Annotated in this window: 52 protein-coding genes and 4 tRNA genes (2 of these 56 running past the window's edge); 21 read left to right on the top strand and 35 right to left on the bottom strand. The window is 73.1% G+C overall.

Annotated features, from left to right (window positions below):
• From ruvX to J2X49_RS08805, 5 genes are all read right to left on the bottom strand, one after another.
• A protein-coding gene (gene ruvX / locus J2X49_RS08825) for a Holliday junction resolvase RuvX (RefSeq protein WP_310125079.1) crosses the window boundary here: on the bottom strand, positions 1-471 show its 5' portion. It extends 3 nt beyond the left edge of the window; only the first 471 of its 474 coding nucleotides appear in the window; it begins with the start codon at positions 469-471; its stop codon lies beyond the left edge, outside the window.
• Between the two features lie 14 nt (positions 472-485).
• Positions 486-3,143 (bottom strand): alanine--tRNA ligase, encoded by a 2,658-nt coding sequence (alaS, locus tag J2X49_RS08820; protein WP_310125073.1) that lies wholly within the window; start codon positions 3,141-3,143, stop codon positions 486-488.
• A 75-nt stretch (positions 3,144-3,218) separates the two neighbouring features.
• Positions 3,219-3,398 carry a hypothetical protein gene (locus tag J2X49_RS08815; RefSeq protein WP_128189167.1) on the bottom strand — a complete coding sequence of 60 codons (180 nt, stop codon included), beginning with the start codon at positions 3,396-3,398 and terminating at the stop codon, positions 3,219-3,221.
• 113 nt (positions 3,399-3,511) lie between these two features.
• Positions 3,512-4,141, bottom strand: coding sequence for a 30S ribosomal protein S4 (rpsD, locus tag J2X49_RS08810; RefSeq protein ID WP_128189166.1), 630 nt, complete (start codon positions 4,139-4,141; stop codon positions 3,512-3,514).
• A gap of 126 nt (positions 4,142-4,267) precedes the next feature.
• Positions 4,268-5,593, bottom strand: a complete 1,326-nt coding sequence (locus J2X49_RS08805; RefSeq protein ID WP_310125069.1) for a replication-associated recombination protein A — start codon at positions 5,591-5,593, stop codon at positions 4,268-4,270.
• Between the two features lie 85 nt (positions 5,594-5,678).
• On the opposite strand from J2X49_RS08805, the gene J2X49_RS08800 reads away from it, so the two are divergent.
• Positions 5,679-6,437, top strand: coding sequence for a peptidylprolyl isomerase (locus tag J2X49_RS08800; protein WP_310125065.1), 759 nt, complete (start codon positions 5,679-5,681; stop codon positions 6,435-6,437).
• A gap of 48 nt (positions 6,438-6,485) precedes the next feature.
• Complete coding sequence (locus tag J2X49_RS08795; protein WP_310125063.1) at positions 6,486-8,012, top strand: DUF349 domain-containing protein; 1,527 nt, start codon at positions 6,486-6,488, stop codon at positions 8,010-8,012.
• Positions 8,013-8,067: 55 nt separating this feature from the next.
• Here J2X49_RS08795 and J2X49_RS08790 read toward each other — a convergent pair whose 3' ends face one another.
• The 6 genes from J2X49_RS08790 to ruvA form a co-directional block, all read right to left on the bottom strand.
• Positions 8,068-10,296 carry a bifunctional (p)ppGpp synthetase/guanosine-3',5'-bis(diphosphate) 3'-pyrophosphohydrolase gene (locus J2X49_RS08790; protein ID WP_246991154.1) on the bottom strand — a complete coding sequence of 743 codons (2,229 nt, stop codon included), beginning with the start codon at positions 10,294-10,296 and terminating at the stop codon, positions 8,068-8,070.
• Positions 10,297-10,315: 19 nt separating this feature from the next.
• Positions 10,316-11,287 carry a protein translocase subunit SecF gene (gene secF / locus J2X49_RS08785; RefSeq protein WP_246991156.1) on the bottom strand — a complete coding sequence of 324 codons (972 nt, stop codon included), beginning with the start codon at positions 11,285-11,287 and terminating at the stop codon, positions 10,316-10,318.
• On the bottom strand, positions 11,287-12,948 hold the full coding sequence (secD, locus tag J2X49_RS08780) for a protein translocase subunit SecD (protein ID WP_310125061.1): 1,662 nt from the start codon (positions 12,946-12,948) through the stop codon (positions 11,287-11,289). Before secD ends, secF begins: the two co-directional genes overlap by 1 nt.
• Positions 12,949-12,951: 3 nt before the next feature.
• Positions 12,952-13,326, bottom strand: coding sequence for a preprotein translocase subunit YajC (gene yajC, locus J2X49_RS08775; RefSeq protein ID WP_128189160.1), 375 nt, complete (start codon positions 13,324-13,326; stop codon positions 12,952-12,954).
• A 63-nt stretch (positions 13,327-13,389) separates the two neighbouring features.
• Positions 13,390-14,403: a Holliday junction branch migration DNA helicase RuvB gene (gene ruvB / locus J2X49_RS08770; protein WP_310125058.1), complete on the bottom strand. Its 1,014-nt coding sequence runs from the start codon at positions 14,401-14,403 to the stop codon at positions 13,390-13,392.
• On the bottom strand, positions 14,400-14,996 hold the full coding sequence (gene ruvA, locus J2X49_RS08765; RefSeq protein ID WP_246991163.1) for a Holliday junction branch migration protein RuvA: 597 nt from the start codon (positions 14,994-14,996) through the stop codon (positions 14,400-14,402). The genes ruvB and ruvA overlap by 4 nt, the downstream gene beginning before the upstream one ends.
• A 108-nt stretch (positions 14,997-15,104) precedes the next feature.
• On the opposite strand from ruvA, the gene J2X49_RS08760 reads away from it, so the two are divergent.
• Positions 15,105-15,284 (top strand): hypothetical protein, encoded by a 180-nt coding sequence (locus J2X49_RS08760; protein WP_246991166.1) that lies wholly within the window; start codon positions 15,105-15,107, stop codon positions 15,282-15,284.
• Here the strand turns inward: J2X49_RS08760 and ruvC are convergent, their stop codons facing one another.
• The 8 genes from ruvC to thrS form a co-directional block, all read right to left on the bottom strand.
• Positions 15,285-15,842: a crossover junction endodeoxyribonuclease RuvC gene (gene ruvC, locus J2X49_RS08755; protein ID WP_310125054.1), complete on the bottom strand. Its 558-nt coding sequence runs from the start codon at positions 15,840-15,842 to the stop codon at positions 15,285-15,287.
• A 4-nt stretch (positions 15,843-15,846) separates the two neighbouring features.
• On the bottom strand, positions 15,847-16,608 hold the full coding sequence (locus J2X49_RS08750) for a YebC/PmpR family DNA-binding transcriptional regulator (protein ID WP_128189155.1): 762 nt from the start codon (positions 16,606-16,608) through the stop codon (positions 15,847-15,849).
• 50 nt (positions 16,609-16,658) lie between these two features.
• Positions 16,659-17,267, bottom strand: a complete 609-nt coding sequence (locus J2X49_RS08745; protein WP_310125051.1) for a hypothetical protein — start codon at positions 17,265-17,267, stop codon at positions 16,659-16,661.
• A gap of 8 nt (positions 17,268-17,275) precedes the next feature.
• Entirely contained in the window at positions 17,276-18,202 is a 927-nt protein-coding gene (locus tag J2X49_RS08740) for a DMT family transporter (RefSeq protein WP_310125049.1), read from the bottom strand.
• Positions 18,195-18,797, bottom strand: coding sequence for a pyridoxal 5'-phosphate synthase glutaminase subunit PdxT (gene pdxT, locus J2X49_RS08735; protein ID WP_310126009.1), 603 nt, complete (start codon positions 18,795-18,797; stop codon positions 18,195-18,197). The genes J2X49_RS08740 and pdxT overlap by 8 nt, the downstream gene beginning before the upstream one ends.
• Positions 18,791-19,681 carry a pyridoxal 5'-phosphate synthase lyase subunit PdxS gene (gene pdxS / locus J2X49_RS08730; protein WP_225792729.1) on the bottom strand — a complete coding sequence of 297 codons (891 nt, stop codon included), beginning with the start codon at positions 19,679-19,681 and terminating at the stop codon, positions 18,791-18,793. Before pdxS ends, pdxT begins: the two co-directional genes overlap by 7 nt.
• A 39-nt stretch (positions 19,682-19,720) precedes the next feature.
• Entirely contained in the window at positions 19,721-20,239 is a 519-nt protein-coding gene (locus tag J2X49_RS08725) for an HIT domain-containing protein (RefSeq protein ID WP_146356467.1), read from the bottom strand.
• A 134-nt stretch (positions 20,240-20,373) separates the two neighbouring features.
• Positions 20,374-22,284, bottom strand: a complete 1,911-nt coding sequence (gene thrS / locus J2X49_RS08720) for a threonine--tRNA ligase (RefSeq protein ID WP_310126007.1) — start codon at positions 22,282-22,284, stop codon at positions 20,374-20,376.
• 107 nt (positions 22,285-22,391) lie between these two features.
• Here thrS and J2X49_RS08715 point away from each other — a divergent pair, with 107 nt between their 5' ends.
• Both J2X49_RS08715 and J2X49_RS08710 read left to right on the top strand, forming a co-directional pair.
• Positions 22,392-22,937 (top strand): hypothetical protein, encoded by a 546-nt coding sequence (locus tag J2X49_RS08715; protein WP_310125047.1) that lies wholly within the window; start codon positions 22,392-22,394, stop codon positions 22,935-22,937.
• Positions 22,934-23,398, top strand: coding sequence for a hypothetical protein (locus J2X49_RS08710; protein ID WP_310125045.1), 465 nt, complete (start codon positions 22,934-22,936; stop codon positions 23,396-23,398). Before J2X49_RS08715 ends, J2X49_RS08710 begins: the two co-directional genes overlap by 4 nt.
• Before the next feature lie 37 nt (positions 23,399-23,435).
• Here J2X49_RS08710 and J2X49_RS08705 read toward each other — a convergent pair.
• From J2X49_RS08705 to J2X49_RS08695, 3 genes are all read right to left on the bottom strand, one after another.
• Positions 23,436-23,510: transfer RNA gene (locus tag J2X49_RS08705), tRNA-Val, on the bottom strand.
• A gap of 14 nt (positions 23,511-23,524) precedes the next feature.
• Positions 23,525-23,595: transfer RNA gene (locus tag J2X49_RS08700), tRNA-Cys, on the bottom strand.
• Between the two features lie 37 nt (positions 23,596-23,632).
• Positions 23,633-23,704: transfer RNA gene (locus J2X49_RS08695), tRNA-Gly, on the bottom strand.
• Between the two features lie 157 nt (positions 23,705-23,861).
• Between J2X49_RS08695 and J2X49_RS08690 the strand changes: the two genes are divergently transcribed.
• Positions 23,862-23,934, top strand: a tRNA-Val gene (locus J2X49_RS08690).
• A 58-nt stretch (positions 23,935-23,992) separates the two neighbouring features.
• Here J2X49_RS08690 and J2X49_RS08685 read toward each other — a convergent pair.
• Complete coding sequence (locus J2X49_RS08685; RefSeq protein WP_310125043.1) at positions 23,993-24,361, bottom strand: four-helix bundle copper-binding protein; 369 nt, start codon at positions 24,359-24,361, stop codon at positions 23,993-23,995.
• Between the two features lie 108 nt (positions 24,362-24,469).
• Between J2X49_RS08685 and J2X49_RS08680 the strand changes: the two genes are divergently transcribed.
• Positions 24,470-25,147 carry an SDR family oxidoreductase gene (locus tag J2X49_RS08680; protein ID WP_310125041.1) on the top strand — a complete coding sequence of 226 codons (678 nt, stop codon included), beginning with the start codon at positions 24,470-24,472 and terminating at the stop codon, positions 25,145-25,147.
• Between the two features lie 57 nt (positions 25,148-25,204).
• On the opposite strand, the gene J2X49_RS08675 is transcribed toward J2X49_RS08680, so the two are convergent.
• Positions 25,205-26,437, bottom strand: a complete 1,233-nt coding sequence (locus J2X49_RS08675; RefSeq protein ID WP_310125039.1) for an ammonium transporter — start codon at positions 26,435-26,437, stop codon at positions 25,205-25,207.
• Between the two features lie 167 nt (positions 26,438-26,604).
• On the opposite strand from J2X49_RS08675, the gene J2X49_RS08670 reads away from it, so the two are divergent.
• Positions 26,605-27,807, top strand: a complete 1,203-nt coding sequence (locus J2X49_RS08670) for a Na+/H+ antiporter NhaA (RefSeq protein WP_310125037.1) — start codon at positions 26,605-26,607, stop codon at positions 27,805-27,807.
• Here J2X49_RS08670 and zapE read toward each other — a convergent pair.
• Positions 27,804-28,805, bottom strand: a complete 1,002-nt coding sequence (gene zapE, locus J2X49_RS08665) for a cell division protein ZapE (RefSeq protein WP_310125034.1) — start codon at positions 28,803-28,805, stop codon at positions 27,804-27,806. The two genes, J2X49_RS08670 and zapE, sit on opposite strands and share 4 nt — an antisense overlap.
• Before the next feature lie 120 nt (positions 28,806-28,925).
• On the opposite strand from zapE, the gene J2X49_RS08660 reads away from it, so the two are divergent.
• Positions 28,926-29,816: a sulfurtransferase gene (locus J2X49_RS08660; protein ID WP_310125031.1), complete on the top strand. Its 891-nt coding sequence runs from the start codon at positions 28,926-28,928 to the stop codon at positions 29,814-29,816.
• Entirely contained in the window at positions 29,813-30,229 is a 417-nt protein-coding gene (locus J2X49_RS08655; RefSeq protein WP_128189145.1) for a SufE family protein, read from the top strand. The genes J2X49_RS08660 and J2X49_RS08655 overlap by 4 nt, the downstream gene beginning before the upstream one ends.
• A 1-nt stretch (position 30,230) precedes the next feature.
• Here J2X49_RS08655 and J2X49_RS08650 read toward each other — a convergent pair whose 3' ends face one another.
• Complete coding sequence (locus J2X49_RS08650; RefSeq protein WP_310125026.1) at positions 30,231-31,406, bottom strand: alpha/beta fold hydrolase; 1,176 nt, start codon at positions 31,404-31,406, stop codon at positions 30,231-30,233.
• 22 nt (positions 31,407-31,428) lie between these two features.
• Here J2X49_RS08650 and J2X49_RS08645 point away from each other — a divergent pair, with 22 nt between their 5' ends.
• The 5 genes from J2X49_RS08645 to J2X49_RS08625 all read left to right on the top strand — a co-directional run bounded on the left by J2X49_RS08645 (position 31,429) and on the right by J2X49_RS08625 (position 38,200).
• Positions 31,429-32,025, top strand: a complete 597-nt coding sequence (locus J2X49_RS08645; protein WP_128189143.1) for a DUF3000 domain-containing protein — start codon at positions 31,429-31,431, stop codon at positions 32,023-32,025.
• Positions 32,018-33,238 (top strand): ribonuclease D, encoded by a 1,221-nt coding sequence (locus J2X49_RS08640; RefSeq protein ID WP_310125022.1) that lies wholly within the window; start codon positions 32,018-32,020, stop codon positions 33,236-33,238. The genes J2X49_RS08645 and J2X49_RS08640 overlap by 8 nt, the downstream gene beginning before the upstream one ends.
• Before the next feature lie 95 nt (positions 33,239-33,333).
• Positions 33,334-34,518 (top strand): thiolase family protein, encoded by a 1,185-nt coding sequence (locus J2X49_RS08635; protein WP_396131274.1) that lies wholly within the window; start codon positions 33,334-33,336, stop codon positions 34,516-34,518.
• The gene (locus J2X49_RS08630) at positions 34,518-36,656 is read left to right on the top strand and encodes a 3-hydroxyacyl-CoA dehydrogenase NAD-binding domain-containing protein (RefSeq protein ID WP_310125021.1); all 2,139 of its coding nucleotides are present in this window, start codon (positions 34,518-34,520) and stop codon (positions 36,654-36,656) included. Before J2X49_RS08635 ends, J2X49_RS08630 begins: the two co-directional genes overlap by 1 nt.
• 41 nt (positions 36,657-36,697) lie before the next feature.
• Complete coding sequence (locus J2X49_RS08625) at positions 36,698-38,200, top strand: methyltransferase (protein WP_310125020.1); 1,503 nt, start codon at positions 36,698-36,700, stop codon at positions 38,198-38,200.
• Here J2X49_RS08625 and J2X49_RS08620 read toward each other — a convergent pair.
• The 7 genes from J2X49_RS08620 to dut form a co-directional block, all read right to left on the bottom strand.
• Entirely contained in the window at positions 38,190-38,987 is a 798-nt protein-coding gene (locus tag J2X49_RS08620; protein ID WP_310125017.1) for an ADP/ATP-dependent (S)-NAD(P)H-hydrate dehydratase, read from the bottom strand. The genes J2X49_RS08625 and J2X49_RS08620 overlap by 11 nt on opposite strands.
• Positions 38,984-39,433 carry a hypothetical protein gene (locus J2X49_RS08615; protein ID WP_310125016.1) on the bottom strand — a complete coding sequence of 150 codons (450 nt, stop codon included), beginning with the start codon at positions 39,431-39,433 and terminating at the stop codon, positions 38,984-38,986. The genes J2X49_RS08620 and J2X49_RS08615 overlap by 4 nt, the downstream gene beginning before the upstream one ends.
• A gap of 65 nt (positions 39,434-39,498) precedes the next feature.
• Complete coding sequence (dxs, locus tag J2X49_RS08610; RefSeq protein ID WP_310125013.1) at positions 39,499-41,469, bottom strand: 1-deoxy-D-xylulose-5-phosphate synthase; 1,971 nt, start codon at positions 41,467-41,469, stop codon at positions 39,499-39,501.
• 85 nt (positions 41,470-41,554) lie between these two features.
• On the bottom strand, positions 41,555-44,395 hold the full coding sequence (locus J2X49_RS08605; protein ID WP_310125011.1) for an aconitate hydratase: 2,841 nt from the start codon (positions 44,393-44,395) through the stop codon (positions 41,555-41,557).
• A 108-nt stretch (positions 44,396-44,503) separates the two neighbouring features.
• Positions 44,504-45,247: a DUF3159 domain-containing protein gene (locus J2X49_RS08600; RefSeq protein ID WP_146356264.1), complete on the bottom strand. Its 744-nt coding sequence runs from the start codon at positions 45,245-45,247 to the stop codon at positions 44,504-44,506.
• Entirely contained in the window at positions 45,247-45,846 is a 600-nt protein-coding gene (locus J2X49_RS08595) for a DUF3710 domain-containing protein (protein ID WP_128190053.1), read from the bottom strand. The genes J2X49_RS08600 and J2X49_RS08595 overlap by 1 nt, the downstream gene beginning before the upstream one ends.
• Complete coding sequence (gene dut / locus J2X49_RS08590) at positions 45,843-46,295, bottom strand: dUTP diphosphatase (RefSeq protein ID WP_310125006.1); 453 nt, start codon at positions 46,293-46,295, stop codon at positions 45,843-45,845. The genes J2X49_RS08595 and dut overlap by 4 nt, the downstream gene beginning before the upstream one ends.
• Before the next feature lie 70 nt (positions 46,296-46,365).
• Here dut and J2X49_RS08585 point away from each other — a divergent pair, with 70 nt between their 5' ends.
• Entirely contained in the window at positions 46,366-46,821 is a 456-nt protein-coding gene (locus J2X49_RS08585) for a DUF3093 domain-containing protein (protein WP_310125004.1), read from the top strand.
• Positions 46,822-46,903: 82 nt separating this feature from the next.
• On the opposite strand, the gene J2X49_RS08580 is transcribed toward J2X49_RS08585, so the two are convergent.
• Positions 46,904-47,188 (bottom strand): DUF4193 domain-containing protein, encoded by a 285-nt coding sequence (locus J2X49_RS08580; RefSeq protein ID WP_128190050.1) that lies wholly within the window; start codon positions 47,186-47,188, stop codon positions 46,904-46,906.
• Positions 47,189-47,409: 221 nt separating this feature from the next.
• Here J2X49_RS08580 and sepH point away from each other — a divergent pair, with 221 nt between their 5' ends.
• From sepH to J2X49_RS08560, 4 genes are all read left to right on the top strand, one after another.
• Complete coding sequence (gene sepH / locus J2X49_RS08575) at positions 47,410-48,633, top strand: septation protein SepH (protein ID WP_164877146.1); 1,224 nt, start codon at positions 47,410-47,412, stop codon at positions 48,631-48,633.
• A gap of 139 nt (positions 48,634-48,772) precedes the next feature.
• Complete coding sequence (locus J2X49_RS08570) at positions 48,773-50,140, top strand: MFS transporter (RefSeq protein WP_310125001.1); 1,368 nt, start codon at positions 48,773-48,775, stop codon at positions 50,138-50,140.
• Between the two features lie 106 nt (positions 50,141-50,246).
• Positions 50,247-51,161, top strand: a complete 915-nt coding sequence (locus J2X49_RS08565) for an NAD(P)-dependent oxidoreductase (RefSeq protein WP_146356275.1) — start codon at positions 50,247-50,249, stop codon at positions 51,159-51,161.
• A complete protein-coding gene (locus J2X49_RS08560; protein ID WP_310124996.1) occupies positions 51,161-52,264 on the top strand; it encodes an alcohol dehydrogenase catalytic domain-containing protein in 1,104 nt (367 codons plus the stop codon). The genes J2X49_RS08565 and J2X49_RS08560 overlap by 1 nt, the downstream gene beginning before the upstream one ends.
• Before the next feature lie 10 nt (positions 52,265-52,274).
• Here J2X49_RS08560 and J2X49_RS08555 read toward each other — a convergent pair whose 3' ends face one another.
• Entirely contained in the window at positions 52,275-53,285 is a 1,011-nt protein-coding gene (locus J2X49_RS08555) for an alkaline phosphatase family protein (RefSeq protein ID WP_310124992.1), read from the bottom strand.
• A 77-nt stretch (positions 53,286-53,362) separates the two neighbouring features.
• Between J2X49_RS08555 and J2X49_RS08550 the strand changes: the two genes are divergently transcribed.
• Positions 53,363-55,777, top strand: partial view of a DNA topoisomerase IV subunit A gene (locus J2X49_RS08550; RefSeq protein ID WP_310124989.1) — the 5' portion only. Its footprint extends 42 nt past the window's final position; the window shows 2,415 of its 2,457 coding nt (coding positions 1-2,415); the start codon lies at positions 53,363-53,365; the stop codon falls past the right edge of the window.

Genomic DNA, 55,777 nt, shown 5'->3' with positions numbered 1-55,777 from the left:
GTCCTCCATGGGGGCGGCTGCGCCGCCGTCGGTGAGCTCCTCGCCGGGCGCACGCCCGGCGGTGCGCTCGCTGTCGAGTGCGTGCTGCAGGATGACCACGGCCGCGGCCTGGTCGATGCTCTGGCGCTGCTGGCGCGACGACCTGCCGGCCGCGCGCATCCCCGCCGAGGCGGTGACGGTCGAGAGCCGCTCGTCCACGAGCCGCACGGGCAGCGAGCGGGCGAGCGCCGCGGCCATGTCGCGCGCGTCCTGGGTGCTCGGGGTGTCGGCGCCGGAGAGCGAGATCGGGAGCCCCACGACCGCCTCGATCGCGCCGAGCTCCTCGGCGATCGCGGCGAGGCGTGCCACGGGGTCGACGTCGGCGCGCTGGATGGTCTCCACCGGCGTCGCGAGCAGCCCGTCGAGGTCGCACCTGGCGACCCCGACCCGGGCCCGGCCCACGTCGACGCCGATCCTGACGCCCCGGCGCATCGCCGTCGCCGCGCTCAGCGGCGGAGCCCCTCGCGCACGGCGGCGATGGCCGCGGGCATCGCGGCCGCGTCCTGCCCGCCGCCCTGCGCCATGTCGGGCTTGCCGCCGCCGCCGCCGCCGAGCGCGCTCGCGGCGGCCTTGGCGAGCGGGCCCGCCACGACGCCCGCGTCGCGCGCGGCCTGGTTGGTGGCGACCACGATCGCCGGGCGGCCGTCGACCGCGCCGCCGATCGCGACGACCGCGGGGTCGGCGCCGAGGCGCTCGCGCACCTGCGCCGCGACCGAGCGGAGGTCGTCGGCGGAGCCGATCCGACCCAGGTCGACCGAGGCGAAGCGCAGCGCGCCGACCGCCTCGGCGGCCTCGGCGATCGGGCCGACGCGGCCGGCCAGCTGCTGCGACTCGAACTCGGCGATGCGCTTCTCGGCCGCCTTGAGCGAGGTCACGAGCTCCTGGATGCGGCCGGGGAGCTGCTCCTTCGGCGTCTTCAGCATGCCGGTGAGCTCGCTCACGAGCGTGCGCTCCGCGACCAGCTGGCGGAACGCATCCGGCCCCACGGCGGCCTCGACGCGCCGGTTGGTCGAGCCGACGCTCGACTCGCTCGTGATCGAGATGAGCCCGATCTGGCTCGACGCGCCCACGTGCGTGCCGCCGCACAGCTCGCGCGACCAGGGGCCGCCGATGTCGACCATGCGCACGGTGTCGCCGTACTTCTCGCCGAACAGCGCCATCGCGCCGAGCGACTTCGCCTCGTCGATCGGCATGACGCGCGTCTCGACCGGCAGGTCGTCGCGGATCGCCGAGTTCGCGATGCCCTCGAGCTCCTGGCGCATGTCGTTCGAGAGGGCGCTCGACCAGGAGAAGTCGAGGCGCATGTAGCCGGCCTTGTTGTACGAGCCCGACTGGGCCGCGTCGGGGCCGAGCAGCTGGCGCAGCGCCGCGTGCACGACGTGCGTCGCGGAGTGCGCCTGGTTGGCCGCGCGCCGGTAGAGCGGGTCGACGGCCGCGTGCGCGAGGTCGCCGACGGCGAGCTCGCCCGAGGTCACCCGCACCGTGTGGCTGATGAGCCCCTGCACCGGGCGCTGCACGTCGAGCACGTCGGCCTCGAAGCCGGAGCCGACGAGCGTGCCCTGGTCGCTGTCCTGGCCGCCCGACTCCGCGTAGAGCGACGTGGCGGTGAGGACGACCTCGACCTCGTCGCCGACGTCCGCGCGCTGCACCTGGGCGCCGTCGGCGATGATGCCGATGACCTCGCCGTCGGCCTGCAGCTCGTCGTAGCCGAGGAAGGCCGTCTCGCCCTTCGCGCGCAGCTCCGAGTAGACCGACAGGTCGGCGAGCTGCCGCCGTCGCGACTTCGCGTCGGCCTTCGCCCGCGTGCGCTGCTCGCTCATGAGCGTCTCGAACGTCGAGCGGTCGACCTCGAGGCCCGCCTCCTCGGCGATCTCCATCGTGAGGTCGATCGGGAAGCCGTACGTGTCGTGCAGCAGGAACGCCGTCTTGCCGGGCACGACGTGGCCGGAGTCGCGGCGCACGTCGGACATCGCGAGGTCGAGCACCGTCGAGCCCGACTCGAGGGTGCGGAGGAACGTCTCCTCCTCGTTCACCGCGAGCCGCGCGATGCGCGGGTAGGCGGCCTCGAGCTCGGGGTAGGCGGTGACCATGGCGCGGTAGCTCGCCTCGAACAGCGCCGGGAACGTCGCCTCGTGCACGCCGAGCAGGCGCATCGAGCGCACCGAGCGGCGCATGAGGCGGCGCAGGATGTAGCCGCGGCCGTCGTTGCCGGGCGTCACCCCGTCGCCCATGAGCATGAGCGACGAGCGCACGTGGTCGGCGACCACGCGCATCCGCACGTCGTCCTCGGTCGCGGCGCCGTAGCGGCGGCCGGAGAGCTCGCCCGCGACGTCGAGCACGGGGCGCACCTGGTCGATCTCGTAGATGTTCTGCACGCCCTGCTTGAGGAACGCGACGCGCTCGAGCCCCATGCCGGTGTCGATGTTCTTGTTCGGCAGCTCGCGCACGATCGTGAAGTCGGTCTTCGAGCGCACGTCGGCGATCTCGTCCTGCATGAAGACGAGGTTCCAGATCTCGACGTACCGGTCGCTGCCGGTCGCGGGCCCGCCGTCGGGGCCGTGCTCGGGGCCGAGGTCGAAGAAGATCTCGGAGTCGGGGCCGGCAGGGCCGGGCTGCCCGGTCATCCAGTAGTTGTCCTCGAGGCCGAGGCGCTGGATGCGCGACGCGTCGACGTCGGTGACCTCGAGCCAGAGGCGCTCGGCCTCGTCGTCGGTCTCGAAGACGGTGACCCAGAGGTCCTTCGGGTCGAAGCCGAACTTGCCGTCGGCCTCGGAGCCGGTGAGCAGCTCCCACGCGTAGGCGATCGCCTCGCGCTTGAAGTAGTCGCCGAACGACCAGTTGCCGGCCATCTGGAAGAAGGTGCCGTGGCGGGGCGTGCGGCCGACCTCCTCGATGTCGAGGGTGCGGATGCACTTCTGCACGTCGGCGACGCGGGGCCAGGGGGCGGGCACCCGGCCGGAGAGGTAGGGGATGAACGGCACCATGCCGGCGATCGTGAACATGATCGCGGGGTCGTCGCTGACGAGCGACGCCGACGGGACGATGGTGTGGTCCTTGGCCTCGAAGTGCTTCAGGAAGCGGCTGTGGATCTCTGCGGTCTGCATGGGGTCAGGTCTTTCCAGCCCCGTAGGGGCCTGACGAGCCCGGGCGCGCGGCGCCCGGGCTCGGATCGGGTGTCGTCACTCGCCTCGCAGCTCGCGGTCGCGTGCCTGGTAGCCGTCCTTGACGGCGTCCGTGAACTCACGGCCGCGCGAGTCGACGTTGTCGAGGAACGCCTTGCCCTTCTCGGTCTCCTCGATGCGGCGGGCGGCGAAGACGCCGATGACGACGCCGACGGCCAGGAACAGGAGCTTCTTCACAGCGGGTCCCCCTCGTGTCTCGCTTCGCCCCGCGCCGGATCGGCGCACGGGCTCGGACAGTCTAACGACGAAGAGGGGCCGCCGGCTGGCGACCCCTCCTCGATGCGCTCGGATCAGCGAGCGGCGTAGTACTCGACGACGAGCTGCACGTCGGCGACGACGGGCACCTCGGCGCGCTTCGGGCGGCGCACGAGGCGGGCCTGGAGGCGGTCGAGCTGCACGTCGAGGTACGGCGGGACGGGCGGGAGCACGCCGGCGTGGCCGCCTGCGGCCGCGACCTGGAAGGGCTCCATGCCCTCGCTGCGCTGGTGCACGTGGATGAGCTGGCCCTCCTTCACGCGGAACGAGGGGCGGTCGACGCGCTGGCCGTCGACCATGATGTGGCGGTGCACGACCATCTGGCGGGCCTGCGACATCGTGCGGGCGAAGCCCGAGCGGAGCACGAGCGCGTCGAGGCGCATCTCGAGCAGCTCGACGAGGTTCTCACCCGTCAGGCCGGACTGGCGGCGGGCCTCGTTGAAGGTGTTGCGCAGCTGCGCCTCGCGGATGCCGTACTGGGCGCGCAGGCGCTGCTTCTCGCGGAGGCGGACGGCGTAGTCGCTGTCGGCCTTGCGCTTGGTGCGGCCGTGCTGGCCGGGGCCGTAGGGGCGCTTCTCGAGGTAGCGCGCCGCCTTCGGCGTGAGGGCGATGCCGAGGGCGCGCGAGAGGCGCGTCTTCGACCGGGTACGGGACTTCGTGGACATGACTTCCTTCGCTGAGTCGCTGCCGCGCGAGCGGCTGTCCCGGCCGAGTGCCGGGACCTAAGGAGGGGTGCGGGTCCTGCGTCGGCAGCCGGGCTGCCAGAGGACCAGCGACCAGGCTACCAGAGGTCAGGCGTCGCCGGAGAGGATGCGGCGGATGCGCTCGAGGCGAGCGGCGACGTCGCGCTCGTAGCCGTGGGCACCGGGCTCGTAGTAGCGGCGCCCGACGAGCGGGTCGGGCAGGTGCTGCTGGGTCGCGACGCCGGCCGGCGCGTCGTGCGCGTAGCGGTAGCCCTTGCCGTGGCCGAGCCGCTTGGCGCCGGGGTAGTGGGCGTCGCGCAGGTGCGTCGGCACGCGGCCGATGTCGCCCGAGCGCACGTCGGCGATGGCGCGGTCGATGCCGAGGTAGGAGCGGTTGGACTTCGGCGCGGTGGCGAGGTAGACGACCGCCTCGGCGAGCGGGATGCGCCCCTCGGGCATGCCGATCATCTGCACCGCCTGCGCGGCCGCGGTCGCCACCACGAGGCCCTGCGGGTCGGCCATCCCGATGTCCTCGGCGGCGAGCACGATGATGCGTCGGGCGATGAAGCGCGGGTCCTCCCCCGCCTCGATCATGCGGGCGAGCCAGTGGAGCGCCGCGTCGGGGTCGGAGCCCCGCACCGACTTGATGAACGCCGAGATGACGTCGTAGTGCTCGTCGCCCTGCCGGTCGTAGCGCAGCAGCGCGCGGTCGACAGCGCTCGCCAGGGCCTCGGCCGTGACGGTCGTCGGCGCATCCGCGTCGGCCTCGCCCGCGGCCTCGAGCGCGTGGGCGCCGGCTGCCTCGAGCGCCGTGAGCGCGCGCCGGGCGTCGCCGGAGGACAGCCGGATGAGCTGCGCGCGGGCCTCGTCGTCGAGCGCGATGCGCCCGTCGAAGCCGCGCGGGTCGGCGATCGCGCGGTCGACGAGCTCGGCGATGTCGTCGTCGCCGAGCGGCTCGAGCGTGAGCAGCAGTGAGCGCGACAGCAGCGGGCTGATGACGCTGAACGACGGGTTCTCGGTCGTCGCGGCGATGAGCGTGACCCAGCCCTGCTCGACGCCCGGCAGCAGCGCGTCCTGCTGCGCCTTGGTGAAGCGGTGGATCTCGTCGAGGAAGAGCACGGTGGAGCGCTGGAAGAGGTCGCGGTCGTTCAGCGCCGCCTCCATCACCTGGCGGACGTCCTTGACGCCGGCCGTGACGGCGCTCAGCTCGACGAAGCGCCGGTCGGCGGAGTGCGCGATCGACTGCGCGAGCGTCGTCTTGCCGGTGCCGGGCGGGCCCCAGAGGATGACGCTCTGCCCGCTCGCGCCCTCGCTCGGCGCCGCGAGCCGGCGCAGCGGCGAGCCGGGGCCGAGCAGGTGGCGCTGGCCGACGACGTCGTCGAGGCTCGTCGGGCGCATGCGCACGGCGAGCGGCGCTGTCGTCCCTCCTGCCATGCCCCCAGCCTAGGCGGCGCCGCCCACACGACCCGGTAGCCTGAACGCCGCACCGAACGGGTGCGCGAGCGGCAGAGGAGAGCCCGTGGTCACGAAGCAGGAGCAGGAGCGGCGCGTCCGCGACTACCGCGCGCGGCAGGCCGTGCACGAGCGCCGGCAGCGCCGGCAGCGCCGCGACTCCCTCATCGGGGCCGCGCTCGCGCTCGTCGTGCTCGCGGGCGGCACCGCGCTCATCGCCACCCGCCCCGCTCCCGCGGACCCGGCCGACACCGCGGCGCCGACGCCCAGCGCGACCGCGCCCGCCGCCGAGTCGACCGTGCCCGACCCCTCGCTCGCCGAGGGCCGCACGTGGACCGGCTCCCTCACCGTGAACGGCGTCGAGCTCGACGTCGAGCTCGACGGCGCCGCGGCCCCCCAGGCCGTCTCCGCCGTGCTCGCCGACACGCAGCGCGACTACTACGACGGCAAGACGTGCCACCGCCTCACGACGAGCGAGGGCTTCTCGGTGCTGCAGTGCGGCTCGGTCGACGGCCAGGGCGGGGGCGACCCGACCTACATGTACGGCCCGGTCGAGAACGCGCCCGCCGACGACCTCTACGTCGAGGGCACCATCGCGATGGCCCGCCAGTCGGGCAACGCCGACTCGAACGGCCACCAGTTCTTCATCGTCTACGGCGACACGAGCATCCCCTCCGACGCCGCCGGCGGCTACAGCGTGATCGGCCGCGTCACGGGCGGCCTCGACGAGCTGCAGGAGGCCGTCATCGCGAAGGGCACGGCGGGCGGCGTGCCCGACGGCGCGCCCGCGGAGCCGGTCACGATCGAGGACTTCGTCCTGCAGTAGCCCGCGCTACGCTCTACCTGCCCGTCCCCTCGTACGAGAGACTCCGTCATGCCCGAGCCCACCCAGCCCATCGACCCCGCCACGTCGGAGCAGCCTGCCGCGCCGCAGGACGCCCCCGAGCAGGAGGCGCCCGCCGAGCAGGTGGAGCAGCCCGCCGAGCCGGAGGCTCCCGCCCAGCCGGAGGCTCCCGCCGTCGAGGAGGAGGCGCCCGTCGAGGAGGAGGCGCCCGAGGAGGCTGCGGCCACCGAGCAGGAGGCGCCTGCCGCCGGGGAGCAGGCTCCCGCTGAGGAGCAGGCTCCCGCCGAGGAGCAGCCTGCCGCCGAGGAGCCGGCCGCGCCCGTCATGGGCGAGCCGGTCATCGAGCGCGAGCTCGGCCGCGTCGACGCCGCAGGCACGGTCGCGGTCAAGGACGGCGACGGATGGCGCGTCGTCGGCCAGTTCCCGGACGTCACCGCCGAGGAGGCGCTCGGCTACTTCGAGCGCAAGTTCGCCGACCTCGAGGGCCAGGTGCGCCTGCTCGAGCAGCGCATCCGCGGCGGCGCGAGCGCCCGCGACGTGGCGAAGGCCGCCTCGCACCTCCACGCGACCGTGCTCGAGGCGCCCGCGGTCGGCGACATCCCGTCGCTGCTCAGCCGCCTCGACGCGCTCCGCGGCGAGCTCGGCGAGCTCGAGGCGAAGCAGCAGGCCGCGAGCAAGGCTGAGGTCGACGAGGCCATCGCCGAGCGCACGCGCGTCGTCGAGGCGATCGAGCAGCTCGCGAGCGGCGACCTCGAGAACGTGCAGTGGAAGCAGACGATGCAGCAGGTCGACGTGCTCTTCGCCGACTGGCAGCGCCTGCAGAAGGACGGCCCGCGGCTGTCGAAGGGCCAGGCCGACGCGCTCTGGAAGCGGTTCCGCGATGCGCGCTCGACCCTCGAGACCGCCCGCCGCCGCTTCTTCGCCGACCTCGACGCATCCCACAAGGACGTCCGCGCGCGCAAGCAGGCGCTCGTCGAGCAGGCCCAGGCGCTCGCGCCGAAGGGTGTCGACGGCATCCCCGCCTACCGCGCGCTGCTCGACCAGTGGAAGGCCGCCGGCCGCGCCGGCCGCAAGATCGACGACGCGCTCTGGGCCCAGTTCAAGGAGGCCGGCGACGTGCTGTTCGCCGCGAAGGCCGAGCAGGCCGCGGTCGACAACGAGGAGTACGCCGAGAACCTGGCCGCCAAGCGCGCGCTGCTCGAGGAGGCGACGCCGATCCTCGAGATCACCGATCGCGCCAAGGCGCGCGAGGCGCTGCTCGGCGTGCAGCGCCGCTGGGACGAGATCGGCCGCGTGCCCCGCGAGGCGCTGCGCGAGGTCGAGGACCGCATGCGCAAGATCGAGACGCACGTGCGCGAGCTCGACGAGCAGCACTGGAAGGCGTCGAACCCCGAGCGCAAGGCGCGCTCCGAGGGTCTCGCCGGCCAGCTCGAGGAGGCCATCGAGAAGCTCGAGGCCGAGATCGCGGACACGACGGATGCGCGCCGCAAGGCAGAGCTCGAGGCCGAGCTGCGGACGAAGCGCTCGTGGCTCGAGGTCGTCGCAGCCGCAGGCTGACGCAGCAGGGCGAGCAGGGGGCCGGCGCCGATGGCGCCGGCCCCCTCGTCGTCCGTCAGCCCGTCGTGATGCGGTAGACGTCGTAGACGCCGTCGATGCGGCGCACCGCGTTCAGCACGTGGTCGAGGTGCGTCACGTCGCCCATCTCGAACGCGAAGCGGCTGATCGCGAGCCGGTCGGTGCCGGTGTGCACGCTCGCCGAGAGGATGTTGACGTGGTGCTCGGTCAGCACGCGGGTGATGTCGCTCAGCAGCCCCGAGCGGTCGAGCGCCTCGACCTGGATGTTCACGAGGAACAGCCCCTTCGACGTCGCCGCCCACTCGACCTCGATCATGCGCTCGGGCTCGGCGAGCAGGCCCTGCACGTTCGGGCAGCTGCGCTGGTGCACGCTCACGCCCTGGCCGCGCGTGACGAAGCCGACGATCTCGTCGCCCGGCACGGGCGTGCAGCACTTCGACAGCTTCACGAGGATGTCGTCGGCGCCCCGCACGAGCACGCCGGAGGCGCTCGACGCGGGCCTCGGCGCCTTGCTCGGGAGGACCGTCACGTGCGCGTCGTCGTCCGCGGCCTCGTCGACGCGGATCGCCGACACGACCTTCTCGAGCACCGACTGCGTCGAGACGTGCCCCTCGCCCACGGCGGCGTACAGGGCGGTCACGTCGTCGTACTTCAGCTGCGCCGCCACCTGCGCGAACGCATCCCGGCCCATGAGCTTCTGCAGCGGCAGGTCGTGGCGGCGCATCGCCTTCGCGATCGCCTCCTTGCCGACCTCGACCGCCTCGTCGCGGCGCTCGCGCTGGAACCACTGGCGGATCTTGCTGCGCGCGCGGGGCGACGTGACGAAGCCCTGCCAGTCCTGGCTCGGCCCCGCATCCGGGTTCTTCGACGTGAGCACCTCGACGATGTCGCCGGTCGCGAGCTTCGTGTCGAGCGGCACGAGGCGGCCGTTGACCTTCGCGCCCATGGTGCGGTGGCCGACCTCGGTGTGCACCGCGTAGGCGAAGTCGACGGGGGTCGCGCCGGCGGGCAGGCCGATCACCTTGCCCTTCGGCGTGAAGACGTAGAGCTCCTTCGCGCCGATCTCGAACCGCAGGGAGTCGAGGAACTCGCCGGGGTCGGTGGTCTCCTCCTGCCAGTCGTTGATGTGCGCGAGCCACGCCATGTCGGTCGACGACATCGCGCCGCCGCCCTGCTTGTACTTCCAGTGCGCCGCGACGCCGTACTCGGCGCGGCGGTGCATCTCCTCGGTGCGGATCTGGATCTCGACGTGGTGGCCGCGCGGGCCGATGACGGTCGTGTGCAGCGACTGGTAGAGGTTGAACTTCGGCGTCGCGATGTAGTCCTTGAGGCGGCCCGGCATCGGCTGCCAGCGCGCGTGGATCGCGCCGAGCACCGCGTAGCAGTCGCGCACCGACTGCACGATCACGCGCACGCCCACGAGGTCGTAGATGTCGGCGAAGTCGTGGCCGCGCACCCGCATCTTGTTGTAGATCGAGTAGTACTGCTTCGGGCGCCCCGCGATTCGGCCGCGGATCCTCTGCGACTTCATGTCCTCGCTGAGGCCGGACACGACCTCCTCGAGGTACCGCTCCCGCTCGGGCGCGCGCGCCTCGACGAGGTTCTTGATCTCGAGGTAGACCTTCGGCTGCAGCACCGCGAACGAGAGGTCCTCGAGCTCGACCTTCATCGTCTGGATGCCGAGCCGGTGCGCGAGCGGCGCGTAGATCTCGATCGTCTCGCGGGCCTTGCGCTGCGCCGACTCGTCCGAGACGAAGCCCCACGTGCGCGCGTTGTGGAGCCGGTCGGCGAGCTTGATGACGAGCACGCGGATGTCCTTCGACATCGCGACGACCATCTTGCGCACCGTCTCGGCCTGCGCCGACTCGCCGTACTTCAGCTTGTCGAGCTTCGTCACCCCGTCGACGAGCATGGCGATCTCGTCGCCGAAGTCGGCGCGGCACTGCTCGAGCGTGTACGAGGTGTCCTCGACGGTGTCGTGGAGCAGCGCGGCGGCGACGGTGATGGCTCCGATGCCGAGGTCGGCGAGGATCTGCGCGACGGCGACGGGGTGCGTGATGTACGGCTCGCCCGACTTGCGGTACTGGCCGCGGTGCGCCTCCTCGGCGACGATGTACGCGCGCTGGATGAGCCCGGTGTCGCCCTTCGGGTGCTGCGACTTGACCGTGCGGATCAGCTCGTCGACGGCGCCCGCGCGGTGCGAGCGGGAGAAGAGGAAGGGCAGCAGCGTGCGGAAGCCGCCCGAGGTCTGCTGGGCGTCGCTCATCTCGCTCCTCCCCGTCGGCTCAGACGACCGCCCCGCGCTCGTTCCGCGGCTTCTCCGTGACCTCGGCGATCGCGTCGTGCTGCCTGAGCTGAGCATAGACGGGGGCCGCGACGAAGATCGACGACCAGGTGCCGACGATCGTGCCGATGAAGAGCGCGAGCGAGATGTCGCGGAGCGTGCCGGCCCCGAGCAGCAGGGCGCCGATGAAGAGCACCGCCGCGATCGGCAGCGTCGCCACGATCGAGGTGTTGATCGAGCGCACGAGCGTCTGGTTGACCGCGAGGTTGATGTTGTCGAGCAGCTCGCCGCTCGTGCCGGGCGCGGTGTTCTCGCGCACCTTGTCGAACACGACGACGGTGTCGTAGAGCGAGTAGCCGAGGATCGTCAGGAAGCCGATGACGGCCGCGGGCGTGACCTCGAAGCCGATGATGCCGTAGACGCCGGCGGTGACGAGCAGGTCGAAGGCGAGCGACGCGAGCGCCGCGACGGACATCTTCCAGGTGCGGAAGTAGACGGCGAGCACGATCGACACGAGCACGAGGAAGACGACGAGCGCCCGCAGCGCCTGCTGCGAGATGTCGGCGCCCCACGACGGGCCGATGAACGAGAACGCCACCTCGCCGCTGTCGACGCCGTAGGTGTCGGCGAGCGCGGCGCGGATCTCGGCGGCCTGCTCCTCCGACACGGCGTCGGTCTGCACGCGCACGGTGTCGGAGCCGAGCGTGACGGCGCGCGCCTCGGCCTCGGGCGCGATCGCCTCGACGGCCTCCGCCGCGCCGTCGGCCGACGCCTCCGAGATGCCGGTGACGCGGAACTCGCTGCCGCCCGTGAACTCGATGCCGAAGACGAAGCCGCCGCGGATGATGGTGCCGAGCGCGAGCGCGATGAGGATGCCGACCGCGATCGACAGCCACAGCTTGCGCTTGGCGACGACCGGCAGCGAGCGCTCCCCGGTGTAGAGCTCGTTGCCGACGCTGGTGAGCGAGGCCATCAGTCCTCCTTGCCGTTCGAGGCGGCCATGGCCGACTTGCGCTCGGCGATCGTCTGGCGCTTCTGCGCCTCCTTCGCCGACCGGGCTCCCCTGCCTGCCGCGACCGGCTCGCGGAACTTCGCGCGGCCGCGGTAGACGGCGCCGAGCGCCTGCGGGTCGAGCCCGCTCCAGCGGTGGCCGGAGGAGAAGAAGCTCGTGCGCGACAGCAGGCGCAGGAGCGGATGCGTGAAGAGCGCGACGACGACGATGTCGATGAACGTCGTGATGCCGAGCGTGAAGGCGAAGCCGCGCACGTTGCCCACCGACAGCAGGAACAGGATCACGGCGGCGAGGAAGCTCACCGCATCCGAGACCAGGATCGTGCGGAAGGCGCGCTTCCAGCCGGTCTCGAGCGCGCTCGTGAGGTGCTTGCCCTCGCGCAGCTCGTCGCGGATGCGCTCGAAGTAGACGATGAACGAGTCGGCGGTGATGCCGATGGCGATCACGAGGCCGGCGACGCCGGCGAGCGAGAGCCGGTAGCCCTCGGTGCTCGAGAGGAAGGTCACCGTGAGGTAGGTGAGGATCGCGGCGATGCCGAGCGACAGGACGACCACGAGGCCGAGCGCGCGGTACTGGAAGACCGAGTAGACGACGACGAGGATGAGTCCGATGAGGCCGGCGAGGAGGCCCGCGCGCAGCTGGTCGGCACCGAGCGTCGCCGAGATCGTCTCGTTCGACTGCACCTCGAAGCCGATCGGCAGCGCGCCGAAGCGCAGCTGGTCGGCGAGGCCCTGCGCCGCCTCCTGCGTGAAGCCGCCCGTGATCTGCGCGTTGCCGTCGGTGATGATGGCGTTCGACGAGATGGGCATGAGCACGGTCGAGTCGAGCACGACCGCGAACTGGTTCTGCGGCTCGGGCAGGCCCGTGATGGCGCGCGTCGTCGCCTCGAAGCCGGCCGGGCCCTCGCCGTCGAGCTCGAGGTTGACGGCCCAGCCGCCCGTGGCCTGGCCCTGCGAGTTCGTCGCGGCCGAGACCTGCGCGTCGGCGATGTCGGAGCCCTCGACCGTGACCGGGCCGAGGATGAAGCGCGCGGTCTGGTCGGTCGAGCACGTGATGAAGGGCTCGTCAGCCGGCGCGACGGTCGTGGTGTCGACGTCGGCGCACTGGAAGGCGTCGAACTCGGCCTGCAGCTCAGGCGTGATCCACGCCTGGTCCCACGCGTTCTCGGGGGTCGCGGCAGGCTCGGCGGGCGGTGTGCTCTCGCTCGGCGCGGGCGTCTCGCCGGGCACGTTCGCGGCGGCGGACTGCAGCACCGGGCGGAACTCCATCTTCGCGCTCGCCTGGATGCGCTGCATCGTGGCCGCGTCGGGCTCGCCGGGGATGGCGACGACGATGTTGCGGCCGCCCTGCGTGGTGATCTCGGCCTCGGAGACGCCGGAGGCGTCGACGCGCTGGCGGATGATCGCCACCGCCTGGTCGAGCTGCTCCTGGGTGACCTGCGCGCCCTCGGCGACCACGGGCGCGAGCACGATCTGCGTGCCGCCCTCGAGGTCGAGCGCGAGCTGCGGAGTCCAGGAGCCGCCGCCCCACTGCACGGCGGAGAAGTTGACGCCGACGAGGCCGGCGATCAGCACCACCAGCCAGATGAGCGCGCGGGCGCCCCGCGAACGAGCCTTCGCCACGGATCAGGCGCGGTCGCGCGGCTCGTCCGCGTCGCCGGCCTCGTCGATCCCGCGGTCCTCGACGACCTCGGCGTGGTCGTCGACCACGCGGGCGAGGGTCTGGCGGTGCACGCGCACGATGGTGCCGGGCGCGATCTCGATGAGCGCCTCGTTGCGCTCCTCGTCGATCGCCGTGAGCTCGCCGAAGAGGCCGAAGTTCGTCATCACCTCGGCGCCGGGGACCATCTGGGACTGCAGCTCCTCGGCCTGGGCCTTGCGCTTCTTGTTGCTGCGGAACATGAAGAAGATCATCGCCGCGAGCACGACGAGCATGATGAGCGTCAGCGGGTCGATCGGGAACCCTTGCTGGGCGGTGGTCGTCGTCTGCAGGAACAGCATCGTCGGAAGGGGCCTCTCAGGGGTGGTTCGTCCTGCGCGGCTGCGCGCAGCACCAAGGGCCCATCATACCCCGTCGAGCGTCGCGTCCTGCGTCTGCGCGCCCGCGTGCCGCATGCCCGTCGGGGTCGCGATCCTGCCGCGGGGCGTGCGGCCGATGAGGCCCTCGCGCACGAGGAACGGCTCGACGACCGACTCGATGGTGTCGGCCTCCTCCCCCACGGCCGCCGCGAGCGTCGACAGCCCCACCGGGCCGCCGGCGAAGCGGTGGGCGATGGCGTGCAGCACGGCGCGGTCGATGCGGTCGAGCCCGGCCTCGTCGACGTCGTACAGCTCGAGCGCGGCGCGCACGCCCTCGAGGTCGCTCGACCCCTCGTGCACGAGCAGCCAGTCGCGCACGCGCCGCAGCAGGCGGTTCGCGATGCGGGGCGTGCCGCGCGAGCGGCCGGCGAGCTCGGCGAGCGCGGCGGGCTCGATCGTGAGGTCCATGAGCCGCGAGGAGCGCGCGAGCACGCGCTCGAGGTCGGCCGGGTCGTAGAACTCGAGGTGGGCCGTGAAGCCGAAGCGGTCGCGCAGCGGTGCGGGCAGCATGCCGGAGCGCGTCGTCGCGCCGACGAGCGTGAACGGCGCGAGCTCGAGCGGGATCGAGGCGGCGCCCGCGCCCTTGCCGACCATGATGTCGATGCGGAAGTCCTCCATCGCGAGGTACAGCATCTCCTCGGCGGAGCGCGCCATGCGGTGGATCTCGTCGACGAACAGCACCTCGCCGGGCACGAGCGCCGACAGCACCGCGGCGAGGTCGCCGGCGTGCTGGATGGCGGGGCCCGAGGAGTAGCGGATGGGCCGGCCGGTCTCGGCGCCGATGATCGTCGCGAGGGTGGTCTTCCCGAGCCCGGGCGGCCCGGCCAGCAGGATGTGGTCGGGCGTGCGCTCCTGCATCCGCGCCGCCTGCAGCAGCACCTCGAGCTGGCCGCGCACCTTGGGCTGGCCGACGAACTCGGCGAGGCTCGTGGGGCGCAGCGCCCCTTCGAAGGCGATCTCGTCCGGCGTCGCGGCCGGGTCGGTCAGCGGGTCGCTCACGGGCGCGCGCCCGGTCCGAGGATCGCGAGGGCCGCGCGCAGCAGCGCGCCGGTCGTGCCGGCCGCCTCGGGCGCCGCGACGGCCGCCCGCTCGATGGCGTCGGCGGCGGTGCGCTCGGGCCACCCGAGCCCCGTGAGCGCCGTGAGCACGTCGGCCCGCGCATCCGACCCCGGCGTCGCGGGCGCCGCCACCGGTGCCACGAGCTTGCCGCTCAGCTGCAGGATGATGAGCTTGGCCGTCTTCGGCCCGATGCCGCTCACGGCCTTGAACGCGCGCTCGTCCTGCGCGTCGACCGCGCGGGCGAGCGCATCGGGGGTGAGGTGCGCCAGGACGCCGAGCGCCGACTTCGGGCCCACGCCCGTCACTCCGATGAGCAGCTCGAACGCGTCGAGCTCGGCCTCGGTCTCGAAGCCGTAGAGCGAGAGCTCGTCCTCGCGGACGATGAGGTGCGTGTGCAGCGCGACCGCGCTCCCGGCGCGGGCGGTCAGCGAGGTCTGGGGGGTCACCGCGACGGCGAGGCCGACGCCGCCGACGCCGACGACGAGGCGCTGCCCGCGCGCGGCGAGCACGGTGCCGTCGAGCCTGGAGATCACCCCCTGAGCCTAGGCCGGGCCCCCGACGCCGGCCGCCTGGCGCGCCGGTCGACCGAGTGCGCGCTGATAGCCTGAGCGGGCCCGCCGATCGCTCGACACGGAGATCCCATGCGCTACGTCCAGTTCCTGATCCTCATGCTGCTGCTCGTGGGCTCGTTCGTCGTGATGAGCTACGCGATCACGGCCGACGGCATCGAGGGCATCGTCTTCACCGCAGGCCTGGCGATGTTCATCCTGTCGACGCTGGGCGCGGTCGAGATCGGCCGCCGCGGGCTGCACAAGGGCTGATCAGCGCCGGGCGCGCGCAGCCGACTCCGCCGCCGCCCAGGCGCGCTGCGCAGGCGTCGAGTGCTCCGCGCGGCGCGCGCGCGTGCGCCAGCCCTCGGCGATCGCGATCGCGAGCGCGTCGGCGGCGTCCGCCGGCTTCGGCGCGGCCTCGAGCCGCAGCAGGCGACGCACCATCTCCCCCACCTGCCGCTTGTCGGCCGCGCCGTAGCCGGTGACGGCCGCCTTGACCTCGCTCGGCGTCAGCAGCGCCACCGGCAGCTCCCGCTCGGCGGCGGCGCGCAGCACGATGCCCGAGATCTGCGCGACGCCCATGACGCTCCGCAGGTTCGCCTGCGCGAACACGCGCTCGAGCGCGATCGCATCCGGGCGGTGGGCGTCGATCGCCGCCTCGACGCCGCGCGCGATGCGCAGCAGCCGCAGCTCGATCGCCTCGTCGGCATCGGAGCGCAGCACCTCGACGTGCACGAGCGTGGGCGTGCGCCGCTCGACGTCGACGACGCCGACGCCGCACCGCGTCAGCCCGGGGTCGACGCCGAGCACGCGCACCGACGCCGGCACGGGACTACTCGTCCTCGTCGAGCTGCGCCTGCACCTCGTCGGAGAGGTCGAGGTTGGCGTAGACGTTCTGCACGTCGTCGAGGTCGTCGAGCGCGTCGATGAGGCGCAGCACCTTGCGCGCCGTCTCGACGTCGACCTCGACCTTGAGGTTCGGCACGAACTCGGCCTCGGCCGAGTCGTAGTCGATGCCCGCGTCCTGGAGCGCCGAGCGCACGGCGACGAGGTCGCCGGCCTCCGAGACCACCTCGAAGCCGCCGCCCTGGTCGACGACCTCCTCGGCGCCGGCGTCGAGCACGGCCTCGAGGATCGCGTCCTCCGTGACCCCGTCGGCCTTCGTGATCGACACGACGCCCTTGCGGCTGAAGTTGTAGGCGACCGAGCCAGGGTCGGCCATCGTGCCGCCGTTGCGGGTCATCGCGACGCGCACCTCGGCGGCGGCGCGGTTCCTGTTGTCGGTGAGGCACTCGATCATGAGCGCGACGCCGCCGCCGGCGTAGCCCTCGTACATGATCGTCGTGTAGTCGATCGACTCGCCGGTGAGCCCCGCGCCGCGCTTGATGGCACGGTCGATGTTGTCGTTGGGGACGCTCGTCTTCTTCGCCTTCTGCACGGCGTCGACGAGCGTCGGGTTCCCCGACAGGTCGGCGCCGCCGATCTTCGCGGCGACCTCGATGTTCTTGATGAGCTTCGCGAACGACTTCGCGCGCCGGGCGTCGATGACGGCCTTCTTGTGCTTCGTCGTGGCCCACTTGGAGTGTCCGGACATGCTGCTCTCCTGGTCGCGTGAAGGGGGACGCCCCATCCTACGCGTGCTCGTCAGGGCGTCGGCGCGCGCACCCCGGCGCTCCGGAGCTCCAGCGCGGCGAGCGCGCGCAGCCCCGGCTCGTCGCCCGTGCGGATCGCGGCGACCGGATCGGCGACGGTCGCGAGCAGCCGCCGCGTCGGCTGGGTCGCGACGGCGCGCAGCGCCAGCAGGTCGCGCCCCTCGCGGGTGCGGGCGAGGGCGGCGCTCGCGCGGGCCCGGGTGGCGAAGCGCAGCCGCGGCAGCAGCCACACGAGCAGCACGAGCAGGGTCGGCAGCAGCCACAGCGCCGTGCCGACGGTCGCGGCGAGCATCTCGATCGTGCTCGTGAGCGCGGTGCCGGCGGCGGCGAGGTCGTCGGCCGACCCGGATGCGTCGCGGAAGGGCTGGGCGACGCCGTCGCCGATCAGCGGCACCTGCGCGAGCGCATCCCCGGCGTCGGAGAGCGTCGTGGAGAAGCCGGTGCCGGCATCCTCGATCTGGCGCCCGAAGCCGCCGAGCGAGGCGATCGCGTCGCGCACCTGCAGGGCGATCCAGACGCTGACGGCGATCGTCGCGATCGCGGCGAGGTCGGCGACGACCTGCCAGGCCGCGGCGACGGGACGGCTGGAGTAGAGCTGCACCCCCCGATTCAACCAGCAGCGACGGCGCGCACCCGGGGCCGCTGCCCGACGAGGATGCCGGCGCCGATCACGACCGCGGCCCCCACGACCTCCCACACGCCGAGGCGCTCCCCCAGCACGAGCACGCCGAGGCCGACCGCGACGACCGGGATGAGGTACGTCACGGTCGCCGAGACCGTCGGCCCCACGGCGCGCACGACCTCGAACTGCAGGATGTAGGCGATGCCGGTGCCGACGACGCCGAGCGCCGCGACCGCGAGCAGCGCGAGCGGCAGTGCCTCCGGCGCGTGGGCGGCGAGCGGCGACCAGCCCTCGAGCCCGCTCCAGACCAGCAGGGCGACGAGCACCATCGGGAGTCCCGTCACCATGAGCGCGGTCGGATGCGCGATGCCCGGCACCTCGCGGTGCGCGAGGAGGCGCCGGTTCAGCGTCCAGCCGACGCCGTACGACGCGCCGCCCGCGACCGCGATCGCGAAGCCGATGAGGTCGGGGCCGGCCGCGGCCGTCCACGGCTGCGCGATGAGCACGACGCCGACGAGGCCGAGCAGCACCGCGGCGAGCTTGCGCGGCGTGAGCCGGTCGCTCGGCAGGAGCAGCAGCGCGAACAGCACCGTCGCGACGGGCGTGATCGCGTTGCCGAGTCCGGCGAGGCTCGACGAGATGCGGGTCTCGGCGAGCACGAACGCGGTGAACGGGATGGCGGTGAGGAAGAGCGAGCAGACGGCGAGGAGGCCCCACGTGCCCGCGTCCCGCGGCAGCCGCGTGCGCATCGCCGCCGCGAGCAGCAGGAGCGTCGCCGCCGCGATGCCGATGCGGAGCGTCGCGATCTGCATCGGGTGCAGCGCCTCGAGCCCCAGCTTCATGAGCAGGAAGGAGGAGCCCCAGATGACTGCGAGCGAGATCCAGAGCGCCTGCCAGGGCACGCGCTCACGCACCGGCGGCGCGCACGCGGTCGAGGAACCGGCGGTGGAAGCGCAGCTCGCCGCCGACCTCCGGGTGGAAGGCGGTCGCGAGCAGCGGCCCCTGCTCGACCGCGACGACGCGGCCGTCGACCGAGGCGAGCGCCGTCGCGGCGGCGCCGAGGCGCTCGACGGCCGGCGCGCGGATGAAGGTCGCGCGCACCGGCTCGTCGCCGAGCGCGGGCACCGCGAGCTCCGCCTCGAAGGAGTCGACCTGGCTGCCGAAGGCGTTGCGCCGCACGTCGACGTCGAGGCCGCCGAACGACAGCTGGGTCGGCAGCCCGTCGAGGATGCGGTCGGCGAGCAGGATCATCCCCGCGCACGTGCCGTACACCGGCATGCCGCCCGCGATCCGCTCGATGATCGGCTCCCGCACCTCGAACAGCCGCGACAGCTTGTCGATCACGCTCGACTCGCCGCCCGGCAGCACCAGCCCCGCGACCTGCGCCAGCTGCGCCGGGGTGCGCACGAGCGCCACCTCGGCGCCGAGCGCCTCGAGCACCGCGACGTGCTCGCGCACGTCGCCCTGGAGCGCGAGGACGCCGACGCGGGGCCGGCCCGCGGTCACCAGCCGCGCTCGGCGAGGCGGTGCGGCGCGGGCAGGTCGGCCACGTTGATGCCGACCATCGCCTCGCCGAGGCCCCGCGACGCATCCGCGATCGCCTTGGCGTCGTCGTACGAGGCGGTGGCGCGCACGATGGCGGCGGCGCGCGCCTCGGGGTTGCCGGACTTGAAGATGCCCGAGCCCACGAAGACGCCGTCGGCCCCGAGCTGCATCATCATCGCCGCGTCGGCGGGCGTCGCGACGCCGCCGGCCACGAAGAGCACGACGGGCAGGCGGCCCGCCTCGGCGACCTCGGCGACCAGCTCGTACGGGGCCTGCAGCTCCTTCGCCGCGACGAAGAGCTCGTCCTTCGACATCGACGTGAGCCGGCGGATCTCCTGGTTGATGGTGCGGATGTGCTTCGTCGCCTCGGAGACGTCGCCCGTGCCGGCCTCGCCCTTCGAGCGAATCATCGCCGCGCCCTCGGTGATGCGGCGGAGCGCCTCGCCCAGGTTCGTCGCGCCGCAGACGAACGGCACCGTGAACGGCCACTTGTCGATGTGGTTGACGTAGTCGGCCGGGCTCAGCACCTCGGACTCGTCGATGTAGTCGACCTCGAGCGCCTCGAGCACCTGCGCCTCGACGAAGTGGCCGATGCGGGCCTTCGCCATCACCGGGATCGAGACCTCGGCCTTGATCGCGTCGATCAGGTCGGGGTCGGACATGCGGGCGACGCCGCCCTGGGCGCGGATGTCGGCCGGCACGCGCTCGAGCGCCATGACGGCGACGGCGCCGGCGTCCTCGGCGATGCGCGCCTGCTCGGGGGTGACGACGTCCATGATGACGCCGCCCTTCAGCATCTCGGCGAGCCCGCGCTTGACGCGGGCCGAGCCGGTGGTGGTCTCGGTCATGATCGGTGCCTTTCGTGCGGTGCCGGGATGATCGGGCGATCAGGCCGGCCAGGCCGCCTGGATGTCCTGGCGCATGTCCTCCAGCAGGATGGGCAGCGCCTTCGTCTTCGCGATGATCGGGAAGAAGTTCGAGTCCAGCGACCATCGGGGCACGATGTGCTGGTGGAGGTGGTCGGCGATGCCGGCGCCGGCGATGCGGCCCTGGTTCATGCCGATGTTGAAGCCCTGGCAGCGCGTCACTTGCGACAGCACGCGCATCGCCGTCTGCGTGAGCACGGCCATCTCGGCGACCTCGTCGGTCGTCGCCTGGTCGTACATGCCGACGTGCCGGTAGGGGCAGACCATCAGGTGGCCGGTGTTGTACGGGAAGAGGTTCAGCAGCACGAAGCAGGTCTCGCCGCGGTGCACGATGAGGCCCTCGTCGTCCTGCAGCTCGGGCGCGCGGCAGAAGGGGCAGGCGTCCTCCTCGGGCATCTGCCCCTGCTGGATGTAGACCATCCGGTAGGGCGTCCAGAGCCGCTGGAAGTGGTCCGGCACGCCGGGGAGCTCGCTCGACATCTGGGTCGGCGCGCCCCAGGAGTGCTCCGCGACGAGCGGCGGCTCCTGCGGCTCCGCCGGGTCGAAGGCGGGCAGCGCGTCGCGGTGGACGGCCGCCCGCTCCGCCGGCTCGTCGAGGTCGCGCGGCTCGTCGGTCACACGTGCGCCTTCGTCTCGATGGCCTCGACGATGCGGCGCACCGCCTCGTCGACCGGCACGCCGTTGTCCTGCGTGCCGTCGCGGAAGCGGAACGAGACGCTGCCCGCGTCGCGGTCCTGGCCGCCGGCGATGAGCTGGAACGGCACCTTCATGAGCGTGTGCGTGCGGATCTTCTTCTGCATGCGCTCGTCGCTGCGGTCGACCTCGACCCGCACGCCGCGCGCGCGGAGCTTCGCCGCCACCTCGTCGAGGTAGTCGGCGTAGTCCTCGGCGACCGGCACGCCCACGACCTGCACGGGTGCGAGCCACACCGGGAACGCGCCCGCGTAGTGCTCGAGCAGGATCGCGAAGAACCGCTCGATCGAGCCGAAGAGCGCGCGGTGGATCATGATCGGGCGCTGCTTCGAGCCGTCGGCGGCCGCGTACTCGAGCTCGAAGCGCTCGGGCAGGTTGAAGTCGAGCTGCACGGTCGACAGCTGCCACGAGCGGCCGATCGCGTCGGTCACCTTGAGGTCGATCTTGGGGCCGTAGAACGCGGCCTCGCCCGGCTCCTCCACGAGCTCCAGCCCGGTCGCGCGCGCGACGCGCCGCAGCGCATCCGTCGCCGTCTCCCAGATGGCCTCGTCGCCGATCCACTTCTCCTTCTCGTCGTCGCGCATCGACAGCTCGAGGCGGAAGTCGGTGAGGCCGAAGTCGCTCAGCAGCGAGAGCACGAACTCGAGGACCTTCGCGGTCTCCTCCTCGAGCTGCTCGGGGGTGACGAACAGGTGCGCGTCGTCCTGCGTGAAGCCGCGCACGCGGGTGAGGCCGTGCAGCGCGCCCGAGAGCTCGTTGCGGTACACGGTGCCGTTCTCGGCCAGCCGCAGCGGCAGGTCGCGGTAGCTGCGCGAGCGCTCCTTGTAGATGAGGATGTGCATCGGGCAGTTCATCGGCTTCAGGTAGTAGTCGACGCCCGGCTTCGTGACGTTGCCCTCGTCGTCGCGCTCCTCGTCCATGTGGATGGGCGGCCACATGCCCTCGCCGTAGGTGACGAGGTGGTTCGAGGTGACGAAGAGGTCGCGCTTCGTGATGTGCGGCGTGTAGACGTAGCTGTAGCCCTGCTCGATGTGCCGGCGCCGCGCGTGCTGCTCCATCTCGCCGCGCGCGATCGCGCCGCGCGGGTGCCACACCGACAGGCCGGAGCCGACCTCCTCCGGGAAGGAGAACAGGTCGAGCTCGCGCCCGAGCTTGCGGTGGTCGCGCTTCGCGGCCTCCTCGAGGCGCTGCTGGTAGGCGCGCAGCTCGTCCTTCGACGGCCACGCGGTGCCGTAGATGCGCTGCAGCTGGGGCAGGTCGGTCTTGCCGCGCCAGTAGGCGCCCGCGACGCGCATGAGGGCGAAGCCGTTGCCGATCAGCCGCGTCGACGGCAGGTGCGGGCCGCGGCAGAGATCCTTCCAGGCCACCTCGCCGGACTTCGGGTCGACGTTGTCGTAGATCGTGAGCTCGCCCGCGCCGACCTCGACCGAGGCGCCCTCGGCAGCCGTCGCCGCGCCGCCCTTCAGCCCGATGAGCTCGAGCTTGTAGGGCTCGTCGGCGAGCTCGGCGCGCGCCTCGTCGTCGGTGACGGTGCGGCGCACGAAGCGCTGCCCCGCCTTGACGATGCGCTCCATCTCCTTCTGCAGGGCCTTCAGGTCGTCGCTCGAGAAGGGCTCGGCGACGTCGAAGTCGTAGTAGAAGCCGTCCTGCACGGGCGGGCCGATGCCGAGCCGCGCCTCGGGGTTGACGCGCTGCACGGCCTGCGCGAGCACGTGCGCGGCGGAGTGGCGGAGGATGTCGAGGCCGTCGGGGCTGTCGATCGTCACCGGCTCGACCGTCGCCGTCTCGGTCACCTCGCGCGCGAGGTCCTGCAGCTCGCCGTCGACGCGCATGGCGACGACGGCACGGTCGGAGAAGAGGTCGAATCCGGTGGTCACCAGACCATCGTAGATCGCGGGATGCCCTGTCTCGCGCGGTCCGCGGTCGGTACGCTCGCGACATGGCCCGGTCGTCGTCGATCGCCGGCATCGCGCTCGCGATGCTGCTGCTCGCCGCGTGCGCCGCCCCCGGCGGCGCGCTTCCCACGGGCACGGCGCCGGAGCCGGTCGTGACGACCGCCGGCCCACCAGCGTCCGCGACCCCGACGGCGAGCGAGCCCGGCCCTCCGTCCGACCCTGCGGCGGAGCCTGCCGGCACGGCGATCTCGACCGCGACCAGCGAGTTCGGCGAGATCCTGTGGGGCCCGGGCGAGCAGGTCGTCTACATCTGGGAGCGCGACGTCTCGCCCGAGTCGCAGTGCACCGGCGACTGCGCGGTCGCATGGCCTCCCGTGCTCACGGTCGGCGAGCCGACGGCCGCCGGCGGTGTCGACCCGGCGCTGCTCGGCACCACCGTGCGCGCCGACGGTGCGGTGCAGGTCACCTACGGCGGGCATCCGCTCTACTTCTACGCGCACGAGGGTCCGGGCGAGGTGCGGTGCCACGACGTCGCGACGCACGGCGGGCTCTGGTGGGTCGTCACGCCGAGCGGCGAGCGGGCGCCGTGATCCGCCGCGCGGCGGCGGCCGGCATCGCGATCGCGGTGCTGGCGCTTGCGGCCTGCGCCTCGCCGGGCGCAGGCGACCCGACCGCTCCCGTGGTCTCCGCCGGCACGGTCTTCCCCACCGGCACGCCGCCCGCGGAGCCCATCGTCGCGGCTCGCGCCCTCGGCGACGCGCCCGACGCGGTGCAGGCCGAGGCCACGTGCGGCGAGCTGGAGCTCGATCAGGGCGAGGTGCTGCCCGATGCAGCGATCGCGTGCATCGGCGAGGCGCTCGCCGCGGGCGGCGCGGCCGCGCTGGCCTGGTCGTCGCCGACCGTCGAGGGCGATCCGATCGTCAGCTTCGCCGTCGTCGAGGAGGGCGCGTCGAGGATCGCGGTGCACACGACGACCGACTTCGACCGATACGGAGCTGGCGGCTGGAGGCTCGAGCGCTGCGCCGCCATCGCCACGCACGGCTGCGCGTAGGCAAGAAGAAACCCCCGGAGATCCGGGGGTTCTGTCCTGGTGGGCGATACTGGGTTCGAACCAGTGACCTCTTCCGTGTCAGGGAAGCGCGCTACCGCTGCGCCAATCGCCCTCAGTGGGTGCTCGAGGTGGAGACGGGATTCGAACCCGCGTAGACGGCTTTGCAGGCCGCTGCCTCACCACTCGGCCACCCCACCAGGTGGTGTGAGATTGACTCTCATGACATTGCTGTCGAGCGGATGACGAGATTCGAACTCGCGACCCTCACCTTGGCAAGGTGATGCGCTACCACTGCGCCACATCCGCGGGGCTCATCGCTGAGCACTCGCATGACTATACCCGCGCTCGAGCCGCATGTCCAAATCGCCCCGCACGTGTCGCGCATCCGCCGCCGGACGCCCGGGGATGGTCACGCGCGCGCCCGCGGATGTGGCAGACTTGTGCGGTCCGCTTCGCGCGGCACGGGCGATTGGCGCAGTTGGTAGCGCGCTTCCTTCACACGGAAGAGGTCATCAGTTCGAGTCTGGTATCGCCCACGAGACCGAAGGCCCCGGCGATCCGCCGGGGCCTTCGTCGTATCCGCTCGGGCGCGCCTCAGGCCGCCTCGCACGCCTGAGCGCACTGCTCGCACGCCTCGGCGCACGCCCGGCAGTGCTCGGCGTCGTGGCGCCGGCACTCGGCCGCGCAGGCGCGGCAGACCGCGGCGCACGCGGCCAGCAGCGCGTCGCGCGCCTCCTGCGGCAGCGGCACCTCGCGGGAGAGGATGCGCGCCGTCACCTCGCAGAGGTCGGCGCACGCCTCGCACATCACCGCGCAGTCCTCCATGCCCTCCTGCCGGTCGGCGCGGGCGCAGTCGCGGCACGCCGCGGCGCACGCCTCCAGCTCGGCCACGTGGGCCGCGTGGCTGCCGACCTCCGCGCCGCCAGCGCCCTGCTCGTGCTCGTGCTCCTGTCCGTGGTGCATCATCGCTCCTCTCGGCGGGCTCGATGCCCGCGCATCGGTTCGCGGGCGACGCTACGCCCGGAGCCTGGATGTCCCCCACGAACGCCCTCGGCCCGTTAGCGTCGAGCCATGGATCTCCAGCTGAACGACCGTGTCGTCCTCGTCGTCGGAGGCACCGGCCTCATCGGCGGCGCCGTCGCCGACGTGCTGCGCGCCGAGGGCGCGACCGTGCTGACCGCCGCCCGCGGCGAGGGCGCCGACCTCCGCCTCGATGCCGCCGACGACGCATCCGTCGCCGAGTCCGTCGCGAGCGTGCTCGAGCAGCACGGCCGCCTCGACGGCCTCGTCGTCGCCGCCGCGCCGCCCGCGCAGACGCTCGACCCCGCCCGCAGCTCCGACCCCGCGCAGGTCGTGGAGGCGGTCGACGCGAAGGCGATGACGTTCCTGCGGCTCGCGAACGCCGCGAAGGCGCCGATGCGCGACGCCGGCTTCGGCCGCATCGTGGGCGTGAGCGGCCAGAACGCGCTGATCACGGGCAGCATCACCGGCTCGGTGCGCAACGCCGCGCTCATCATCGCGGCGAAGCACCTCGCCGACGAGCTGGCCGGCACGGGCGTGGCCGTCAACGTCGTGAACCCGGGCCCGGTCACCGCCGAGCCCGCCGACGACGTCGCGCACGGGAAGCCCGGTGAGTCGTCGCCCGAGCAGATCGCCGCGCTCGTCGCGTTCCTGCTCTCCCCGCGGTCGACGACCTCCGGCGAGTCGATCGCGACCGGTCACCGCGTGCGCGGCTCCGTCGCCCTCTGACGCACGAACGAGAGGAGGGGCCGGCTCCCCGCCGGCCCCTCCCCCGATTCGAGCGCGTCAGACGCGGTCGCGCTCCAGCTCGTAGCCGTACGCGTCCTCGCCGTGCACGATCTGGTCGACGCCGGCCAGCTCGTCCTCGTTCTTGACGCGGAAGCCGATCGTCTTCTCGATCGCGAAGCCGATCACGAAGGCGACGACGAAGGCGTAGACCATGACGCCGACGGCCGCGATGACCTGCACGGCCAGCTGGCCGGGGCCGCCGCCGAGGAACAGGCCCGTCTCGGTCGCGAAGAAGCCGAGGTAGAGCGTGCCGATCAGGCCGCCGACGAGGTGGATGCCGACCACGTCGAGCGAGTCGTCGAAGCCGAGCTTCCACTTGAGCTCCACCGCGAGGGCGCAGACGGCACCGGCGATGACGCCGAGCAGCAGCGCCCAGCCGGGCGTGAGGTTGGCGCACGCGGGGGTGATGGCGACGAGGCCGGCGACGGCGCCCGAGGCGGCGCCGACGGAGGTGGGCTTGCCGTCCTTCAGCTTCTCGACGAGCAGCCAGGCGCAGATCGCCGCGGCGGTCGCGCCGAGCGTGTTGAGCGTGATGAGGCCCGCGTTGCCGAGGCCGTTGAGCCACTCCGCACCCACGTTGAAGCCGAACCATCCGAACCACAGGATGCTCGCGCCGAGGATCACGAACGGCACGTTGTGCGGCTTGTGGGCGCCCTTCGTGAAGCCGATGCGCTTGCCGAGCACGAAGGTGAGCGCGAGGGCCGCCGCGCCGGCGTTGATGTGCACCGCGGTGCCGCCGGCGTAGTCGATGACGGAGGGAAGGCCCAGCATCTCGCCGAGCGAGTACGCCCAGCCGCCGCCCCACACCCACGCGGCGATCGGGAAGTAGCCGAGGGTGGCGAAGACGCCGGCGAAGAGCATCCAGGCGCCGAACTTGGCGCGGTCGGCGATGGCACCGGAGATGAGGGCGACCGTGATGATCGCGAAGGTCGAGCCGTAGGCGACGCCGATCAGGTCGGTGTTCGCGCTCTCGCCCGCGGCGAGGGCGGCGAGGCCGAGGTCGCTGAACGGGTTGCCCGAGAACTGCAGCGGCGACTCGACGGCCGCCATGTTGAATCCGTACAGGATCCAGAGGGTGCCGACGAGGCCGATGGCCCCGAACGACATCATCATCATGCTGATGACGCTCTTGGCGCGCACGAGGCCGCCGTAGAAGAACGCGAGGCCGGGCGTCATGAACAGCACGAGTGCTGTCGAGACGACGCCGAAGGCCATGCTGCCTGCATCCATGAGGTGCTCCTTGGGGGTATCCGCGGGAAGGGACTGCTCTGAGGATCCCCCCGGGCGGTTTCGCCGGCGGGCCCGCTCGCGTTTCGTCTCGGTTACGGATGCGCGGCCGTGTTTCGGGCGCGTTTCGGGCGACGGCGGGCATGCGGCCGGATGCCAGGATGGATCCCATGACGTGGATCAGGAACCCGCAGGTGTCGGCGATGCTCCTCCTCGGTGCGGCGATCCTCGGCCTCGTCATCGCCAACACCGGCCTCGGCCCGGGCCTCGACGCGCTGAAGCACATGCACCTGCCGTTCACGGTCTTCGGGCTCGACCTCTCGGCCGCGCACTGGGTGACCGACGGGCTGCTCGTCGTCTTCTTCTTCGTCGTTGCGATCGAGCTGCGCTACGAGTTCACGCAGGGCGACCTCAGCAGCGTCTCGAAGGCCGCGGTGCCGACCATCGCCGCGCTCGGCGGCGTCGCGGTGCCGGCGCTCATCTACCTGAACCTGGCCGGCGCCGACGGCGCGCGCGGCTGGCCGATCCCCACCGCGACCGACATCGCCTTCGCGCTCGGCGTGCTCGCGCTCGTCGCGAAGCGGCTTCCGTCGCGCGTGCGAGCGCTGCTGCTCGCCCTCGCGGTGATCGACGACCTCATCGGCATCCTCTTCATCGCGGTCTTCTTCACCGAGTCGCTCTCGCTGCCGCTGCTCGGGCTCGCCGCGGTCGGCGTCGTCGCCTTCTGGCTGCTCGGCCGCGCCTACCGCGGCAAGCGCGGCAGCTGGCCGCTGCGCATCCTGCTGCTCGTGGTCGCCGCCGTCACGTGGTGGCTCGTCGCGATGAGCGGCATCCACGCCACGATCGCGGGCGTCGCGCTCGGCCTCGTGCTCTCCCCCGCTCCCGCCGAGTCGGCGCGCGAGAAGCTCGAGCCGTTCACGAACGGCATCGTGCTGCCGGTGTTCGCGTTCACGGCCGCGTCGGTGATGATCCCGCAGGTGCCGCTCGGCGAGCTCAGCCCCGTCTTCTGGGCGATCGTCGTCGCCCTGCCGCTCGGCAAGCTCATCGGCATCACGGCGGCCGGCCTGCTCGGCCAGTGGGCGCTGCGCGTGCCGAAGGGCGGCCGCGTGCTGCTCACCGAGCTGCTCGGCATCAGCCTGCTCGGCGGCATCGGCTTCACGGTCGCGCTGCTCATGAACGAGCTCGCCCACCGCACGACACCCGAGCTCATCACCGAGGGCACGCTCGGCGTGCTCGCCGGCTCGCTCATCGCGGCGATCCTCGGCGCGACCTACCTGGCGCTCCTGAACCGCCGCTACCCCGACGTCGAGACGGCCGAGATCCGCGCCCGCGACGCCGAGGAGTACCTGCGGCGCACCGACGGGGTCGGCTAGGCCGTCTCGTTGGCCAGCGCCACGAGGCGCGAGATGGCACGCAGGTACTTCTTGCGGTAGCCGCCGCCGAGCATCTCCTCGCTGAAGACGCGGTCGAGGCTCGTGCCGCTCGCCCGCAGCACCACCTGCGCGTCGTAGAGGCGGTCGACGAGCGCCACGAACCGCAGCGCGTCGTTCTGGTCGTGCAGCACCTCGACGTCGCGCAGGCCCAGCCCCTGGAGCCCCTCGACGAGCCCGACGTAGCGCGACGGGTGCACCTTCGACAGGTGCGCGACGAGCGCGCGGAAGTCGTCGACCGCGACCGTGCCGTCGAGGCCCGCGAGCTCCGCCTCGATGCGGTCGTCGGGCGTGACCGGGGCGTGCCCGGTGATGTCGCGGTGGCGGTAGTCGTCGCCGTCGATCCGCATGATCTGGAAGCGGTCGGCGATCGCCTGGATCTCGCGCAGGAAGTCGGAGGCCGCGAACCGGCCCTCCCCGAGCGCGTTCGGCGGCGTGTTGCTCGTGGCCGCGAGCTTCGAGCCGCCGGCGACGAGCTCGCCGAGCAGGCGGGTCATCACCATCGTGTCGCCCGGGTCGTCAAGCTCGAACTCGTCGATGCAGACGATCCGCGAGCCCTGCAGCGCCCGCACCGTCTCGGCGTAGCCGAGCGCGCCGACGAGCGCGGTGTACTCGATGAACGTGCCGAAGACCTTCGGCCCGGGCATCGCCTTCCACAGCGAGGCGAGCAGGTGCGTCTTGCCGACGCCGAAGCCGCCGTCGAGGTAGATGCCCGGCCGCACCTCGGGCGCCTTGCGGAACAGGGAGCGCTTCGGCGACGTCCACGCCGTCACGAGCTCCTGCATCCGCTCGAGCGCCTCGGCCTGCGACGGATGCGCGGGGTCGGGCCGGTACGACTCGAACGTCGCGCCGTCGAACTGCGGCGGCGGCGTGAGGCCCGCGACGATCTGCTCCGCGCTGGCCTCGGGGCGGCGCTCGACGAGCGAGATCGGTGCTGGCATGGGCGCTCCTTCGTCGACGCGTCGGCGTCCGGGGAAGTTTCGGTGGGAGGATGGCGTTCCCCCGGACGAGCCTAGTCAGGCAGGACAGCCGCGTGCGCGCGCGGTGCGGAAGGAGTCGCCATGACCGAGTCGGAGCCCCGCTTCGCCCAGTACGCCGCGCCGGAGCGCCTGGTCTCCACCGAGTGGGTGGCCGCGCACCTCGACGACCCCGACGTGGTGGTGGTCGAGTCCGACGAGGACGTGCTGCTCTACGAGGTCGGCCACGTCCCGGGCGCGGTGAAGGTCGACTGGCACACCGAGCTCAACGACCCGGTGATGCGCGACTACCTCACCCCCGAGGCGTTCGCGCGCCTGCTGGGCGAGAAGGGCATCGGGCGCGACACCACGGTCGTCTTCTACGGCGACAAGGCCAACTGGTGGGCGACGTATGCGCTCTGGGTCTTCGCGCTCTACGGGCACGACCGCACGCGCATCATGGACGGCGGGCGCGACAAGTGGATCGCGGAGGGCCGCGAGCTCACTCGGGAGCCCTCGCGCCGGCCCGCGGTCGACTACCCGGTCGTGGCGCGCGACGACCGCACGCTGCGGGCCTTCCGCGACGACGTGCTCGCGCACCTCGGCCGCCCGCTCGTCGACGTGCGCAGCCCCGAGGAGTACTCCGGCGAGCGCACCACGGCGCCCGCCTATCCCGACGAGGGCGCGCTGCGCGCGGGGCACATCCCGAGCGCCGCGAGCGTGCCGTGGGGTCGTGCCGTGCACGAGGACGGCACGTTCCGCTCGCGCGAGGAGCTCGAGGCCGTCTACCTCGACGGCGCCGGCCTGCGCGACGCCGACGACGTGATCGCCTACTGCCGCATCGGCGAGCGCTCGAGCCACACCTGGTTCGTGCTCACGCACCTGCTCGGCCTGCCGAAGGTGCGCAACTACGACGGCTCCTGGACGGAGTGGGGCTCGCTCGTGGGCGTGCCGATCGTGGTGGGGTCCGAGCCCGGCGAGGTGCCCGCGCGATGACGCTCACGCCCGCCCTGCAGCGCACCGTCGACGACTTCCAGGCCGTCGAGGAGCGCGACCGGCTGCAGCTGCTGCTCGAGTTCGCCGACGAGCTGCCCGAGCTGCCCCAGCGCTACGCCGACCATCCCGACCTCCTGGAGCGCGTCGCCGAGTGCCAGTCGCCCGTCTACCTCTTCGTCGAGGTCGACGATGCGGTGCACGTGCACGCCACCGCGCCGGCGGAGGCGCCGACGACGCGCGGCTTCGCCTCGATCCTCGCGCAGGGCCTCGAGGGCGCGAGCCGCGACGAGGTGCTCGCCGTGCCCGCCGACATGCCGCGCCTGCTCGGGCTCGACCGCGTGATCTCGCCGCTGCGCCTGCGCGGCATGGCCGGGATGCTCGGACGCATCCAGCGGCAGGTGCGGGAGCGCTGACTCAGTCGAGCGGGGCGATCCGGTGCTCGTCGAGCCAGCCGCGGATCTGCTGCTCGTAGCGCGCCCGGTCGAGGTTCCACAGCTTCGTGTGCCGCGCCGTCCTCCACTCCCGGTAGTCGACGATGTCGGGCCGCGCCTCGGCGAGCGCCCGGGAGGCGTCGGCCGGCACGAAGCCGTCGTCGGCCGAGTGGAGCAGCAGGATGGGCTGCGACAGGGCGTCGGCGTGCAGCACGTTGTCGAGCTCGTCGAAGTCGAGGCTGCGGCTGCCGCTGAGCGCGGCCGCAGGCGACTCGAGGAGGCCCACGGCGGTGTCGACCAGCCAGGCGGGCATCTTGGCGATCGCGACCTGCAGCAGCAGCGTGGCGCGCCACGAGACCACCGGCGAGTCGAGCACGAGCCCCACGATGCGGCGGCGGTGCCGGGAGCGGCGCGCGAGCTGCAGCGCGATCTGGCCGCCCATCGACCAGCCCATGAGCACGATGCGGCGGGCGCCTCGCGCGACCGCGAAGCCGATCGCGTCGTCGACGTCGCCCCACTCGTCGAGCCCGAGCCGGAACTTGCCGTCGCCGCTCGGCGGCGCCTCGGTGTCGTTGCGGTACGAGACCGCCATCACGGGCATGCCGCGCTCGAGGAACACCGGCGCGGCCCGGATCGTCTCGCGGCGCGTGACGCCGCGGCCGTGCACCTGGATGCACCAGGTGGCGGCCGACTGGTCGCCCATGATCCATGCGGGCGCGGGGCCCACCTCGGTGGCGACGTCGACGGTCTCCACCGCATCCGCCACCTCCTCGGGCCGATGCACGGCATAGCCCGACCACCGCGCGGACTCCACGCCGTCGAGCACCTCGCGGGCGCCCGCGTCGACCGCCCGCACGACGCTGTGCGCGTCCTCGGCCACGACGGGTCCGAGCACCACGAGCCGCTCCCCCACCCAGAGCGCGTACAGGCCCGGCAGTCCCGTGTCGGGGGTGCGCCCGAGCCGCACGCCGCGCTCGTCGAGGCCGAGCACCCGGATGTCGTCGACGAGCTCCCGCGGCGGGGTGACGAGCATGGAGGCGAGCGCCGCGGAGGCACCGGTCACGGCGAGGGCGGCGCCCGCGACCACCACCCCGCCCGCGGCCATCGCGAGCCTCGCGGGGCGGGTGGATGCGGCGGCGCGCCTCGCTCGGGTCGTCACGGTGCGATCGTAGTCTTGCCGGGTGGACACGAGCAGTGCAGCCCCCGCCCCCGAGCCGGAGGCCTTCCGCGCTGCCATCGACCAGCTGCGCAGGGCTGAGCTGCGCTCCGAGCTCTCGGTGCGCGAGATCCCGGCGCCCGGTCGCATCGCGCCCTTCTCGTTCGCCATCGCCGCCGATGTCGGCGTGACGAGCCACGGCCGCGACTCCGACCTCGGCACCGGCCGCTTCATCCTCATGCACGACCCGGAGGAGCCCGAGGCCTGGGGCGGCGACTTCCGCATCGTCAGCTTCACGCAGGCCTCGCAGGACCCCGAGATCGGCGTCGACCCGTTCCTCGCCGAGGTCACCTGGACCTACCTGCTCGAGGCGCTCGAGCAGCGCGGTGCCGAGTACCACTCGGAGTCGGGCACCGCGACCAAGATCCTCTCGAGCGGCTTCGGCGAGCTCGCGGCGCAGGGCGACGGCGCGCAGATCGAGCTGCGCGCGTCGTGGACGCCGACCGGCCACGACTTCGGCGCGCACCTGACCGCCTGGACCGACCTGCTGTGCGCGATCGCCGGCCTGCCGGTGCAGCCGGGCGCCGCGGGCCTCGACGCGCACAGGCGCACGCGTGGCTGAGCTGCCCGAGGCGGTGGCGTCCGGCCCGCTCGACGTCATCGAGGACGCGGATGCGCTGGCCCGCGCGGCCGAGCGGCTGCACGCGGGCGAGGGCCCGGTCGCCGTCGACGCGGAGCGCGCGAACGGCTTCCGCTACACCGCGAAGGCCTACCTCGTGCAGCTCCACCGGCGCGGCACCGGCACCGTGCTGATCGATCCGACCGCGATCGACGACCTGTCGCCGATCCAGGACGCGATCGGCGGCGAGGAGTGGATCATCCACGCCGCGAGCCAGGACCTCCCGTGCCTGCGCGAGGTCGGCCTCGAGCCAGCCACCCTCTTCGACACCGAGCTCGGCGCGCGGATCGCGGGCTTCGATCGCGTCGGCCTCGCCGCCGTCACCGAGCGGCTCGTGGGCCTGCGCCTGCGCAAGGAGCACGGCGCGAGCGACTGGTCGGCCCGGCCCATCCCCCGCTCGTGGCTGGAGTACGCGGCGCTCGACGTCGAGGTGCTGCCGGATGCGCGCGACGCGCTGGCCGCGGAGCTCGAGGCCCAGGGCAAGCAGGAGATCGCCGAGCAGGAGTTCGCCTACGCGCTCGCCCGCCTGCCGAAGCCCCCCGCGGAGGAGCCGTGGCGCAGGCTCTCGGGCATCCACGCGATCCGCGACCGCCGCCAGCTCGCCGTCGCCCGCGAGCTGTGGCTCGCGCGCGACGCGCTCGCCCGCGACACCGATACCGCGCCGGGGCGGCTCGTGCCCGACCGCTCGCTGCTCGCCGCCGCGATGGCCGACATCGAGGCGAAGGGCCGCCTCGCCGCACGCAAGGACTTCACCGGTCGCGCGAGCCGCAGCGAGCTCGACCGCTGGTGGGCGGCGATCGAGGCGGGCCGCGCGAGCGACGACCTGCCGGTGCTGCGCGTGCGCTCGGACGAGCCGCCGCCGCCCCGCTTCTGGAAGAGCCGGCGCCCCGAGGCCGACCTGCGCCTGCAGCGCGCCCGCGCCGCCGTGCAGGCGGTGGCCGAGGAGCTCGCGATGCCGGCCGAGAACCTGCTGACCCCGGATGCGCTGCGGCGGGTCGCGTGGGAGCCGATCGAGCCCACCGAGGCGGCCGTCGCCGCGGCGCTCCGGGCCCGCGATGCGCGCCCCTGGCAGGTTGCCGCGACCGCACAGAGGATCGCCGCCGCGTTTGTAGAGGCAGACCAAGCGCCCGCCCAGCCCTCCGAGCCCTCCTCGTAGGAAGCGGCAACCGCCGCGTCGGGCCCGGGGGCGCGTTCCTACACTGGTGCCGCAATCACCCCCAATCAGGAGGCATCGTGGCTGACGACGACGTCGTGTTCGTGGACGGCGTCCGCACCCCATTCGGGCGCGCGGGCGAGAAGGGCATGTACTGGCAGACCCGAGCGGACGACCTCGCGGTCAAGGCGCTCACGGGACTGCTCGAGCGCAACCCGAGCCTGCCGCTCGAGCGCATCGACGAGGTCGCGGTCGCCGCGACCACGCAGACCGGCGACCAGGGCCTCACCCTCGGCCGCACCGTCGGCATGCTCGCGGGGCTCCCCGTCTCGGTGCCCGGCTACGCGATCGACCGCATGTGCGCGGGCGCGATGACGGCGGTCACCGCCGTCGCCGGCGGCATCGCCTTCGGCGCCTACGACATCGCCGTCGCGGGCGGCGTCGAGCACATGGGCCGGCACCCGATGGGCCTCGACGCCGACCCGAACCCCCGGTTCGTCGCCGAGAAGCTCGTCTCGATGGACGCGCTCAACATGGGGAAGACGGCCGAGCGCATCCACGACCGCTTCCCGCACCTGACGAAGGAGCGGGCCGACCGCTTCGCGCTCGGGTCGCAGCAGAAGTACGCCGCGGCGCTCGCCGCCGGCCACATCCAGCACGACCTCATCCCGGTCGCCACGCAGTCCGCCGCCGGCTGGGGGCTCGCGACGGCCGACGAGGCGCCGCGCCCCGAGACGACCATGGAGGGCCTCGCGGGGCTGAAGACGCCGTTCCGCGACCACGGCCGCGTGACCGCGGGCAACGCATCCGGCCTGAACGACGGCGCGACGATGTCGATCATCGCCTCGGCCGCGGCCGCGAAGGAGCACGGGCTGACGACGAAGATGCGGATGGTCTCGTTCGGCTTCGCCGGCGTCGACCCCGACATCATGGGCATCGGCCCGGTGCCCTCGACGGAGAAGGCGCTCAAGAAGGCCGGCCTGTCGATCGAGGACATCGGCCTGTTCGAGCTGAACGAGGCATTCGCCGTGCAGGTGCTCTCGTTCACCGACCACTTCGGCATCGCCGACGACGACCCGCGCGTCAACCCGTGGGGCGGCGCGATCGCGATCGGCCACCCGCTCGCCTCCTCCGGCGTGCGCCTCATGCTCCAGCTCGCGCGGCAGTTCGAGCAGCGCCCCGACGTGCGCTTCGGCATCACCGCGATGTGCGTCGGCCTCGGCCAGGGCGGCACGGTCATCTGGGAGAACCCGCACCACAAGCGCTACGGGAAGGGCATCTGATGGCCATCCGCGACGAGTTCACGCGGCTCGCGGCCTCCGAGTTCGACGAGGTCGTCACGCACAGCCACGTGCGCGACGTGCAGCTCGCCTCCGGCAGGACGCTCGCCCTCATCACGCTCGACAACGGGCGCGACCACACGCGGCCCTCGACCCTCGGCCCCGCGACGCTCTTCGAGCTCGGCGACACCCTCGAGGCGCAGCGCGCCCGCGGCGCCGCCGGCGAGGTCGACGCGATCGCGGTCACCGGCAAGCCCTACTTCCTCGCCGCCGGCGCAGACCTGTCGAACGTCGGCAGCCTGCCCGACCGCGAGACGGCCGCCGAGCTGCCGAGGCTCGGCCACCGCGTGCTCGGCCTCCTCCACGAGGCGCCCGTGCCGACGTTCGTCTTCATCAACGGCCTCGCCCTCGGCGGCGGCCTCGAGATCGGGCTCAACGCCGACTACCGCACCATCAGCTCGGCGGCTCCCGCCGTGGCGCTGCCCGAGACGTTCCTCGGCCTCGTGCCCGGCTGGGGCGGCGCGACGATCCTGCCGAACCTGATCGGCATCGAGCGGGCGCTCAAGGTGATCATCGAGAACCCGCTCAAGCAGCGCGTGCTGAAGCCCGCCGACGCGCTCGACCTCGGCATCGCCGACGCGATGTTCGGGCCCGCGAGCTTCCTCGAGTCGTCGCTCCGCTGGGCCGATGGGGTGCTGGGCGGCGCGAAGGTCGACCGCCCCCACGTGCCCGGCACGCTCGAGCGCACGGTGAAGTGGCCGATCGCCCTGAAGATCGCGCGCGAGACGCTCGAGAAGCGGATCGGGAAGGTCGCCCTCGCGCCCTACCGCGCCCTCGACGTGATCGAGCTGGCCAGGAAGAACGACCGCGCGGCGGGCTTCGCCGCCGAGGACGCGGCGCTCGCCGAGCTCATCCCGGGCGACCAGTTCGTGGCCTCGATCTACGCCTTCGACCTCGTGCAGAAGCGCGCGAAGCGCCCGGCCGGCGCGCCCGACGCGGCGCTCGCGAAGCCGGTGACGAAGGTCGGCATCATCGGCGCCGGGCTCATGGCCAGCCAGTTCGCGCTGCTGTTCCTGCGGCGCCTGCAGGTGCCGGTCGTCATCACCGACCTCGACCAGGGCCGCGTCGACGCCGCCGTGGCGCGCATCCGCGGCGAGATCGACGCGCTCGCGGGCAAGGGCCGCATCACCACCGACGAGCAGCAGCGCCTCAGCGCGCTCATCTCCGGCACGGTCGACAAGGCCGACTTCGCCGGCTGCGACTGGGTGATCGAGGCGGTGTTCGAGGAGCTGGGCGTCAAGCAGCAGGTCTTCGCCGAGGTGGAGCCGCACCTGTCGGAGACAGCCGTCATCGCGACGAACACCTCGAGCCTGTCGGTCGAGCAGATCGGCGCGCGGCTCGCGCACCCCGAGCGCCTCGTCGGCTTCCACTTCTTCAACCCCGTGGCGGTCATGCCGCTCATCGAGGTGGTGCGCACGCCGTCGACCGACGACGCGACCCTCGCGACCGCGATGCGCGTCGCGAAGGACCTGAAGAAGAACGCCGTCATCACGCGCGACACCCCCGGGTTCGTCGTCAACCGGGTACTCGCGAAGCTGCTCGGCGAGGCGATGCACGCGGTCGAGCAGGGCTCCTCCTTCGAGGACGTCGTCGAGGCGCAGCGCGCGTTCGGCTTCCCGATGGACCCGTTCGTGCTGCTCGACCTCGTCGGGCTCAAGGTCGGCGCGCACGTGCTCGACACGCATCACGGCGCCTTCCCCGACCGCTTCTTCGAGTCCCAGGCGCTGCACGAGCTCGCCGAGCAGGGCATCCTGCTCGAGAAGGACGGCAAGGGCGAGGTCAAGGGGATCGACAAGCGGGCCCGGAAGATCGTGGCGAAGCACCGTCCCGCGGGCGCCGTCGCGCTCTCGGCCGACGAGCTGCGCGTGCGCATCGAGGACGGCCTGGCCGACGAGATCAAGCGCATGCTCGACGACCATGTCGTCGAGGCCGCCGAGGACATCGACCTGTGCATGATCCTCGGCGCGGGCTGGCCGTTCCAGATGGGCGGCATCACGCCGTACCTCGACCGCGTCGGCGCCTCCGAGCGCGTGTTCGGCGGCACCTTCCACCAGCCGCCGATCGCCGGCCCGAAGGCCTGAGGCTCACGACCCGAGCTCCAGGACTCCGGCAGACTGGCACGGTGGAACGCGCCCTCGTCGACGCCCTCGCCCGTGATCTCGCAGCAGCGGATCTCACGGGCGGGGGCGTCGCCGCGCTGGTCGGCGACGCCGCGCAGGCGGCACTCGGCCGGATGGTCGCCGCGCCCGCGCGACGTGCCGCGCTGCGCTCGCCCGGCCCGCGCTCCACGCTGCTGCGCGCGCTCGTGCTCGGCGACCGCGTGCCGACGGCGGAGCTGGCGGATGCGCTGCCGGCGCTCGGCGTGGACGGCGCGGTCGCGCTCGGCCTCGTCGCCGTCGAGGGCGGCACGGCCCGGCCGCTCCTCGCCGTGCGCCCGACGCCGTTCCGCGACGCGCTCGGCGTCGGCGAGTGGTGGATCGCGAGCGACCACGACGAGCTCTCGGGCGTCTCGCGGCTGCGGCCCGACCACGTGCTCGGCGTCGGCGGCGCGGCGCGCACGCTCGCGGCACTGCTGCCGCCCGTGCGCTGCGGCACCGCGCTCGACCTCGGCACCGGTTGCGGCGTGATCGCGCTGCACCTTCGGCGCCTCGCCGACCGGGTCGTCGCCACCGACGTCTCCGAGCGCGCGCTGGAGCTCACCCGCCTGAACGCGGCGCTCAACGGCGTCGACGGCATCGAGACGCGCCTGGGATCGCTCTACGAGCCGGTCGAGGGCGAGCGCTTCGACCTCGTCGCATCCAATCCCCCGTTCGTCATCACGCCGCGCGCTGAGGGCGTGCCGGCCTACGAGTACCGCGACGGCGGGCGCACGGGCGACGCGCTCATGGCGGCCGTCGTGCAGGGGCTCGGCGCGCACCTGCGGCCGGGCGGCGCAGCGCGGCTGCTCGGCAACTGGGAGGCCGTCGGCGGCCGCGACGGGCTCGCGCGCGTCGAGGAGTGGGCGGATGCGTCGCTCGACGTCTGGGCGATCGAGCGCGAGTCGCTCGACCCGGCCCAGTACGCGGCGCTCTGGCTGCGCGACGGCGGCACGCTCCCGCGCGACCCCGACCACGACGGGCTGCTCGGCGCCTGGCTCGACGACTTCGAGCGGCGCGGGGTCGACGCGGTGGGGATGGGCTGGCTCGCCCTCCAGTCGCCGGCGGCGGGGCGGTGCACGGCGCGGTTCGAGCGCCTGCCGCAGCCGATCGCGCTCGAGCGCGCCGGCGCGCACCTCGCGGAGGCGTTCGCCGCGGGCGAGTGGCTCGCCGGGCTCGACGACGCGGCACTGGCCGCCGAGCACCTGCAGGTCGCCCCCGACGTCACCGAGTTGCGCCACCAGCGTCCCGGCGCGAGCGGGCCGACGGTCATCGAGCTGCGCCAGGGCGGCGGGCTCGGCCGCACCGTGTCGGTCGACACGGCCCTCGCCGGGCTCGTCGGCGCGTGCGACGGCGAGCTGCCCGTCGGCACGCTCGTCGATGCGATCGCGGCGCTCCTCGAGGTCGACGCGGGCATCCTCGCGGCCGACCTGCTGCCGCGCGTGCGCGAGCTGGTCGTGACGGGCTTCCTGCGGCCCGTCAGCGACTGAGCCGCGCCGCCACCGCGCCGGGCAGGTGCTCGGCCACGTCGAGCGCGGTGATCGGGCGGCCTCCGGCTGCCGCGGCCGCGGCCGCCTCGCCGTGGAGCTCGACGCCCTCGACGGCGATGCGCGCGAGCGTCGCGGGATCGGCGGCGGCGTCGGCGCGCGCGGCGAGCATCGCCCCGAGCAGTCCCGCGAGCACATCGCCGGTGCCGGCCGTCGCGAGCCGGTGCGTCGGCGCCTGCACGGTGGCCGAGCGGCCGCCGGGGGCGACGACGCGCGTCGCGGCGCCCTTCTCGACCACGACGGCGGCGAGCGCGTCGGCGAGCCGCGCCGCGCGCATCCGCTCGTCGTCCTCGTCGATGCCGAGCGCCGCGAGCGACCGCCGCAGCTCGGCGGCGTGCGGCGTCGCGACGACGGGACCCGCGTGCCGCGCGGCGAGGTCGAGGGCGCCCGCGTCGACGACGCACGGCGCGCCGGAGCCGAGCGCCTCGAGCAGGAGCGTCCGCAGCGCCGGGCCGCGCTCGCGCGCGTCCTGCCCCGAGCCGAGCACCCACGCGCGCACGTCGGCGGGCGCCTCGTCGAGCGCGTGGCAGACCGTCTCCGGCCGCCGCGCGAGCACGAGGTCCTGCACGCGCCGGGGCGCCCAGAGCCGCACCATGCCGGCGCCCGTGCGCCACGCCGCCTCGACGCCCAGCACGGCGGCGCCCGGGTAGCGCTCGGAGCCCGTCACGACGCCGACCACGCCCATCGAGCGCTTGTCGTCCTCGGCCCCGGGGGCGCGCAGCCACGTCATGCCGCCAGCGTACGCGGCGGCGGGTCGGGCTCCATGCGGTCGACGTCGGCGCTGTGCGCGAGCAGCACCGAGCGCAGCGGCAGCGCCTGGCCGCGCGCCGCCCGCGCGACGGCGTCGTGCCACGCCCAGTCGTCGGGCGTCGGCCGAGCGGCGCCGGGCCGCTCGAGCACGACGGCGATCTCGCGCTCGGGCTCGGCGATGCGGCCGAGGAGCCCGCGGAGCGCGAGCACGGCGTAGGCGTCCGGGCAGACCGGGATGCCGTCGACCTGCTGCAGCTGCGGCAGCAGCGTGCCGTCCGGGGTGAGCAGCAGGATCCAGAGCCGGCGCACGAGGCCGTGCTGCACGAGCCCGCGCGCGAACTCGAGCAGGTCGTCGGCGTCGCGCGCGCGGATGGGTCGGCTGGGCCCGCGCCCGGGATCGGGCGCGGAGGAGGCGGTGTCGTCCATGCGCGGCAGGGAACCGCATCCGGCCGCTCGGGCGCGCGCCGCGCCAGCCCGCCTGTGGAGAGCCGTCAGTCGGTCGTGCGCCGCGCGCCGTCCACGGCGTCGTCGGCGTCGATGCGCAGCTCGGGCTCGCCGGGCAGCGGTCGCGCGACCGGCACGCGTCCCGTGCCGAGCACCTGCTGCACGATGTTCCGCGCGATCGCCTGGGCCGAGAGCCCGGCCTCCTCGAGGATCTCGCCGCGCTCCGCGTGGTCGATGAACGCGTCCGGCAGGCCCAGCTCGTCGACCGCCGTGTCGACGCCGGCGGCGCGCAGCTCCTGCCGCACGCGCGTGCCGATGCCGCCGACGCGCACGCCGTCCTCGAGCGTGATGACGATGCGGTGGTCGCGCGCCATCTCGACGATCGAGGCCGCGACCGGCACGACCCAGCGCGGGTCGACGACCGTGACGCCGATGCCCTGCGCGCGCACGCGCTCGGCGACGTCGACGCCGAGGTGCGCGAACGCGCCGATCGCGATGATGAGCACGTCGCGGTGCGGCGCCTCCACGAGCACGTCGACGCCGTCGTCGGTGCGGCGCACCGCGTCGAGCTGGTTCGGCACCGAGCCCTTCGGGTAGCGGATGACCGTGGGGCCGTCGTCGACGGCGACCGCCTCGCGCAGCTCCTCCTCGAGGCGGGCCGCGTCGCGCGGCGCGGCGAGGCGGATGCCGGGCACGAACTGCAGCAGCGCGAGGTCCCACATGCCGTGGTGGCTCGGGCCGTCGGGGCCGGTGACGCCGGCGCGGTCGAGCACGAAGGTGACGCCCGCGCGGTGCAGCGCGACGTCCATGAGCACCTGGTCGAAGGCGCGGTTCATGAAGGTCGCGTAGATCGCGACCACCGGGTGCAGCCCGCCGAACGCGAGGCCCGCGGCGGTCGTGACCGCGTGCTGCTCGGCGATGCCGACGTCGAGCACGCGGGAGGCATCGAGCGCCGCGAGCCGGTCGAGGCCGGTCGGGCGCAGCATCGCGGCGGTGATGCCGACGATGCGGTCGTCGCGGCGCGCGAGCGAGACGAGCTCGTCGGCGAACACCGAGGTCCAGGCGGGCCGGCCCGCGCTCGAGAGCGACTCCCCCGTCTCCGGGTCGATCTGCCCGACGGCGTGGAACTGGTCGGCCTCGTCGTTGACGGCGAGGTCGAAGCCCTGGCCCTTCTGGGTGATGACGTGCACGATCACCGGCGCCGCGAAGTCGCGCGCCTGGGTGAGCGCCTCCTCGAGCGTCTCGAGGTCGTGGCCGTCGATCGGCCCGAGGTACTTGATGTCGAGGTTGGAGTAGAGCACCTCGTTGTTCACGAAGCGCGTGAGGAAGCCGTGGGTCGCCCCGCGCACGCCGCGGTACATCGCGCGGCCGGGTCGGCCGAGGTGCGAGAACAGCCGCTCGGAGGTGCCGCGCAGGCTGCGGTACGAGCGCTGCGTGCGCACCCCGTTGAGGAAGCGGGCCATGCCGCCGATCGTCGGCGCGTAGGAGCGCCCGTTGTCGTTGACGACGATGACGAGCCGGCGGCTGTTGTCGTCGGAGATGTTGTTGAGCGCCTCCCACGTCATGCCGCCGGTGAGGGCCCCGTCGCCCACGACGGCGACGACCGAGCGGTCGTGCTGGCCGGTGATGTCGAAGGCGCGGCTGATGCCGTCGGCCCACGACAGGGAGGAGGATGCGTGGCTCGACTCGACGATGTCGTGCTCGCTCTCGGCGCGCTGCGGGTAGCCCGCGATGCCGCCCTTCTGGCGCAGGCGCGAGAAGTCCTGCCTGCCGGTGAGCAGCTTGTGCACGTACGACTGGTGGCCGGTGTCGAAGACGAACGCGTCGCGCGGCGAGCGGAAGACGCGGTGCATGGCCATCGTCAGCTCGACCACGCCGAGGTTCGGGCCGAGGTGGCCGCCGGTGCGCGAGACCTCGCGGATGAGGAAGGCGCGGATCTCGGCGACGAGCGCCTCGAGCTCGTGCTGGGAGAGCCCGTCGAGGTCCCTCGGGCCGCGGATCCGATCGAGCAGGCTCATGCGCTCGAGTCTACGCGGCGACGGCTCCGCGGACGCCGACGGCCCCGGGCTCATAGCGGAGCCCGGGGCCGTCGATCGATGGTGCTCAGACGAGCGAGCGCAGCACGTACTGCAGGATGCCGCCGTTGCGGTAGTAGTCGGCCTCTCCCGGGGTGTCGATGCGCACGACCGCGTCGAACTCGACCGTCTGCTTGCCCTCGGGGCTGTGCTCGGTCGGCTCGGCGACGACGCGCACGGTCTTCGGGGTGCGGCCCTCGTTCAGCTCGGTGAGGCCCGTGATCGAGATCGACTCCGTGCCGTCGAGGCCGAGCGACTCCCAGGTCTCGCCGGCCGGGAACTGCAGCGGCACGACGCCCATGCCGATGAGGTTCGAGCGGTGGATGCGCTCGAACGACTCGGTGATGACGGCCTTGACGCCCAGCAGGCTCGTGCCCTTCGCGGCCCAGTCGCGGCTCGAGCCCGAGCCGTACTCCTTGCCGCCCAGCACGACGAGCGGGGTGCCCTGCGCCTGGTAGTTGGCGGATGCGTCGTAGATGAACGCCTGCTCGCCGTCGGCGGTCGTGAAGTCGCGCGTGTAGCCGCCCTCGACCCCGTCGAGCAGCAGGTTCTTCAGGCGGATGTTCGCGAACGTGCCGCGGATCATCACCTCGTGGTTGCCGCGGCGCGAGCCGTAGGAGTTGAAGTCCTTGCGGTCCACGCCGTGCTCGGTGAGGTAGCGGCCGGCCGGGCTGTCGGCCTTGATGCTGCCCGCGGGCGAGATGTGGTCGGTCGTGACCGAGTCGCCGAGCTTCGCGAGCACGCGGGCGCCGGTGATGTCGGCGACCGGGGTCGTCTCCATCGTCATGCCCTCGAAGTACGGGGGCTTCCGCACGTACGTCGACTGCTCGTCCCACTCGAAGACGTCGCCGGCCGGCGTCGGCAGGTTCTGCCAGCGCTCGTCGCCGTCGAACACGGCCGCGTACTGCGTCGTGAACATCTCGGTGTCGATCGACGAGTCGATCGTCGCCTGCACCTCGTCGGCCGAGGGCCAGATGTCGGCGAGGAACACGTCCTGGCCGTCCTTGCCCTTGCCGAGCGGCTGGGTGTCGAAGTCGAAGTCCATCGTGCCGGCGAGCGCGTAGGCGATCACGAGCGGCGGCGACGCGAGGTAGTTCATCTTCACGTCGGGGTTGATGCGGCCCTCGAAGTTGCGGTTGCCCGAGAGCACCGCGGTCACGGCGAGGTCGTTGTCGTTCACCGACGCGGAGATCTCCTCCTTGAGCGGGCCCGAGTTGCCGATGCACGTCGTGCAGCCGTAGCCCACGAGGTAGAAGCCGAGCGACTCGAGGTCGCCCCAGAGGCCCGCCTTCTCGTAGTAGTCGGTGACGACCTTCGAGCCGGGCGCCATCGTCGTCTTGACCCACGGCTTCGACGAGAGGCCCTTCTCGACCGCGTTCCGCGCGAGCAGGCCGGCGGCGAGCATCACCGACGGGTTCGACGTGTTGGTGCACGACGTGATCGCCGCGATCGCGACGTGGCCGTGGTCGAGCTCGAACGTCTCGCCGTCGACCTCGACCGTGACCGGCTGCGAGATGCGCGATGCCGTCGGCACGCCCGTGGGGGCCGCGGGCGTCGGGGCGACGAGCTCCTCGTCGGTGTCGGCCGAGAACGACGCGGGATCGGAGGCCGGGAAGGTGTCCTCCACGGCCTCGTCGACGACGTCCTTCTCGGGCTCCGACGCCTGCTCGGGCGCCGTCGCGTAGTTCTGCAGGTCGGCCGAGAACTGCTGCTTCGCGTTGGTCAGCTCGATGCGGTCCTGCGGGCGCTTCGGGCCGGCGATCGAGGGCACGACCGTCGACAGGTCGAGCTCCATGTACTCCGAGTAGGTCGGCTCGACCGCCGGGTCGTGCCAGAGGCCCTGCTGCTTGGAGTACGCCTCGACGAGCGCGACCTGCTCCTCGCTGCGGCCGGTGAAGCGCAGGTAGTCGAGCGTGACGTCGTCGATCGGGAAGATGGCGGCGGTCGAGCCGAACTCCGGGCTCATGTTGCCGATGGTCGCGCGGTTCGCGAGCGGCACGGAGGCCACGCCGGTGCCGTAGAACTCGACGAACTTGCCGACCACGCCGTGCTTGCGGAGCATGTCGGTGATCGTGAGCACGACATCCGTCGCCGTCACGCCGGCGGGGATCGAGCCGGTGAGCTTGAAGCCGACGACGCGCGGGATGAGCATCGAGACGGGCTGGCCGAGCATCGCGGCCTCGGCCTCGATGCCGCCGACGCCCCAGCCGAGCACGCCGAGGCCGTTGACCATCGTGGTGTGCGAGTCGGTGCCGACGACGGTGTCGGGGTAGGCGGTGAGCTCGCCGCCGAACTCGCGCGAGTAGGTGACCTTCGCCAGGTTCTCGATGTTGACCTGGTGGACGATGCCGGTGCCGGGCGGGACGACCTTGAAGTCGTCGAACGCCGTCTGGCCCCAGCGCAGGAACTGGTAGCGCTCGCCGTTGCGCTGGTACTCGATCTCGACGTTGCGCTCGAGGGCGTCGGCGGTGCCGAAGAGGTCGGCGATCACCGAGTGGTCGATGACGAGCTCGGCCGGGGCGAGCGGGTTGATCTTCTTGGGGTCGCCGCCGAGCTCGGCGACGGCCTCGCGCATCGTGGCGAGGTCGACGATGCAGGGCACGCCGGTGAAGTCCTGCATGACGACGCGCGCCGGCGAGAACTGGATCTCGGTCGAGGGCTCGGAGTCGGCGACCCACGAGCCGAGCGACTGGATCTGCTCCTTCGTGACGTTCGCGCCGTCCTCGGTGCGCAGCAGGTTCTCGAGCAGCACCTTGAGGCTGAACGGCAGCCGCTCGTGCCCCTCGACCTTGTCGATGCGGTACACCGTGTAGTCGGTGTCGCCGACCGACAGCGTGTCCTTGCTGTCGAAGCTGTTCGGATTCGCCATCGTGACTCCTCAGGGTCTTCACGGGATGCGCTGGCCGCGCCTCGAGTGTAAGCCTCGCACCGCCGTACTCCAGGGGTGCAGGGCGAGATATCTTGACGTCAAGATATCCTAGCGCTCAGACGGCTCCTCCGCCTGCGCAGGCGTGTCGTCGTCGAGCACGGTGCGCACCATGAGCCACGTCACCCACAGCGCGGCGAGGTAGAGCGGCACGCCCATCACGAGCTTCGTCGCGGCGAGTGCCTCGACGGCGCCCGCGGCGCCCGCGTCGGCGGCGAGGTACATCGGCACCTGGATCGCGAGCCGCGCGGCGATGACCGCGAGCCACAGGATGGTGGCCCGCCAGGCGACGGCGCGCTTCGCGCGCTCCGTGCGCCACGCGTGGGGTTTCGCGGTGAGCGCGCCGGCGATGACGCCGACGAGCGGGCGGCGCAGCAGCATGCTGACGAGCAGCACGAGCACCACGATCGTGTTGACGGTGAAGCCCCAGAGGAAGTTGTCCTCGCCCTGCCCGGTGATGAGCGCGACCGCGGCCGAGATGCCGACGCCGACGAGGCCCGCGAACGCGAGCACGGGCTGCCCCTTCTGCAGCACGCGCCACGCCACGAAGCCGACCGAGACGACGAGCGGCACGACGACCGCGAGCCACACCTCGCGGGTGGTCGCGTAGATCGCGAGGAAGAGGATGCCGGGCAGGAGCGACTCGACGAGCCCGCGCACGCCGCCCATCGCGCCGAGCAGCGCGCCGGGCGTGGGCCTGGCGGATGGGTCGAGGTGGCCGAGCTTGGAGCCCCGGATGGCCGCGCCCACCTGCTCGGAGAAGGACGGCTCCCGCTCCCCCGGCGGCATCGCCATCAGACCGGCTTCGGCGCGCTCAGCGGGATGAGGTCGCGCGGCGGCATCGGCTGGGCGCCGCGGCACACCACCGTCGAGCGGAACAGCTCGATCGCCTTCGCGGCCTGCTCGTCGTCGACCGCGGCCTGGCCGCCGATGAGGCCCTGCAGCATCCAGCGCGGCCCGTCGACGCCGATGATGCGCACCGCCCGCGGCGCCCCGTCGGGGCCGGACTGCAGCCGGGCGCGCAGCTCGGGGCCGAGCAGGCCCTCGGCCTCGTCGACGGTCGCGCCCTGGCGCTCGAGCTGCGTGCGCAGCACCTGCCGCACGGGCGCCCAGATGCCCTCGCTGCGCGGCGCGGCGAAGGGCTGCAGCTGCACGGTGGAGCCCTCGTGCTCGAGGGTGACGGCGACGATGCGCTTCGTCCGCTCCTCGACCTCGAGGCGCATCTGCATGCCGGGGCGCGGCACGATGCGCAGGCCGCCGAGGTCGACGTAGGGGCGCACGGGCGCCTCGGACTCGTCGAGCGGGCCCGCCTGGGCTCGGTCCTCGGGAGCGCTCTTGTCGACGAGCGCCTCGTCGTCGAGCGGCTCGCCCTGGGCGTCAGTGGTGTCGGTCATCGTGCGATCCCCTCCGGGGCGGCGCCGCGGCCGGTCGATCCGTGCCCGCGCTCCCCCCGATCCGATCCCGGCAGGCGCTCCACCTCGACGAAGCGCACGCGCTCGACGCGCTGCACGACGAGCTGGGCGATGCGGTCGCCCACCTCGATGCGGTGCGGCTCGCCGCCGGTGTTGAGCAGGTTGACCTTGATCTCGCCGCGATAGCCCGCGTCGACCGTGCCGGGCGCGTTGACGATCGTGATCCCGTGCTTGGCGGCGAGGCCGCTGCGGGGGTGCACGAACGCCGCGAAGCCGTCCGGGAGCGCGATCGCGACGCCCGTGCCGACCAGCGCGCGCTGCCCGGGCTCGAGCGTGACCGCCTCGGCGGCATGGAGATCGGCACCGGCGTCGCCCGGGTGCGCGTAGGAGGGCACCGGCGATCCGGTGATGAGGACGTCGACCTGCTGCATCGCAATCGAGGCTAGCCGAGGCGGATGGGCGCCGGGAACCGGAGCGCTCGGCGCGCGAGAGGATGGGGGCATGGATCCCGCCTCGTCGTACCGCGAGCGGCTCACGCCGCCCTGGTGGCTGCCGCTGCTCCTGCTGCTCATCGTGCCCGCCGCGCTGCTCGTCTTCCTGCCGGTCGACCTCGGCGTCGGGATGGGCGTCGCGGCCGTGCTCTACCTCGGCATCGTGACGGCGCTGTGGGGCGGCGCGCCCGTGGTCGAGGTGCGCGACGGGATGCTGCGCGCAGGCAGGGCGCGGATCGCGACCGCGCTCCTCGACGCGCCCGAGGCGCTGCGCGGCGACGAGGCGCGCGCGGCGATGCGCGCCGAGTGGGACCCGGCGTCGCACCACGTGATCTCGCCGTGGACGCGCGGGCTCGTGCGCGTCGCCGTCGACGACGAGAGCGACCCGACCCCGTCGTGGGTGATGAGCTCGCGCCGGCCGGAGCGGCTCGCCGCGGCGATCGACGCGGCGCGCGCGTCGGCGTAGCCGCTCGCGCGCGGGCGACAGGAGCCGGGAACGCGAGACGCGAGCGGCGCCCGAGGGCGCCGCTCGCGTCAGGGGAGGTCGGTCAAGAGCACTCGCGGCAGATCGGCCCGAGCTTCGTCTCGTGGTCGAACTGCAGGCGGTGCTTCACGAGGAAGCAGCTCACGCACGTGAACTCGTCCTCCTGCGGCGGGAGCACGACGACGTCGAGCTCGACGTCGGCGAGGTCGGCCGCCGAGAGGTCGAAGCTGCCCGGGTTGTCGGCGTCCTCGTCGGTGGAGACGCTCTTCGCAGGCACGCGCTCCTTGAGCGCCTCGATCGACTCGTTCTCGTCGTCGGTCTTGCGCGGGGCGTCGTAATCGGTGGCCATCGAGAGTCCTTGCTGGGGGTGTGGTGGGCGGCGTCGGCGCACAGTCTGCACGAATCCGATCGCCTAGGCAAATCAGATATCGGTGCGCAGCCGGGTGCCGACATGGGCGTCGAGCGGTGTCTGAGGCGGAACGTGCGGCGCGCCCGATCCATTCCCGGCGCGGGCCGTCGGCGCGTGGGATGCTGGCGCCCACCGACACCGCCAGGAAGGATCGACGAATCATGCAGCAGCTGAGCGTCATCGGCGTCGAGGACGGCGTGCTCATCCTCGAGTCCGACTCCGGCGAGCGCTTCAGCGTGCCCGTCGATGCACTCCCCGAGCACCGCAGGCCGCAGGCCGCGGTGCCCCACCGCGAGCGCAAGGCCAGCCCGCGCGACATCCAGTCGCTCATCCGCGGCGGCATGTCCGCCGAGGAGGTCGCCTCCTCCACGGGCGAGGAGCTCGCCTACGTCGAGCGCTTCGAGGGGCCGGTCATCGCCGAGCGCGCGCACGTGCTCGACTCCGCGCTCTCCATCCCCGTCGCATCCGGCGACATCGACCCGCTCGCGGGCGAGACGACCTTCGGCGCCGCGATCGAGGAGCGCCTCGACGACCTGCGCGCCTCCGACCGCTCGTGGGCCTCGTGGAAGGACGCGGAGGGCGGCGCGTGGACCGTGCGCCTGCGCTTCACGACCGAGGGCATGCAGCACGAGGCCGTCTGGGGCTACGAGCCCAAGAAGGCCACCCTCACGCCCCGCGGCAAGGAGGCGGTCTCGCTGAGCCAGACCGGCGACGCGTCGAGCGTGCTCGTGCCGAGGCTCCGCGCCATCGACCGGCAGTCGCGGCCGGCGTCGCCCGAGCCCGCTCCCGCGCCGTCCGCCGCGCCGTCCGCTCCCGCACCCGCGGGCGAGCGCGCGCCGAGCCAGCCCGCTCCCCCCATCTCGCAGCGCGCCGACGCCGCCGACACCGGCCGGTTCGACTCGGATGCGTTCCGCATCCAGCGCGGCGCGGTGCGGCAGGCGCCGGCGCCGGTGGAGCCGGGCGTCGGCCTCGAGGAGGCCGTCGCGTCGTCGACGGCGACCGAGGGCGCCGCCGACGAGCGCGCCAAGGAGCCGACGAAGGCCGACAACCCGTGGCTGCGCCGCCGCACCGGCGAGGTCGGCAGCCAGCCCGAGAACGTGCAGGCCGCCGCGATCAACCGGCCCGCCGCATCCGCGCAGCCGAACCACACCGCCGAGCTGCTCGACGCCCTCCGCCGTCGCCGCAGCGAGCGGGAGGCGGCGCTGCGCACCGCCGAGACCGAGCCGGGCCTGTTCGAGGCCGAGGCGCCGAGGCCCGAGCCCCAGGAGGAGGCCCGTCCGCAGCGCGCGACGGGCACCGGCCCGGTCGGCTCGAAGAAGCGCGGATCGCGCGCCTCGATGCCGAGCTGGGACGAGATCGTCTTCGGGTCGCGCTCCGACGACTGAGCGCCGCACACCGAGAGGCGGGCATCCGGGCGACCGGGTGCCCGCCTCTCGGTGTGTCGCGCCCCATGCGTCTCACCTGAACGAGACGTCATGTTAGATTCACCGCGCACAGTCCCGTGCACCCTACGAGGAGGTAGGCATGACAGCACCCGCGCACGACACCAAGCGCGACAACACCCGCGAGGGCCTGGGCAAGGTCGTCACGGCCGCCATGGCGGGCACCGTCGTCGAGTGGTACGAGTTCTTCCTGTACGCCACGGCGTCGACGATCGTCTTCAACCTGATCATGTTCCCCGAGAGCGATGATCCGTACTTCCCCATCATCAGCGCATTCCTGACCTACGCGGTGGGCTTCGTCGCCCGTCCGCTCGGCGGCATCGTCTTCGGCCACTTCGGCGACAAGTACGGCCGCAAGAAGCTGCTGCAGTTCGCGATCATCCTGGTGGGTGTCGCGACGTTCCTGATGGGCTGCCTGCCCACGTTCGACCAGATCGGCTACTTCGCACCTGCGGCGCTCGTGGTCCTGCGCTTCTTCCAGGGCTTCGCGGTCGGCGGCGAGTGGGGCGGCGGCGTCCTGCTGGTGGCCGAGCACTCGCCCAACAAGGAGCGCGGCTTCTGGTCGTCGTTCCCGCAGGCGGCGGTTCCGGCCGGCAACCTGCTCGCCACGATCGTGCTGCTCGTCCTGCAGTGGACGCTCTCGGACGAGGACTTCCTCGGCTGGGGCTGGCGCATCGCGTTCTGGCTGTCGGTCGTCATCGTCGCGGTCGGCTACTACATCCGCACCCGCGTCGAGGACGCCCCGATCTTCCAGGACGTCAAGGCCGAGGTCATCGAGACGAAGGCGCAGTCGTACGGCGTGCTCGAGGTGCTGAAGCGCTACCCCAAGGGCGTGCTGACGGCCATGGGCCTGCGCTTCGCGGAGAACGTCCTCTACTACCTGGTCGTCACGTTCTCGATCGTGTACCTGCGCACGTACCTCGAGTACGACGTGTCCCGCATCCTCGGCCTGATGGCGATCGCGCACATCGCGCACTTCATCTTCGTGCCGATCGTGGGCCGCTTCACCGACCGCGTGGGCCGCAAGCCCATGTACCTGGCGGGCGTCCTCCTGGGCGCGACGTGGGGCTTCATCGCCTTCCCGATGTTCGAGACCGGCAGCGACATCGTGATCCTGCTCGCGATCATCCTGGGCCTGCTGTTCCACGCCCTCATGTACGCCGGCCAGCCGGCGATCATGGCCGAGCTCTTCCCGACGCGCATGCGCTACTCGGGCGTCTCGCTCGGCTACCAGGTCACGTCGATCGTCGCGGGCTCGCTCGCGCCGATCATCGCCACCTGGCTGCTCGGGCAGTTCGGCAGCCACATCCCGGTCGCGATCTACCTCGTGATCGCCTGCGGCATCACGCTCATCGCGGTGCTGGCGCTCAAGGAGACGAAGGGCATCTCGCTGCACGACGTCGACGACGAGGACCGCCGCCGCGTGCTGGCCGAGAAGGGCACGGTCTGATCCACTGATCGGAGCGCATGACGCGACGGGCGGCGAGGGTGACCTCGCCGCCCGTTCCGCGTCCGACGGGATAGCGTTGGGGCACCACCTGAGGAAGGAATCGACGATGACGTCAATCGCCTGGATCGGACTCGGCAACATGGGCAGCCGGATGTCCTCCCACCTGGTCACCGCGGGGCACGAGGTGCGCGGCTACGACGTGGTCGACGCGCTGCGCGAGAGCGCCGCGGAGCACGGCATCACCCCCGTCGCGAGCGTCGCCGAGGCCGTGGAGGGCGCCGACGTGGTCATCACGAGCCTGCCCAAGGGCGAGCACGTGCGGCAGGTGCTCGAGGGCCCCGATGGCGTCTTCGAGCACGCAGCCCCCGGAACCCTCATCCTCGACACGTCGACCGTCGACATCGAGACCTCGCAGTGGTGCCACGGCGAGGCCGGCTCCCGCGGCTTCCGCTTCGTCGACGCGCCCGTCTCGGGCGGCACGCAGGGCGCCGAGGCGGCGACGCTCACGTTCATGCTCGGCGGCGACGAGGCCGACGTCGCCGACGCGAAGGCGATCGTGACGCCCATGGCCGGCAACGTCTTCGCCGTCGGCGAGGCCACGCACGGCATCGCCGCGAAGCTCGTCAACAACATGATGCTCGGCGTCTCGATCCTCGCGATGTCCGAGGGCTCGCAGCTCGCGCAGCGGCTCGGCCTCGACCCGAAGGCATTCTTCGACGTCGCTCGCGTCTCGTCGGGCGACTCGTGGGCGCTGCGCACCTGGTACCCGGTGCCGGGCGTCGTGCCGGGCGCCGCCGCCAACCACAATTTCGACGCGTCCTTCTCGGCGATGCTGTGCCACAAGGACGTCACGCTCGCCGTCGCGGGCGCCGAGGCCGCGGGCGTGCACGTGCCTGCCGCGACGCTCATCCGCGACCAGCTGCAGCGGCTGCTCGACGACGGCCTCGGCGGCAAGGACTGCACGCTCGTCGTGCGCGAGGCGAGCCCCGACGGCTCGGTCGCCGGCTGGGACGGCCGCTGATGCGCATCCGCGGCGCGGTGCTGCGCACGATCGGCGCCGAGCGCCCCTTCGCCGACTCACGGCCGCTCGAGCTCGTCGAGCTCGAGCTCGACCCGCCCGGCCCGGGCGAGCTGCTGCTGCGCATCGAGGCGGCGGGCCTGTGCCACAGCGACCTCTCGGTCGTCGACGGCGCCCGCCCGCGCCCCGTCCCCATGCTGCTCGGCCACGAGGCGGCGGGGATCGTAGAGGCGGTGGGCGAGGGCGTCGACGACGTCGCGGTCGGCGACCGCGTGGTCACCACGTTCCTGCCGCGCTGCGGCGAGTGCGCGGCCTGCGCGACCGACGGCCGCCTGCCGTGCGAGCGGGGCTCGGCGTCGAACGGCGCCGGCGAGCTGCTCGGCGGCGGCCGGCGCCTGCACGAGGACGGGCACGACGTGCACCACCACCTCGGCGTCTCCGCCTTCGCCACCCACGCCGTGCTCGACCGCCGCTCCGTCGTCCCCGTCGGCGCCGACGTGCCGCCGCAGGTCGCCGCGGTGCTCGGCTGCGCGATGCTCACCGGCGGCGGCGCCGTCGTCAACGCCGGCAGGCCGCGCGAGGGCGACGACATCGTCATCGTCGGGCTCGGCGGCGTGGGCATGGCCGCGCTGCTCGCCGCCGCATCGCTCGGGCTCGGCAGGGTCATCGGCGTCGACGCCGTCCCCGCGAAGCTCGAGCGCGCGCTCGAGCTCGGCGCCGACGTGGCGCTCTCCCCCGACGACGCGGTCGCGCAGGGGCTGCGCGCACCCGTCGTGATCGAGGCCGCCGGGCACCCGAAGGCGTTCGAGACGGCGTTCGCCCTCACGGCGCCAGGTGGCACGACCGTGACCGTCGGCCTGCCGCATCCGGACGCCCGGGCGTCGCTGTCGCCGCTGACGTTCACGGCCGAGGCGCGCACCGTCGTCGGCTCGTACCTCGGGTCTGCCGTGCCCTCCCGCGACATCCCGCGCTACGAGCAGCTGTGGCGCGAGGGCCGGCTGCCCGTCGAGGAGCTCGTGACGAGCGAGATCGCGCTCGAGGACCTCAACGAGGCGCTCGACACGCTCGCCGACGGCAGGGCGATCCGGCAGGTCGTGCGGTTCTAGCCCCGGCGCCTCACGCGAAGGCGCCGAAGCGCCGCAGCGGCACGCGCAGCTCGTCCTGCGTGAGCGAGCCGTGCTGGCCGACCATGCCGCGCGCGGGGTCGAGCTCGTCGACGTAGATCGCCGCCCGGCCGCGCGCGGCGACGAACACGTCGCCGAGGCGCGGCGCGACCTCGGGGTGCACCTCGCCGAGCCAGCCCGCGTCGATCACCTGCTGCCGCGTCGCGACCCACGCGCCGTCGCCGAGCCACGCGCGCCAGTCGTCGGCCACCGCATCCGCCTCGCCGTCGACCTGCAGCTGCAGGCAGCGCGGCTCCCCCGCGACGTCGGTCACCCGCGCGAGCAGCTCGCGCGGCACGATGCGGTGGGCGGATGCGTCGACGTCGACCATGCCGTGGTCGGCGGTGGCGACGAGGCCCACGTCGCGCGGCAGCGTGGCGACGAGGCCCGCGACGAGGCCGTCGAGCTCCTCGAGCGCGTCGATCCAGTCGTCGGACTGCCAGCCGGACTCGTGGCCCGCGCGGTCGAGCTCGGGCACGTAGAGGTAGACGAGGCTGCGCTCGCGCGCGGCGCGCTCGGCGAGCGCGAACCGGTCGGCGAGCGTGCGCGCCCCGCGGTACTCGGCGCCCCGCAGCACCGCGCGGGTGAAGCCGCTGTCGGCGTGCTTCGCCTCGGCGACGACCACCGAGCGGGTCGACTCGAAGAGCGTCGGGCGGCGCTGCCACCGCGCCGGATCCATCGGCCCGCCCCAGTCGCGCAGCTGGTTGCGCACCCCGTGGCCGGGCACGAACGCGTCGTAGCCGACCAGCCCGTGCTCGCCGGCGAGCGCGCCCGTCGTGAGGCTCGCGAGCGACACGGCGGTCGTCGACGGGAAGCCCGCGTCGAGCGAGCCGCCCGGGGCGCCGGCGAGCGTGCGCGCGTGGCCGGCGCGCTGGCCGAGCTGCGCGGCGCCGAGGCCGTCGACGAGCAGCACGACCGCGCCCGCCACCGCAGGCAGTCCGAGCGCGTTGCGCTCGCCGCGCATCGCCTGCGCCGAGCTCGCGAGAACGTCGGCAAGGCTCCGGGATCCTGGCGCCCTGGTCGGTAGCATTCGGTCAGCCTATGACTGCCAAGCCCACCACCGAGCCCTCCGACGGCGCCGCGACCGCGGAGCGCATCGACGACATCGACGTCGCTGCCGAGATGCAGGACTCGTTCCTCGAGTACGCCTACTCCGTCATCTACGCCCGCGCGCTGCCGGACGCGCGCGACGGGCTCAAGCCCGTGCAGCGGCGCATCCTCTTCCAGATGTCCGAGATGGGGCTGCGCCCCGAGAAGGGCCACGTCAAGAGCGCGCGCGTCGTGGGCGACGTGATGGGCAAGCTGCACCCGCACGGCGACACCGCGATCTACGACGCGCTCGTGCGCCTCGCGCAGCCGTTCAGCCTGCGGCTGCCGCTCATCGACGGGCACGGCAACTTCGGCTCGCTCGACGACGGGCCCGCCGCGCCCCGCTACACCGAGGCGCGCCTCGCGGCGGCCGGTCTGTCGCTCACCGAGGGCCTCGACGAGGACGTCGTCGACTTCGTGCCCAACTACGACAACTCGTACCAGCAGCCCGACGTGCTGCCCGCCTCGTACCCGAACCTGCTCGTCAACGGCGCGAGCGGCATCGCGGTCGGCATGGCCACGAACATGGCGCCGCACAACCTCGTCGAGGTCGTGCAGGCGGCCAAGCACCTGCTCGCGCACCCCGACGCATCCGTCGCCGACCTCATGCGCCACGTGCCCGGGCCCGACCTGCCCGGCGGCGGCGTGATCGTCGGCCTCGACGGCATCCGCGAGGCGTACGAGAGCGGCCGCGGCTCGTTCCGCACGCGGGCGCGCGCGTCGGTCGAGCGGCAGGGCCGCAAGACGCAGATCGTGATCACCGAGCTGCCCTACCTCGTCGGCCCCGAGCGGATCATCGAGAAGATCAAGGACGGCGTGCAGTCGAAGAAGCTGCAGGGCCTCGCCGACGTGCAGGACCTCACCGACCGCAAGCACGGCATGCGGCTCGTGATCGGCATCAAGACGGGCTTCGACCCGGATGCCGTGCTGCAGCAGCTCTACCGCTACACCCCGCTCGAGGACGGCTTCTCGATCAACAACGTGGCGCTCGTCGAGGGCAAGCCGCAGACGCTCGGGCTCCGCGAGCTGCTGCGCGTCTACCTCGAGCACCGCGTCGGCGTCGTGCGCCGGCGCAGCGAGTACCGGCTGCAGCGCCGCCGCGACCGCCTGCACCTCGTCGAGGGCCTGCTCATCGCGGTGCTCGACATCGACGAGGTCATCCAGGTCATCCGCACCTCCGACGACGGCGAGCAGGCGCGCAGGCGGCTGCAGGACGTCTTCGACCTCACCGAGGTGCAGGCCGAGCACATCCTCGAGCTGCGGCTGCGGCGCCTGACGAAGTTCAGCCGCATCGAGCTCGAGGCCGAGCGCGACGAGCTGCTCGCCCAGATCGCCGAGCTCGAGCGCATCCTCGGCACGCAGGCGGCGCTGCACGAGGTGGTCGCGGCCGAGCTCGACGAGGTCGCCGACCGCTTCGGCACGCCCCGCCGCACGATGCTCACCGAGGCGAACGGCCAGCAGGCCGCGACCGGCCGCTCGGCGGCGGCGCGCGCGGCGGCTGCGAGCCTCGAGATCGCGGATGCGCCGACGCGCGTCGTCATGTCGGTCACGGGCCGGCTCGTGCGGGTCGACGGCGAGGAGCCCATCCCCGCGCCCGCGCGCCGCAGCCGCCACGACGCGATCCGCTCGGAGGTCGCCTCGACCACGCGCGGTGCCTTCGGGCTCGTGACGTCCTCGGGGGCCGTGCTGCGCCTGACGCCCGCCGACCTGCCCTCGGTGCCGCCCGCATCCGTCGGCCTCACCGCGGGCGTCAAGGTGCGCGACCTCGGCGCGTTCGAGCGCGGCGAGGAGGCGGTCGCGCTCATCGACCTCTCGACCGAGGAGCCGTGGCTCGTCGCGACCGCGCAGGGCATCGTCAAGCGCATCCGACCCGCCGAGCTGCGCGACCGCGACCGCGAGAGCGTCATCGCGCTGAAGCCCGGCGACCGGGTCGTGGGCATCGCGCCCGCGCCCGACGACGCCTGGATCGTGCTCATCACGACCGACGCGCAGCTGCTGCGCTTCCCCGCCGGCCAGGTGAACCCGCAGGGGCCGGGCGCCGGCGGCATGAAGGGCATCGGGCTCAAGGCGGATGCGACGGTGCGGTTCGCCGGCGCCGTGACCGACGGCGCCGAGGTCGTCACCGTCACCGAGGCCGCCGAGACGCTCGCGGGGCTCGACGAGCCGCGCGTGAAGGTCTCGGACCTCGCCGAATACCCCCCGAAGGGGCGCGGCACCGGCGGGGTGCAGGCGCACCGGCTGCTGAAGGGCGAGGTCGGGCTGAGCCTCGCGTGGGCCGGCCCTTCGCCGCTCGCGGTCGGCGCCGACGGCTCCCAGCGGCAGCTGCCGCCGGGCGGCGCGGCGCGCGCGGGCTCCGGCGTCTCGGTC

This window comes from Agrococcus sp. BE272 (assembly GCF_031457935.1).
In the GTDB taxonomy this organism is placed as follows: domain Bacteria; phylum Actinomycetota; class Actinomycetes; order Actinomycetales; family Microbacteriaceae; genus Agrococcus; species Agrococcus sediminis.
Note: the sequence above shows the minus strand (reverse complement) of the source record. Positions and strands in the feature narration are given on the sequence as shown.

Excerpts from the sequence above, each read along its gene's own strand:
- yajC (WP_128189160.1), bottom strand. The coding sequence starts at position 13,326 with ATGCTGTTCCTGCAGACGACGACCACCGCCCAGCAAGGGTTCCCGATC.
- J2X49_RS08565 (WP_146356275.1), top strand. The coding sequence starts at position 50,247 with ATGACGTCAATCGCCTGGATCGGACTCGGCAACATGGGCAGCCGGATG.
- rpsD (WP_128189166.1), bottom strand. The coding sequence starts at position 4,141 with ATGTCCACGAAGTCCCGTACCCGGTCGAAGACGCGCCTCTCGCGCGCC.
- J2X49_RS08605 (WP_310125011.1), bottom strand. The coding sequence starts at position 44,395 with ATGGCGAATCCGAACAGCTTCGACAGCAAGGACACGCTGTCGGTCGGC.
- J2X49_RS08580 (WP_128190050.1), bottom strand. The coding sequence starts at position 47,188 with ATGGCCACCGATTACGACGCCCCGCGCAAGACCGACGACGAGAACGAG.
- J2X49_RS08725 (WP_146356467.1), bottom strand. The coding sequence starts at position 20,239 with ATGTCGAGCGAGCTCCCCGGCGTGCCGGACCACTTCCAGCGGCTCTGG.
- J2X49_RS08630 (WP_310125021.1), top strand. The coding sequence starts at position 34,518 with ATGGCCATCCGCGACGAGTTCACGCGGCTCGCGGCCTCCGAGTTCGAC.
- J2X49_RS08805 (WP_310125069.1), bottom strand. The coding sequence starts at position 5,593 with ATGGCAGGAGGGACGACAGCGCCGCTCGCCGTGCGCATGCGCCCGACG.
- sepH (WP_164877146.1), top strand. The coding sequence starts at position 47,410 with ATGCAGCAGCTGAGCGTCATCGGCGTCGAGGACGGCGTGCTCATCCTC.
- J2X49_RS08615 (WP_310125016.1), bottom strand. The coding sequence starts at position 39,433 with ATGGACGACACCGCCTCCTCCGCGCCCGATCCCGGGCGCGGGCCCAGC.
- J2X49_RS08660 (WP_310125031.1), top strand. The coding sequence starts at position 28,926 with ATGACCGAGTCGGAGCCCCGCTTCGCCCAGTACGCCGCGCCGGAGCGC.
- pdxS (WP_225792729.1), bottom strand. The coding sequence starts at position 19,681 with ATGACCGAGACCACCACCGGCTCGGCCCGCGTCAAGCGCGGGCTCGCC.
- J2X49_RS08795 (WP_310125063.1), top strand. The coding sequence starts at position 6,486 with ATGCCCGAGCCCACCCAGCCCATCGACCCCGCCACGTCGGAGCAGCCT.
- J2X49_RS08760 (WP_246991166.1), top strand. The coding sequence starts at position 15,105 with ATGCGCTACGTCCAGTTCCTGATCCTCATGCTGCTGCTCGTGGGCTCG.
- J2X49_RS08620 (WP_310125017.1), bottom strand. The coding sequence starts at position 38,987 with ATGACGTGGCTGCGCGCCCCCGGGGCCGAGGACGACAAGCGCTCGATG.
- J2X49_RS08670 (WP_310125037.1), top strand. The coding sequence starts at position 26,605 with ATGACGTGGATCAGGAACCCGCAGGTGTCGGCGATGCTCCTCCTCGGT.
- J2X49_RS08600 (WP_146356264.1), bottom strand. The coding sequence starts at position 45,247 with ATGGCGATGCCGCCGGGGGAGCGGGAGCCGTCCTTCTCCGAGCAGGTG.
- dut (WP_310125006.1), bottom strand. The coding sequence starts at position 46,295 with ATGCAGCAGGTCGACGTCCTCATCACCGGATCGCCGGTGCCCTCCTAC.
- thrS (WP_310126007.1), bottom strand. The coding sequence starts at position 22,284 with ATGCGCGTCGACGGCGAGCTGCAGGACCTCGCGCGCGAGGTGACCGAG.
- J2X49_RS08595 (WP_128190053.1), bottom strand. The coding sequence starts at position 45,846 with ATGACCGACACCACTGACGCCCAGGGCGAGCCGCTCGACGACGAGGCG.
- J2X49_RS08675 (WP_310125039.1), bottom strand. The coding sequence starts at position 26,437 with ATGGATGCAGGCAGCATGGCCTTCGGCGTCGTCTCGACAGCACTCGTG.
- dxs (WP_310125013.1), bottom strand. The coding sequence starts at position 41,469 with ATGAGCCTGCTCGATCGGATCCGCGGCCCGAGGGACCTCGACGGGCTC.
- zapE (WP_310125034.1), bottom strand. The coding sequence starts at position 28,805 with ATGCCAGCACCGATCTCGCTCGTCGAGCGCCGCCCCGAGGCCAGCGCG.
- J2X49_RS08715 (WP_310125047.1), top strand. The coding sequence starts at position 22,392 with ATGGCCCGGTCGTCGTCGATCGCCGGCATCGCGCTCGCGATGCTGCTG.
- J2X49_RS08570 (WP_310125001.1), top strand. The coding sequence starts at position 48,773 with ATGACAGCACCCGCGCACGACACCAAGCGCGACAACACCCGCGAGGGC.
- J2X49_RS08750 (WP_128189155.1), bottom strand. The coding sequence starts at position 16,608 with ATGTCCGGACACTCCAAGTGGGCCACGACGAAGCACAAGAAGGCCGTC.
- J2X49_RS08655 (WP_128189145.1), top strand. The coding sequence starts at position 29,813 with ATGACGCTCACGCCCGCCCTGCAGCGCACCGTCGACGACTTCCAGGCC.
- J2X49_RS08555 (WP_310124992.1), bottom strand. The coding sequence starts at position 53,285 with ATGCGCGGCGAGCGCAACGCGCTCGGACTGCCTGCGGTGGCGGGCGCG.
- secF (WP_246991156.1), bottom strand. The coding sequence starts at position 11,287 with ATGGCCTCGCTCACCAGCGTCGGCAACGAGCTCTACACCGGGGAGCGC.
- J2X49_RS08680 (WP_310125041.1), top strand. The coding sequence starts at position 24,470 with ATGGATCTCCAGCTGAACGACCGTGTCGTCCTCGTCGTCGGAGGCACC.
- J2X49_RS08685 (WP_310125043.1), bottom strand. The coding sequence starts at position 24,361 with ATGCACCACGGACAGGAGCACGAGCACGAGCAGGGCGCTGGCGGCGCG.
- J2X49_RS08560 (WP_310124996.1), top strand. The coding sequence starts at position 51,161 with ATGCGCATCCGCGGCGCGGTGCTGCGCACGATCGGCGCCGAGCGCCCC.
- J2X49_RS08790 (WP_246991154.1), bottom strand. The coding sequence starts at position 10,296 with ATGAGCGACGCCCAGCAGACCTCGGGCGGCTTCCGCACGCTGCTGCCC.
- alaS (WP_310125073.1), bottom strand. The coding sequence starts at position 3,143 with ATGCAGACCGCAGAGATCCACAGCCGCTTCCTGAAGCACTTCGAGGCC.
- J2X49_RS08585 (WP_310125004.1), top strand. The coding sequence starts at position 46,366 with ATGGATCCCGCCTCGTCGTACCGCGAGCGGCTCACGCCGCCCTGGTGG.